The 57,671-nt window shown below is 42.3% G+C and carries 47 protein-coding genes (2 of these 47 cut by a window edge); 28 read left to right on the top strand and 19 right to left on the bottom strand.

Features of this window, described 5'->3' with window-relative positions; genetic code table 11:
- Both MB380_RS21225 and MB380_RS21230 read left to right on the top strand, forming a co-directional pair.
- Window positions 1-1,061: the final stretch of a T9SS type A sorting domain-containing protein gene (locus MB380_RS21225; protein WP_253531545.1), read on the top strand. 1,651 nt of this gene lie to the left of the window's left edge; only the last 1,061 of its 2,712 coding nucleotides appear in the window; its start codon lies beyond the left edge, outside the window; it ends in the stop codon at window positions 1,059-1,061.
- Between the two features lie 97 nt (window positions 1,062-1,158).
- Window positions 1,159-1,893, top strand: coding sequence for a copper homeostasis protein CutC (locus tag MB380_RS21230; protein ID WP_253531548.1), 735 nt, complete (start codon window positions 1,159-1,161; stop codon window positions 1,891-1,893).
- Window positions 1,894-2,057: 164 nt separating this feature from the next.
- Here MB380_RS21230 and MB380_RS21235 read toward each other — a convergent pair whose 3' ends face one another.
- Both MB380_RS21235 and MB380_RS21240 read right to left on the bottom strand, forming a co-directional pair.
- Complete coding sequence (locus MB380_RS21235) at window positions 2,058-3,929, bottom strand: asparagine synthase-related protein (protein WP_253531550.1); 1,872 nt, start codon at window positions 3,927-3,929, stop codon at window positions 2,058-2,060.
- Window positions 3,930-3,982: 53 nt separating this feature from the next.
- Window positions 3,983-4,888, bottom strand: a complete 906-nt coding sequence (locus tag MB380_RS21240; RefSeq protein WP_253531553.1) for a hypothetical protein — start codon at window positions 4,886-4,888, stop codon at window positions 3,983-3,985.
- 75 nt (window positions 4,889-4,963) lie between these two features.
- On the opposite strand from MB380_RS21240, the gene MB380_RS21245 reads away from it, so the two are divergent.
- The gene (locus tag MB380_RS21245; RefSeq protein WP_158237872.1) at window positions 4,964-5,251 is read left to right on the top strand and encodes a PqqD family peptide modification chaperone; all 288 of its coding nucleotides are present in this window, start codon (window positions 4,964-4,966) and stop codon (window positions 5,249-5,251) included.
- 83 nt (window positions 5,252-5,334) lie between these two features.
- Here the strand turns inward: MB380_RS21245 and MB380_RS21250 are convergent, their stop codons facing one another.
- Window positions 5,335-5,478 (bottom strand): hypothetical protein, encoded by a 144-nt coding sequence (locus tag MB380_RS21250; RefSeq protein ID WP_158237873.1) that lies wholly within the window; start codon window positions 5,476-5,478, stop codon window positions 5,335-5,337.
- Between the two features lie 270 nt (window positions 5,479-5,748).
- Window positions 5,749-6,945, bottom strand: coding sequence for an argininosuccinate synthase (locus tag MB380_RS21255; protein ID WP_173830513.1), 1,197 nt, complete (start codon window positions 6,943-6,945; stop codon window positions 5,749-5,751).
- A 139-nt stretch (window positions 6,946-7,084) separates the two neighbouring features.
- Between MB380_RS21255 and MB380_RS21260 the strand changes: the two genes are divergently transcribed.
- Window positions 7,085-7,786: an SGNH/GDSL hydrolase family protein gene (locus MB380_RS21260; RefSeq protein ID WP_253531556.1), complete on the top strand. Its 702-nt coding sequence runs from the start codon at window positions 7,085-7,087 to the stop codon at window positions 7,784-7,786.
- Here the strand turns inward: MB380_RS21260 and MB380_RS21265 are convergent, their stop codons facing one another.
- Window positions 7,787-8,866 (bottom strand): LptF/LptG family permease, encoded by a 1,080-nt coding sequence (locus tag MB380_RS21265; protein ID WP_253531559.1) that lies wholly within the window; start codon window positions 8,864-8,866, stop codon window positions 7,787-7,789. It abuts the gene before it with no gap.
- Window positions 8,867-9,000: 134 nt separating this feature from the next.
- Window positions 9,001-9,657 (bottom strand): metal-dependent transcriptional regulator, encoded by a 657-nt coding sequence (locus tag MB380_RS21270; RefSeq protein WP_253531562.1) that lies wholly within the window; start codon window positions 9,655-9,657, stop codon window positions 9,001-9,003.
- Window positions 9,658-9,806: 149 nt separating this feature from the next.
- Between MB380_RS21270 and MB380_RS21275 the strand changes: the two genes are divergently transcribed.
- The 11 genes from MB380_RS21275 (at window position 9,807) to MB380_RS21325 (ending at window position 25,452) form a co-directional block, all read left to right on the top strand.
- The gene (locus MB380_RS21275; RefSeq protein WP_253531565.1) at window positions 9,807-11,147 is read left to right on the top strand and encodes an Nramp family divalent metal transporter; all 1,341 of its coding nucleotides are present in this window, start codon (window positions 9,807-9,809) and stop codon (window positions 11,145-11,147) included.
- A 231-nt stretch (window positions 11,148-11,378) separates the two neighbouring features.
- Window positions 11,379-13,871 carry a primosomal protein N' gene (gene priA, locus MB380_RS21280; RefSeq protein WP_253531569.1) on the top strand — a complete coding sequence of 831 codons (2,493 nt, stop codon included), beginning with the start codon at window positions 11,379-11,381 and terminating at the stop codon, window positions 13,869-13,871.
- 59 nt (window positions 13,872-13,930) lie between these two features.
- Window positions 13,931-15,697, top strand: coding sequence for a long-chain fatty acid--CoA ligase (locus MB380_RS21285; RefSeq protein ID WP_253531572.1), 1,767 nt, complete (start codon window positions 13,931-13,933; stop codon window positions 15,695-15,697).
- Between the two features lie 197 nt (window positions 15,698-15,894).
- Complete coding sequence (gene bshC / locus MB380_RS21290) at window positions 15,895-17,439, top strand: bacillithiol biosynthesis cysteine-adding enzyme BshC (protein ID WP_253531575.1); 1,545 nt, start codon at window positions 15,895-15,897, stop codon at window positions 17,437-17,439.
- 164 nt (window positions 17,440-17,603) lie between these two features.
- Window positions 17,604-18,221: a TetR/AcrR family transcriptional regulator gene (locus MB380_RS21295; RefSeq protein ID WP_101724803.1), complete on the top strand. Its 618-nt coding sequence runs from the start codon at window positions 17,604-17,606 to the stop codon at window positions 18,219-18,221.
- A 35-nt stretch (window positions 18,222-18,256) separates the two neighbouring features.
- Window positions 18,257-18,691 (top strand): PaaI family thioesterase, encoded by a 435-nt coding sequence (locus MB380_RS21300; protein WP_101724804.1) that lies wholly within the window; start codon window positions 18,257-18,259, stop codon window positions 18,689-18,691.
- Window positions 18,692-18,773: 82 nt separating this feature from the next.
- Complete coding sequence (locus tag MB380_RS21305; protein ID WP_253531582.1) at window positions 18,774-20,120, top strand: TolC family protein; 1,347 nt, start codon at window positions 18,774-18,776, stop codon at window positions 20,118-20,120.
- 13 nt (window positions 20,121-20,133) lie between these two features.
- On the top strand, window positions 20,134-20,712 hold the full coding sequence (locus MB380_RS21310; protein WP_253531585.1) for an NAD(P)H-dependent oxidoreductase: 579 nt from the start codon (window positions 20,134-20,136) through the stop codon (window positions 20,710-20,712).
- Window positions 20,713-20,723: 11 nt separating this feature from the next.
- Window positions 20,724-21,773 carry an efflux RND transporter periplasmic adaptor subunit gene (locus MB380_RS21315; RefSeq protein ID WP_253531588.1) on the top strand — a complete coding sequence of 350 codons (1,050 nt, stop codon included), beginning with the start codon at window positions 20,724-20,726 and terminating at the stop codon, window positions 21,771-21,773.
- A 113-nt stretch (window positions 21,774-21,886) separates the two neighbouring features.
- Window positions 21,887-24,925 (top strand): efflux RND transporter permease subunit, encoded by a 3,039-nt coding sequence (locus MB380_RS21320; RefSeq protein WP_253531591.1) that lies wholly within the window; start codon window positions 21,887-21,889, stop codon window positions 24,923-24,925.
- Between the two features lie 149 nt (window positions 24,926-25,074).
- Complete coding sequence (locus tag MB380_RS21325) at window positions 25,075-25,452, top strand: phage holin family protein (RefSeq protein WP_253531594.1); 378 nt, start codon at window positions 25,075-25,077, stop codon at window positions 25,450-25,452.
- Window positions 25,453-25,607: 155 nt separating this feature from the next.
- On the opposite strand, the gene MB380_RS21330 is transcribed toward MB380_RS21325, so the two are convergent.
- A complete protein-coding gene (locus MB380_RS21330; protein WP_253531597.1) occupies window positions 25,608-26,114 on the bottom strand; it encodes an RNA polymerase sigma factor in 507 nt (168 codons plus the stop codon).
- 342 nt (window positions 26,115-26,456) lie between these two features.
- Between MB380_RS21330 and MB380_RS21335 the strand changes: the two genes are divergently transcribed.
- The 3 genes from MB380_RS21335 to glpK all read left to right on the top strand — a co-directional run bounded on the left by MB380_RS21335 (window position 26,457) and on the right by glpK (window position 30,393).
- A complete protein-coding gene (locus tag MB380_RS21335) occupies window positions 26,457-27,377 on the top strand; it encodes a sugar phosphate isomerase/epimerase (RefSeq protein WP_253531599.1) in 921 nt (306 codons plus the stop codon).
- A gap of 192 nt (window positions 27,378-27,569) precedes the next feature.
- The gene (gene fucP, locus MB380_RS21340) at window positions 27,570-28,829 is read left to right on the top strand and encodes an L-fucose:H+ symporter permease (RefSeq protein WP_253531601.1); all 1,260 of its coding nucleotides are present in this window, start codon (window positions 27,570-27,572) and stop codon (window positions 28,827-28,829) included.
- A 67-nt stretch (window positions 28,830-28,896) separates the two neighbouring features.
- Complete coding sequence (gene glpK, locus MB380_RS21345) at window positions 28,897-30,393, top strand: glycerol kinase GlpK (protein WP_253531605.1); 1,497 nt, start codon at window positions 28,897-28,899, stop codon at window positions 30,391-30,393.
- 47 nt (window positions 30,394-30,440) lie between these two features.
- Here glpK and MB380_RS21350 read toward each other — a convergent pair whose 3' ends face one another.
- On the bottom strand, window positions 30,441-31,205 hold the full coding sequence (locus MB380_RS21350) for an NrtR DNA-binding winged helix domain-containing protein (RefSeq protein ID WP_253531608.1): 765 nt from the start codon (window positions 31,203-31,205) through the stop codon (window positions 30,441-30,443).
- Between the two features lie 296 nt (window positions 31,206-31,501).
- Between MB380_RS21350 and MB380_RS21355 the strand changes: the two genes are divergently transcribed.
- From MB380_RS21355 to MB380_RS21365, 3 genes are all read left to right on the top strand, one after another.
- Window positions 31,502-34,228, top strand: a complete 2,727-nt coding sequence (locus tag MB380_RS21355; RefSeq protein ID WP_253531611.1) for a PQQ-dependent sugar dehydrogenase — start codon at window positions 31,502-31,504, stop codon at window positions 34,226-34,228.
- Between the two features lie 33 nt (window positions 34,229-34,261).
- Window positions 34,262-35,290, top strand: coding sequence for a sugar phosphate isomerase/epimerase (locus MB380_RS21360; protein ID WP_253531614.1), 1,029 nt, complete (start codon window positions 34,262-34,264; stop codon window positions 35,288-35,290).
- Window positions 35,291-35,473: 183 nt separating this feature from the next.
- Entirely contained in the window at window positions 35,474-36,709 is a 1,236-nt protein-coding gene (locus tag MB380_RS21365) for a thioredoxin family protein (RefSeq protein WP_253531617.1), read from the top strand.
- Window positions 36,710-36,786: 77 nt separating this feature from the next.
- Here the strand turns inward: MB380_RS21365 and MB380_RS21370 are convergent, their stop codons facing one another.
- The 8 genes from MB380_RS21370 to MB380_RS21405 all read right to left on the bottom strand — a co-directional run bounded on the left by MB380_RS21370 (window position 36,787) and on the right by MB380_RS21405 (window position 46,033).
- Window positions 36,787-37,380, bottom strand: a complete 594-nt coding sequence (locus MB380_RS21370; protein WP_101724817.1) for an OmpH family outer membrane protein — start codon at window positions 37,378-37,380, stop codon at window positions 36,787-36,789.
- A 7-nt stretch (window positions 37,381-37,387) separates the two neighbouring features.
- A complete protein-coding gene (locus MB380_RS21375) occupies window positions 37,388-37,945 on the bottom strand; it encodes an OmpH family outer membrane protein (protein WP_101724818.1) in 558 nt (185 codons plus the stop codon).
- 137 nt (window positions 37,946-38,082) lie between these two features.
- Window positions 38,083-40,737, bottom strand: coding sequence for an outer membrane protein assembly factor BamA (gene bamA, locus MB380_RS21380; RefSeq protein ID WP_409014716.1), 2,655 nt, complete (start codon window positions 40,735-40,737; stop codon window positions 38,083-38,085).
- 11 nt (window positions 40,738-40,748) lie between these two features.
- Entirely contained in the window at window positions 40,749-41,504 is a 756-nt protein-coding gene (locus MB380_RS21385; RefSeq protein ID WP_253531623.1) for an isoprenyl transferase, read from the bottom strand.
- A 181-nt stretch (window positions 41,505-41,685) separates the two neighbouring features.
- The gene (locus MB380_RS21390) at window positions 41,686-42,456 is read right to left on the bottom strand and encodes a DUF6089 family protein (protein WP_253531626.1); all 771 of its coding nucleotides are present in this window, start codon (window positions 42,454-42,456) and stop codon (window positions 41,686-41,688) included.
- 29 nt (window positions 42,457-42,485) lie between these two features.
- Window positions 42,486-43,499, bottom strand: coding sequence for a DUF6089 family protein (locus MB380_RS21395; RefSeq protein WP_101724822.1), 1,014 nt, complete (start codon window positions 43,497-43,499; stop codon window positions 42,486-42,488).
- A gap of 69 nt (window positions 43,500-43,568) precedes the next feature.
- Window positions 43,569-44,453, bottom strand: a complete 885-nt coding sequence (locus MB380_RS21400; protein WP_253531629.1) for an NAD kinase — start codon at window positions 44,451-44,453, stop codon at window positions 43,569-43,571.
- Between the two features lie 185 nt (window positions 44,454-44,638).
- Window positions 44,639-46,033: an MBL fold metallo-hydrolase RNA specificity domain-containing protein gene (locus MB380_RS21405; protein ID WP_253531631.1), complete on the bottom strand. Its 1,395-nt coding sequence runs from the start codon at window positions 46,031-46,033 to the stop codon at window positions 44,639-44,641.
- A 174-nt stretch (window positions 46,034-46,207) separates the two neighbouring features.
- Between MB380_RS21405 and MB380_RS21410 the strand changes: the two genes are divergently transcribed.
- The 4 genes from MB380_RS21410 to MB380_RS21425 all read left to right on the top strand — a co-directional run bounded on the left by MB380_RS21410 (window position 46,208) and on the right by MB380_RS21425 (window position 50,770).
- On the top strand, window positions 46,208-46,978 hold the full coding sequence (locus MB380_RS21410; protein ID WP_253531633.1) for an SDR family NAD(P)-dependent oxidoreductase: 771 nt from the start codon (window positions 46,208-46,210) through the stop codon (window positions 46,976-46,978).
- Between the two features lie 76 nt (window positions 46,979-47,054).
- Window positions 47,055-48,644 carry an L-aspartate oxidase gene (gene nadB, locus MB380_RS21415; protein WP_253531635.1) on the top strand — a complete coding sequence of 530 codons (1,590 nt, stop codon included), beginning with the start codon at window positions 47,055-47,057 and terminating at the stop codon, window positions 48,642-48,644.
- A 73-nt stretch (window positions 48,645-48,717) separates the two neighbouring features.
- Window positions 48,718-49,626 (top strand): DUF5050 domain-containing protein, encoded by a 909-nt coding sequence (locus tag MB380_RS21420; RefSeq protein ID WP_253531636.1) that lies wholly within the window; start codon window positions 48,718-48,720, stop codon window positions 49,624-49,626.
- A 19-nt stretch (window positions 49,627-49,645) separates the two neighbouring features.
- The gene (locus tag MB380_RS21425; protein ID WP_253531638.1) at window positions 49,646-50,770 is read left to right on the top strand and encodes a Gfo/Idh/MocA family protein; all 1,125 of its coding nucleotides are present in this window, start codon (window positions 49,646-49,648) and stop codon (window positions 50,768-50,770) included.
- A 120-nt stretch (window positions 50,771-50,890) separates the two neighbouring features.
- Here the strand turns inward: MB380_RS21425 and MB380_RS21430 are convergent, their stop codons facing one another.
- Together MB380_RS21430 and MB380_RS21435 are read right to left on the bottom strand one after the other, a co-directional pair.
- Window positions 50,891-51,283, bottom strand: coding sequence for a hypothetical protein (locus tag MB380_RS21430; RefSeq protein WP_253531640.1), 393 nt, complete (start codon window positions 51,281-51,283; stop codon window positions 50,891-50,893).
- A gap of 458 nt (window positions 51,284-51,741) precedes the next feature.
- Window positions 51,742-53,499 (bottom strand): SMP-30/gluconolactonase/LRE family protein, encoded by a 1,758-nt coding sequence (locus tag MB380_RS21435; protein ID WP_253531642.1) that lies wholly within the window; start codon window positions 53,497-53,499, stop codon window positions 51,742-51,744.
- A gap of 318 nt (window positions 53,500-53,817) precedes the next feature.
- Here MB380_RS21435 and ahcY point away from each other — a divergent pair, with 318 nt between their 5' ends.
- Together ahcY and MB380_RS21445 are read left to right on the top strand one after the other, a co-directional pair.
- On the top strand, window positions 53,818-55,131 hold the full coding sequence (gene ahcY / locus MB380_RS21440; protein ID WP_253531644.1) for an adenosylhomocysteinase: 1,314 nt from the start codon (window positions 53,818-53,820) through the stop codon (window positions 55,129-55,131).
- Between the two features lie 164 nt (window positions 55,132-55,295).
- Complete coding sequence (locus MB380_RS21445) at window positions 55,296-55,817, top strand: HAD family hydrolase (protein WP_253531645.1); 522 nt, start codon at window positions 55,296-55,298, stop codon at window positions 55,815-55,817.
- Between the two features lie 156 nt (window positions 55,818-55,973).
- On the opposite strand, the gene argC is transcribed toward MB380_RS21445, so the two are convergent.
- Window positions 55,974-56,942: an N-acetyl-gamma-glutamyl-phosphate reductase gene (argC, locus tag MB380_RS21450; protein ID WP_253531654.1), complete on the bottom strand. Its 969-nt coding sequence runs from the start codon at window positions 56,940-56,942 to the stop codon at window positions 55,974-55,976.
- A 258-nt stretch (window positions 56,943-57,200) separates the two neighbouring features.
- On the opposite strand from argC, the gene lgt reads away from it, so the two are divergent.
- Window positions 57,201-57,671, top strand: partial view of a prolipoprotein diacylglyceryl transferase gene (gene lgt / locus MB380_RS21455; RefSeq protein WP_253531656.1) — the 5' portion only. 420 nt of this gene lie beyond the right edge of the window; the window shows 471 of its 891 coding nt (coding positions 1-471); it begins with the start codon at window positions 57,201-57,203; its stop codon lies beyond the right edge, outside the window.

Raw genomic sequence — 57,671 nt, forward strand, 5'->3', positions numbered from 1 at the left:
ACAAAAAAACCTTTATCATTAAAAAAGGTATACAACCTGAATTGGCACATTTTTACAATTATCACGATTATAGTACAAATTCCATCGATTTATGTTATGAAAAACAGGCCTCTATCATAATTAAAAATATAAATTATTCTCAATACAATAGAAATCCTGATTACTCTTTTGAATGGTACATAAATCAACAAAAAGTCCCCTTTAGCGATTATAGCCTTGACCCTCAACAATCCGGAATTTATCAGGCAAAAGTAAAATACAAATCTTGCGAAGCCTTTACAAATACGCTAAACGTTGAAATAACAAGTATCAACAATCAGATTTCTCCTCATGCAGACAGCATGGGCATATGTGCAAATAGTAATCCGTATATCCTTGAGGCGGTTTCGGAAAACGGTTACAGATACAAGTGGTTTAAAGATGATGTGGTTATGGGAGAAACAACATCGAGCCTGAAAGCTACTCAACCAGGTACCTACAAAGCTCTTATTCAATACAAAGATTGCGAATCTACAACCCGCAAAATAAAAATCTACTCAAATATCCCCACCGCAACCATATCAGGCGATACCACATTAAATATAGGTGATACCGCCAATCTTAAATTGTCTTTTACTGCAAGCCCGCCTTTTTCGTATAAACTGAGTAATAATGAAACGGGTGTATCTGAGAAAAATACTATCATTCACCCTGTGAAAGTTATTGAAGGCAATATTTTCAAATTAACCTCTGTAAGCAATACCTGTGGTGAAGGTACCGTGTCTGGAGAAGCGAAGATACAGGTTCTTATTCTTGCCAATGAGCCGCTGATTGGCCATAAAATTACTATAGCGCCTGTTCCTGCCGAGAGTTATTGTGAAATGACTTTTGATTTACCGATATCGCAAGAAGTATCTTATCAGCTGCTGGACATGAAAGGCCGACAATTATCGGAAAAGAATTTAGGGAATATAACCTACAAGAAGCAATACCTTAATCTGAATCAATTATCGGCAGGAGAATACCTGATTAGGATTCAAGTTGGGAAAGACCTGGTTACAAGAAAATTGATTAAGTACTAAATCGAGATTTTCTTAATAGAAGAATTAAAAGAAACAGATGAGATGCTCCATTGAAAAGCATTTTATATGTTTCTTTGTATAAAAACCATGAAATAGAATGCTTGAAATCTGTTGCTTTTCTTTAGAATCATGCCTGACAGCCCAGAAGGCCGGGGCGTATCGGGTTGAGTTATGTGGAGGTATGTTTGAGGGCGGAACCACCCCTTCAGCAGGATTAATAAAATTGGCTCGCCAGCATCTTTCAATCAAATTGTATGTCATGATTCGTCCGCGCGGAGGAGATTTCTGTTATTCAGATACTGAATTTGAGGTAATGAAAGCCGATATACAAACTGCCAAAGAATTGGGAGCAGACGGTGTAGTGTTTGGTATCCTGAATCCGGACGGTACGGTTGATGCCATCCGTACAAAAGAATTAGTTGAACTGGCTCGGCCCATGAAAGTAACCTTTCACAGAGCATTTGATGTAAGCGTAGAGCCTTTTGAGGCGTTGGAAGCGGTTATTGAAACCGGCTGCGAAAGAATACTTACCTCAGGGCAAAAGAATACCGCCATTGACGGCATAGGCCTACTGAAACAATTAGCTGAAAAGGCAGCCAATAGAATAGAAATTATGGCAGGCAGTGGTGTAAGCGCCCAGAACGCAGCGCAATTGTTAGAGGCGGGTGTCCATGCCCTGCACATGACAGGCAAAGGCATTGTAAACAGTAGAATGGAATACCGCAAGGCGGATGTGAGTATGGCAAGCGCAGCCCTTACTAACGAATTTGAAATTTATGAAGCCGATTTTGATAAATGCACGGCAGTAGCAGAGATTATCGATAATGCCTGATATCCTTTACCCAAAACTTTAAGTTTCATGCAATTCTTCTATTGCTGAAACTGGCGTATTGGTTAAAATGGAATTGCGATTTTCATTACATGTTGTCTGATAAGGTGATTGATTACTAAATTATTGACGAATACTTTTAGTGTTATGTTAATCGGTATTCTGCGTCAGACAAATTTAAAATGATAGTTTTCTTCTTTTAACCTGCTGATTACAACGGCTGCGTTGACGGCCTGCATTAATCTTATCCCAACTATGTTTTCAGCGGGGGTAAATCCTTCTTCGGGTTTAATGTTAATAAAATTATTGATGATTTTATGTTTGTCAAGGTACTTATCAAAAATAAATTCATATTTATTAAGACTTGAGATTGTCTGAAGCAAAGACTTTTGACTCTTTATTTTGTTTTGGTATCCGGGTGAATATGGAAGTTTATCCATTCGTCTGGTAATCTCATCAGGCACATTTCCTTTCATAATGTTTCTAATAAGACTTCTTGGGATTCCTCCTTTCACAAAAAAAGGCAGAGGAATATCCATCAAAAACTCCAGAATGGACTTATCTAAGTAAGGAACGGCCGATTCTATGCCGAAAGCAGCGTTTCTTGTATGAAACATAGCAGTTATTTTTCCGAAACGGCCTTCATTTATCTGATACTCAGCATTCGAATGAAAATCTTTCAAAGGAGTATATTCGATTACCCTGTGGCTGTATTTTTTTACAAAATCACTTTTCAGCGTAGTTTCATTTTGCCAGTTTATCCTCCCCATTTTTAACAAAGGTCGAAGATGCCTGTATAACTCTGTATGGGGAATAAATTTCTTAACAAACACTTGTAACATTGATAGGTTTTCCCGCTTTCCAAACTCTTTTATTAGCTGTAACGCCTCTTTAAATTGCCTTTGATAGATTAATTGATAAACAACCAAATCACCTTTCCATGAAACCCCAAAGTCTCCTCCGTACCCGGTAAATAAAGTATGTACTTTTTTTTCTCTGGCTAAGGAGAGTATTGCTTTATCCAGATAATGAAATGGATTTGGAATACTTTCGTCGAATAAAAAACTTTCGTTTAAACTATCAATAGATCCGATTTCGGAAGAATCAACAAAATTTTGTATAATATTAGGATACCGCCTCCCAATGGATTCGATGTATTTACGCTCATCTCTGGCAATGCCCTCATAGCCAACAGGCAATACCGAGGAAAAAGTATAAAGAGGTTTGTTTCTTTTTTGCAGCAGGTCTGAAAGTACAAAAGCCAGGCAAGAAGAATCAAGCCCGCCACTTAGAGTAAGACCAACCGGCCGTTCATAGTCCAGCCTTTTTTCAACGGCGTTATAGACTAAATGAAGCAGACAGTCGTACCAATCCTGCTCTTTTTTAAAAGAATATTTTCCACTTGCTTGCAGGCGCCAGTATTTTTCTATGCCAACTTTTCCACGTTTAAGTGTTAGTATGTTGCCGCCACAGAGCGAAAACACCTCCTGATTGTAAGTGTGCACGGGTAGTCCCTTTTTAAAAAAGTAATCAATCAGCACATCCTCATTGAAAATATCAGGTGTTTGCTTAACGGCGGTAACACCTTTTATTTCATTACAAAAGATAAATTCATCTTCAGAATCATAATAATATAATGGTCTATGACCTACCGGGTCGGCTGCCGCAAAGAGTTCATGGCTTGCTTTGTTCCATATCACAAACGCAAATTCTCCTTCCAGAAATTGTACGCATTTTTCGCCCCACTTGTAAAATGCCATCAATATAAGCTGGGCATCATTTAGTAAATTTACGTTATTGCCCAACATAGAAGCTAATTCGGGCCTGTTATCTATACGGGCATCTGCCGTAATAATTAGGTGCGCCAGGTAAGGGTATGCATCTTCAATAAGGTGGGTATTTCCCAAGACTATATCCGTGTCTGTCCATGACGAGCCATCATCTGGCTTAATGCGAGAAACAGACTGAAAAACCTTTTCCAGAATAGTCTCATCTACCTTTTTCCCGGTTTTATTGATACGTCCGAATATTAAACCCATAGTTTGATTAATCTTTTTATGGAGGATTTTTTGAAGAAGACTCTTTCAATAGTCTATTGAAGGATAGAAGCTTCAATATGGTTTATCAGGTCTTCGGGGTTGCAGACAAGTGGCCTCGATACTTCAAGAATAACTGCAGACTTTGAAAGTTCTGTTAGAATCGTAAAGCTACGGGATAGCATAGTATTACTTTGTAATAGAATGGGCCGGTAAATATGACTTCTTAACGCCTCAAAGGCGTTAATTCCGCTTAGAGTTTTAATACTTACATCAGGGATATCCTTTTTTTTAATAATATAAATTTTCTTTAAAGGATATTGATCTTTGTTAAATTGCTTATGAAAAAAGATGCCGAATTTTTCCAAATCATATTTGATTCTGAACGAGCGGTCACGGAAAGTATCATCATTAAGTTTTTCGATTGTGTCATCCCAGAGTTTAATCATCGGATATGAAGCACTGGCCAGTACCATTTGGTCTTCATCTTTTTTTAGTACCAGTACATCATCCCCAAATATATTAAACCCTCTTTTAATTAAACCTGCCAGAGTAGTCGATTTCCCGGCCTGAGATTCGCCCGCAATTAGAATCAAAGCTTCATTGCGAATAATGGCAGAAGCATGGAAAGGCAATAATTTCCTTTGAGTGAGGATTCCGGCCATCACAGTTGCCAGAATATAAAGCCTGATGGTTCGCATTTCCTGTTCAGCGCAGGGTTCAACTACCACGGTGTGTCCACCAAAAGCATAATAATTAGCAACGTTGGTAACTTTAAACAACAATGCCTGCTCGTCAATTTTGTAGAAGAATCCTTTTTTTGTTAACTGAATACCACTGATAGTTTCTGGTGTTATGCCATATTTAATTACTAAATCTGGTACAGAAAATTCGCAAGACAGTAATTCCGGAAATTCAATTTCCGATAAAATACGCAAACCAAACCCCCAATAATTAAACATTAAATCTAAATATATTTATAAATTTGCCTGATAATTGTGCCAAGTATCGGCAATGGTTATCAAAAAATGATAGAAATGAAAAAGTTATTACACCTTGAAAGTTTTGTTGCCCGCAAAACAAATGATTTGCAATTCGTTGAATTTGATAATGAAACAGTCATAATGGATTTGAAAAGTGGCAACTATATTAACCTGAATCATACTGGAGCTATAATCTGGCTATACTTGGAACAGCCCATTCTTGTAAAAGATTTGATTCAGAAGCTCATGCAGAAATTCAAAGTAGAAGAATCTCAGTGTACAATTGATACCCTGGAATGCCTCAATTTAATGTATTCAGGAAATATTGTAGTGGTGAACTGAAATGTAAGGCTTAAAAATACTCACATCTGCAAACACTCCTGTATTTATTCTCATGTTACAGATGTGAGTAATTTATGCTAGCATTAGCTTATTTCAGATGCATAATCTTCTCCTGCATCGCTCGAACCCATAGTTACTTCCATTATAGAAAGTATTTCTACTGAGGGTTTTGTCCATTCTTCAAGGGTAAATGTGTCTTGAGCACTTTCAGTTTTTTCTGTTTTCATAATTTAATGTATTTAAAAAATGGTATAATAGCAAGATGCTATTTCACAAAGCTAATGAAACTAAGCGAATAATAAAAAAATGGTTTTTTGAATACAAGTTTACTTTTTAAATGGTAGCAAACATTGGATTTGTACAGGATCAATTTATACTATTGGGCATTGATTGCAAACAAAAAGTGAAACCCCGAAAATACTGAAAGCATCGTATTTTCGGGGTCTCGCTTATAGTAATCAATTAAAAGCCAATAACTTTTTATTAATGTTATTGCCTTACTTCTTCGCAGCCAGTTCGGCAATTTTTTCATGAATCATTACCTGATTGGACATGATTTTAGAGAAACCTCTTACATCATCGCCAGACCACGCATTGTTCATTTCTCCATAGCTGCCAAATACCGGCGACATCATATCGTAGTCTGACTTGATACCCAATAACTGGAAATGATACGGTGCCAGTTGCACACGCACCTCACCAGTTACATTGGTTTGGGTACTTTCAAGAAACGTTTCAATATTACGCATCAGTGGCTCAAGGAATTGGCCTTCGTGCAAAAGCATACCATACCATTCGGCAAGGTTCTGCTTCCAGTATTGCTGCCATTTGGTAAGCACGTGTTTCTCTAACAAATGGTGTGCCTTGATGATAATCAACGGAGCAGCGGCCTCGAATCCTACACGGCCTTTAATACCGATAATGGTATCGCCCACGTGGATGTCACGGCCAATCCCATACGGAGAGGCTAGCTCTGACAAACGACGGATGGCATCTACCGGATTTTTAAACCGGCGGCCGTTTACACCTTTCAGTTCACCTTTTATGAATTGTAGCGTTATTTCGCTTCCTTTTTTCCTGGTTACCTGTGTCGGGAATGCGCTTTCGGGTAAGAACCCATCAGAAGTGAGGGTTTCTTTACCTCCTACTGAGGTTCCCCATAAACCCTTATTAATTGAGTAGGCTGCTTTATGCCATTCGCGCACTACGCCTTTCGACTTCAGAAAATCTATTTCAGCCTCACGCGACAAACGCAGGTCACGGATAGGCGTAATAATTTGTGCATTAGGAAGAACGATTCTGAAAACCATATCAAAACGAACCTGGTCGTTTCCGGCACCTGTGCTTCCGTGTGCAACAGCTTCGGCGCCAATTTCTTTGGCGTAGTCAGCCACTGCTACTGCCTGAAACATACGCTCGGCACTTACTGAAAGCGGATACGTATTGTTTTTCAGGATATTGCCATATACCAGATACCTGATACATTTCTGATAATATTCGCCTACCATGCGGGCGGTATGATGGTTTTTAACGCCCAGTTCATACGCCTTTGTTTCAATATCCTTGATTTCTTCTTCTGTAAACCCACCCGTATCAACCAATACGGAATGCACTTCATGACCCAGCTCTTCGGTCAGGTACTTTACGCAAAACGAGGTGTCTAATCCTCCACTATAGGCTAAAACAACTTTCATAATTATATCAGCCGCCGAAACGGAATATAGGTTTTAATAAAATTTTGCAAAAATAGGACTTCTACCGTTAAATTCCCGTTTATAATCTAAATATAATTACAGAATAGTACATAAACGTTTAAATCAGGTTATATCAGTTATGTATAAATTTTTTGCTCAATTATCGCTGGCAACTTTTCTGTTTTCCTGTGTTAGCGGCTCGCCATCAACTGTTGAATTATCTCCCCAAAAAGAGGAGAAAATTCCTGAGAGAAGTTTTCTGGCTTTGGGAGACTCTTACACTATAGGCGAAAGTGTATTGGAAAAAGACCGCTGGGCTAACCAGCTCATTGAATTGCTGAAAAGTGATTTTACAATAAATAGGTTTGACGTAGTAGCAGGAACCGGCTGGACCACCCGTAACCTTGCCGATGCCGTGGCCCGCACCAAACCTGCAGGCACTTACAATATGGTGTCGCTTATGATTGGCGTTAACAACCAGTTTAACGGCCAAAGCATTGATACCTATAAAAAAGAATTTACCGAACTCTTGGAAACAAGCGCTACCCTTGCCCATGCTGATGCCCGGCGTGTGTTTGTTTTGTCGATACCCGACTACAGTATTACGCCCTATGCACAGGCTTATAACAGAGAAAAAATCGCACAGGATATTGATGCTTTCAACAAAGTAGCGAAAGATGCCTGCGACAAAATGGGAATTTCTTTTATTGATATAACTACTCTGACGCGCGAACACCCTGAGGCAGCCTACATTGCCGACGACCAGTTGCATTTTTCTGCAAAAATGCATGACTTATGGGCAAGCAGGGTTGTTGGTACAGCAAAAATAATACTTAGATAATTACCGCGGCACGGTAAAGTACATGACGGTACCAATCATACCAAATACAATATTGGGCAGCCAGACGGCCAGTATAGGAGGCATATTGCCAGACTCGGCAATACCTTTAGACATGATATAAAACAGAATATAAACAAACGCCAGCACGAAACCCACGGCTATCTGGAAACCTACCCCACCCCTGGCCTTGCGAGCAGACACTATGAGACCCATTAAAGAAAGTATGATAACAGCAAAGGGCGTGGCAAAACGCTGATAAAGTTCAATTTCATAAGATTCTATCCCTTCAGCACCGCGGGTCTTGATGAGAGATATTTTTTCTTGCAGTTCAGGAATCGTAAATGATTCATGTATCTGGTGTTCATTCTCAAAATCTTTGGGCGACAAATTGATGGTGGTATCTTTTGGTGTGTCACCATAAACCATTTTGTCTTTCATTACGCCCAGCGTTCTGATTTTATAGTTATGTATGCGCCATTTTTTGGTGCTGTCGTTCCAGTCAATCCGTTTGGCGCTCAGCTTTTCTACCAGTTTATTATTAACAATTTTCTCAAGGGTAAAATCATACCCGGTTTTGGCGTCATTATTATAGCTCGACATATACGCATAAGTATTAGGCGCTACTGCAGTGTGGAAGTCACGGGTTGAAAAGTAAAACTTGTCGTTCACATATACATTCTCAAATGCCAGCCGTTCGGTATTGGCTTTGGGGAGTATCCAGCCTACCATTACAAATGAAAAAACAGCAATAACCGAAGAGCCTAAAAAGTAAGGCAGCATCAGACGCGGAAAACTTACACCGCTGCTCAGAATGGCTACAATCTCGGTATGGGCAGCCATCTGGGCTGTAAAGAATACCGTTGATATGAAAATCATGAGCGGGCTGATATAATTGGCCCAGTAAGGAGCAAGATTGGCATAATATTGTAGCAGAATAGCTCGCATAGGTGCCTGTTTCTGGATAAAATCATCGTTTTTCTCCACAAAATCAATCACCATGATAATCAAAACAATAACGAGAACCGCAAATATATAAGTTGTGAGAAATCGTTTGATTAAGTATTTATCGAGTATATTCATGCAAGGTTTAACAATATAGGTTACCTCAAAAAAGAAGAGATTGGGCTCAAATCTCTGACAGGGCTATATATACAACACACAAAATTATGAAAAGAAGCGCATAATCAGCTTAAATTATAAAACTTTAACAGCTTTTACTGCACAAGCAGGTTTTTGGCAACTTCGTTACTTACAAAAACAACATGCGCGTTATCTATTAAAACCGTATAAGACTTATCGAAATCACTTACTTCCTGAATTTTAATATGACAGCCAAGCGTAATATGGTTTTTGTCCAGGTGCTGCAAAAAAGCAGGTGAGTGTACTGACACCCCAACCATTGCTACCGTGTGGTTGACAGGTATTTCAGATAACTTATGAGACCTGAGCATCGGCATTTTGCCCTTGGCATCCGGTATAGGGTCACCGTGTGGGTCAAATTGCGGATTACCTAAGAAGTCGTCCAGCTTTTCAGTCAGTTCTTTAGAATCTATGTGCTCAAGCTGCTCGGCAATGTCATGTATTTCGTCCCAACCGAAGCCCAGTTTTTCTACCAGAAAAACCTCCCACAGCCGGTGCTTACGGATAATACTTAGCGCTATGTGCTGCCCTTCTTTGGTTAAGGTTACCCCTTGATATTTGCGATAATTGATAAAATTCTTCTCGGCCAGTTTGCGTAGCATATCAGAAACCGAAGCTGCCTTGGTTTGCGTATGCTCGGCCAACTCGTTGGTACTAACTTCATTTCCGCCATTCTGCTCGCTCAGCATGTAAATAATTTTCAGATAGTTTTCCTCTGTAAATGAAGTCATATACCTTAAAAAAGATGGTGATACAAGCACAAAAGTAAAAGTTATACCTGATTAATCAAATTTTTAGACAAACCTAAAATTTTATTTTGATAACCACATTTTTGTTTTTATTATTGCATAAAATTTAGATTTAGCGTAGCTGAACTACCATGGAGAAGACATTACCAACAGACCAAAATAGAGGTTGGAAAACCAAAACCAATAGGGTTTCGCTGCCGGAAGTACACGGCAGCATTGCTGTTCATACATCCGGAGGCTTCTGGAAAAAACTCTCGGCCTTTATCGGGCCGGGGCTGATGGTAGCAGTAGGATACATGGACCCAGGCAACTGGGCTACCGATATTGCCGGCGGTGCCAAATTTGGCTACACCCTGCTTTCGGTTATTTTAATATCTAATTTGTTTGCCATGCTGCTGCAGCACCTGTCGCTGAAACTGGGCATTGCCACCGGGCGAGACCTGGCGCAGGCCTGCCGTGATGCTTATTCAAGACCCGTTTCTTTTGTGCTGTGGATTCTGGCAGAAGTAGCCATTGCTGCCTGCGACCTGGCCGAAGTAATAGGTGCAGCCGTGGCCCTGAACCTCCTCTTTAATATTCCGCTTACTTATGGTATCATCATTACAGCCGTTGACGTAATCTTTATTCTGTTTTTACAAAACAAGGGTTTCAGGCTCATTGAAGTAATAGTGGGCGCACTGATACTGATTATTCTGCTTTGCTTCGGGTATGAAATCATTGTTTCAAACCCCGACTGGTTTGGCGTGGCCAAAGGTCTGGTACCAAGCACCCAGATTGTGGTAAACCCTGAAATGCTTTACATTGCCATTGGTATTCTGGGGGCAACGGTTATGCCACATAACCTTTACCTGCACTCAAGCATTGTGCAAACCCGTAAAATTGAAGATACCGTACCTGCCAAGAGACAAGCCATAAAATATGCTACCATAGACTCTACGGTATCATTATTCCTTGCCTTTTTTATCAATGCCGCCATACTTATCATGGCTGCGGCTACCTTCCACTTTTCAAACAACCAGCACGTGGCCGATATTACAGATGCCTACCACCTTTTAGACCCCATTCTGGGTGTAAAACTGGCCGGTTTGTTCTTTGCAGTGGCACTTCTGGCAGCAGGGCAAAACTCTACCCTGACCGGTACACTTGCCGGGCAGATTGTAATGGAGGGTTTTCTGAACATTAAACTGAAGCCCTGGCTACGTAGATTAATTACCCGCTTAATTGCCATTGTGCCGGCACTGATTGTTGCTATTATTTATGGCGAAAGAGGCACTTCAGATTTGCTGGTGCTTAGCCAGGTTATTTTGTCTTTGCAATTAAGCTTTGCAGTGGTGCCGTTAGTAGCCTTTACGTCTGACAAACTGAAAATGGGTGCATTTGCAAACCCAAACTGGGTAAAATACACAGCCTGGGTTGTGGCGTTTATTATCATCAGCCTGAATGGCTATCTGCTTATTGATACAATTTTTTAAGGTTTTACAGAAAGCCGGGTGATTATCATTCCCCGGCTTTACTCTCTCTCAAAGGCGCTTTAATATCTATCTGTTTTTGAATCAAGTCGGCTCAATCATTGTTTATTCATTATGCATCCAGGCATATATTGATACTCAATACCTGAATGACTTAAAAAACGTTTATATTTAGCGGGCTTAGGTCTGCTTTCATTTAAACTGTTTTTTTTAGAATACCTTAGTTTGCCAAAAATGACCGAAGAGCTTTTTTCTGTTGAAACCACCTACTTTGCCGACGTTATTCTGCCGGTGCCTATTCCGCGTATGTTTACTTACCGCGTACCCCGCCACTTTGTGAACGACATCAAGACAGGAGCACGCGTAATTGTAGAATTCGGGAAAAACAGGGTTGTAACAGCTGTGGTAGGCAAAATACACACTAAACCGCCGGAAAAATACCAGGCCAAATACATTCTTGAACTCCTGGACATTGACCCCCTGGTTACGTCGTCACAATTATGGCTTTTTGAGTGGATTGCCGAATACTACATGTGCAGCATTGGTGAGGTAATGAACGTAGCTGTGCCATCCGGACTGAAAGTGAGCAGCCAGTCAAGAATACAACTGAACCCGGATTTTGATTATCCTGAGCTGCTTGACGACAAAGAGAAAGCGTTTCTGGAAATACTGAATACCCAAACCTCTCTTACTTATGACGATGCCCTGAAGTTTGTTGGTGAAAAGAACATCAACGCGATGATAAAATCGCTTATCAGCAAGCATGCCATCATTATGTATGAAGAGGTGAAGGAAAAATACAAGCCGAAAATTGCCAAAAAAGTACGTTTGAAACGCGTTTATGAAGGAAGTGAAGAAGTACTGAATCTGGTTGATTCGCTCAATAAATCAGCAAAACAGCAAATGGTGATTATGGAGTACCTCAAGCATATTCCTATTCATGATTTGCCAGCCAAAAACACCGACGGCGTAGACAAATCAGTTTTCACAGATGGCGAAACCTCCGATTCTGCCTTAAACACCCTGATTAATAAGGGAATACTAGAGCCATTTGAAGTAACCGTTTCGCGCTTTGGTGATGATTTCCCGACAGAGCCTCTTAAAATTGAATTGACTGTTGCACAGCAGGCGGCAAGTGATGCAATTCTTCAGAATTTTCAGGAAAAAGACATTGTATTGTTGCATGGTATTACCGGAAGCGGTAAAACCGAAATCTATATCGATTTAATTCAGAAGGTACTGGAAGGCGGCTCGCAGGTGCTGTATCTCTTACCTGAAATTGCCCTTACTACACAGATAGTCGTGCGGCTGAAACGTGTGTTTGGCGATAAAATGGGAGTGTACCATTCCAAGTTCTCAGATAATGAAAGGGTCGAGGTCTGGCGAGGTATTATTGACGGCCGCTATCAGTTTGTGGTAGGGGTACGCTCAGCTATATTTTTACCAATGGATAATCTGGGTCTTGTAATAATTGATGAAGAACACGAGACCTCTTACAAACAGTTTGACCCCGCCCCGCGGTATCATGCACGCGACGTAGGCATAATGCTGGGGCTGAAACAGGGAGCCAAAATCCTGTTAGGCTCTGCCACACCCTCCGTTGAAAGCTACTATCAGGCACAAACAGGCAGGTATGGTTTTGTTGAGCTGAATCAACGTTTCGGCGAGGCTCAACTGCCTGAAATTATGCTGGTGGATTTGAAAAAAGAACGGAAATCGAAAAATATGAAAAACGATTTTTCGAGTGTGCTTCATGAAGGTATTCAGAATAATCTTTCCAATCGTGAGCAGACCATCATTTTTCAGAACCGGCGCGGCTACTCTCCTTACCTGAACTGCCAGGAGTGCGGTTGGGTGTCTGAGTGTGAGCAATGTGCGGTAAGCCTTACTTTCCACATGCACTCGAAAGAATTACGCTGCCACTATTGCGGGCACAAGGAAGAGGTGCCAAGGGTTTGTCCGGTTTGTGGTTCAGGCAAGATAAGAACCGTTGGCTTTGGCACAGAAAAACTGGAAGACGACCTGAAAATCATGTTCCCGGAGGCACGGGTTCAGCGCATGGACCTGGATACCACCCGCACAAAAAACGCGTATCAGAACATCATAGCAGCGTTTGAGCAAGGCGGCACAGACATACTGGTGGGCACACAAATGATTAGCAAGGGACTGGATTTTGACCAGGTGAGCCTGGTAGGTATTTTTGATGCCGACCGGATGATTCATTTCCCTGACTTCCGGGCGTCAGAAAGAGCCTTTCAGATGCTCACGCAGGTGAGTGGCCGGGCGGGCAGGCGTGCCAAAAGAGGCAGGGTGTTGATACAGACCAATAATACAGACCAATCTATCTTACAAAAAGTAGTAATAAACGATTACCCGGGGTTTTATCAGGAAGAGATATCAGAAAGAGAAAGCTATCTGTACCCGCCGTTTTCGAGGCTTATTTCTATTACTATCAAGCACGAAGAGGCCGAAAAGGCAGAAAAAGCCGCCCACTGGCTGGCTGACAAACTATTAGATAAACTCGGCAAAGCGCGAGTGCTGGGGCCTGAAAAGGCACTAATTGAGCGCATCAGAAACAAGTTTTTATTTGATATTATGCTGAAACTTGAAAAAGACAAGCTGAATATTAAGGCTGCCAAAGCGTTTTTAAGAGAGACCATAACAGAAATGCAACAAATCAGAGAGCATAAGGAAGTTAATGTGGTGGTTGATGTAGACCCCGTTTAACATTTTATGGCTGCCGTTGTTTTTTTCTTAAATTTGCGCCCAACCAAACCCCTGTTAACATGAGTAACCCTATTAACCGTGTATTTGAATTACTAACCGAATCTATTGCCCTTCATAATAAACCCGATGTTTTTGCATCAAAAATAAACGGAGAATGGGTAAAAGTTCCGGCTACTGACTTTATTGAAAGTGTTAACAGTTTCAGCTACGGTTTGTTGAAACTGGGGGTAAAAAAAGGTGATAAAATTGCTGTTATTTCAGAGAGCCGCCCGGAATGGAACATCATAGATTTTGGCATGCAACAGGTAGGCGCTGTTAATGTGCCTCTCTACCCAAATATTACTGTAGAAGATTACAGGTACATTTTTCAGGATGCAGGTGTCTCTTATGTTTTTACCGGAGACCAGACCCTATACGAAAGGGCAAAAGAGGCAGCCAGAGAACTAGCCTCGGTGAAAACTATTTTCACTTTTGATAAAATTAGTGGAGCCAGACACTGGAAGGAGGTAGCAGAGAACGAAACGCCTGAAAACAAATCAGCAATAGAAGAAATAAAAAAATCAATCAGAACAGATGATTTACTGACCCTCATTTATACATCAGGCACAACCGGCAGGCCTAAAGGCGTAATGCTGTCGCATCAAAACCTGATCAGTAACTTTGAAGCCTGCAAAAACTATTTCCCGATTGACCCATCCTGCAAAGCTTTAAGTTTTCTGCCATTAAACCACGTGTATGAGCGCATGGTGCTGTATCTGTATATGCGTACGGGTACTTCTATTTATTATGCCCAGAACATGAACACGATTGCCGAAGACCTGAAAGACGTGCAACCACAGATTTTTACCACAGTACCCCGCCTGCTTGAAAAAGTTTACGATAAAATAGTGGCCAAAGGTTATGAATTAAGCGGTTTAAAACGCCGTATTTTCTTCCGGGCACTTGAACTGGGCCTGCAATATGACCCCAACGTAAATGCCGGCTGGTGGTATAACGTACAGCTAAAACTGATGCAGAAACTCGTATTCAGCAAATGGCAGGAGGCGCTGGGTGGTAACATCAGGCTGGTATGCTCAGGAGCAGCCGCTTTGCAGCCACGTCTGGCAAGGGTTTTCTGGGCGGCGGGTATTCCGGTTTCTGAAGGATATGGCATGACGGAAGCATCGCCGGTAATAGCTACCAACAGAACCCAACCACTTGATTTGCGGATTGGAACCGTTGGACCGATTATTGATGGCGGAACAGTAAAGATAGCAGACGACGGAGAAATTCTTTTTAAAGGCCCCAACGTAATGCTGGGGTACTACAACCTGCCCGAACTAACCAATGAAGCCATAGATGCTGACGGCTGGTTGCACACCGGCGATATTGGCAAACTGGAAGAAGGACGTTACCTGAAAATAACAGACCGCAAGAAAGAGATTTTCAAGACATCGGGTGGTAAATATGTAGCTCCGCAGGTTTTAGAAAACAAAATAAAGGAGTCTGTTTATGTTGAGCAAATTATAGTGGTGGGCGAAGGAGAGAAGTTTCCTTCTGCATTGATAGTGCCTGAATTTACCGCCCTGAAAGAGTGGTGCGCAGCTCATGGCATATTATATACCACTGATGCCGAAATGGCCAAAAAGCCTGAGGTACATAAACTGATTCTGGATGAGGTGCATCGTTTCAACAAAGAATTTGCCCCTTACGAGCAAGTAAAGAAAATTGAACTTTTACCCAAAGCATGGACCATAGAGGACGGTGAAATAACCCCTACCCTTAAGCCGAAACGAAAAGTGATTACCCAGAAATACAAAGATTTAATTGAGGGCATGTACCTGTAAGAACCCGCCAAGCCCGGAGGTAAAAAATGAGGTGCCGGTTATAAATATATGTTTGGGTTTTCGTTGTACAATTATACGTAGACCTTTTAGCCATTAATATACCGGAATGGGGTAAATAGTTTTACCCACTCAGGTAATTTGAAACCTGTCTAATCATTTTCTTGTTATCAGAAAAATAAAGAAATCGAGCCTTATTTATGCCTTTGCAGACCTTAGACTTGAAAGCCGTTGGCGCTTTCCCGAAATTGTTTTTAGATTATATCACAAAAAACGAGACGCTTACTTCTTTCTATAATCAATATCCTGACATTGAAGGATTCAGAAAAGCTATTCAATCAAGGGCTTTCACGCAGGAAAAACGCCAGACCCTGGTATCGGTTCTGGAAAAACAATATGCCAATCTTGATTCAAAACCCGATTTCTCTTTATTATTAGATGATAAAACCTTTACTGTAACCACCGGCCACCAGCTGAATATCTTTACAGGTCCGCTTTATGTTATTTACAAGATTGTAACCATCATTAACCTGGCTAAACAATTAAAAGACGCATTTCCAGACTATAATTTTGTACCTGTTTACTGGATGGCCAGTGAAGACCACGATTTCGACGAGATTTCGGTTTTCAACCTGTTCGGTAAAAACTATAAGTGGGAAACCACCCAGAAAGGAGCCGTAGGACGCATGAATCCTAAGGAGCTGCGCGCCATTTGTGACCAGATACCCGAACGGGTAGAGTTTTTTCAGAATGCCTATCTGAACCATGACACACTGGCCAATGCGGTACGATGTTACATGAGCCATCTGTTTCAAGACCAGGGCCTGATATGCCTTGATGCCGACTCGGCAGATTTGAAAGCCCTCTTCGCCCCGGTTATGAAAGACGACATTCTTCAGCATTCAGCCAGCCATATAGTAAAAAGCACTTCTGATCAACTACAGGCACTTGGCTACCACACACAAATTACCCCTCGCGAAATTAACTTCTTTTATCTGGAAGACAGCACAAGAGAACGCATTGTAAAAGAAGACAACCAATATAAAGTACTACATACAGACACTAGTTTTTCAGAAGCCGAGATAATACAGCTAATTGAAGCTAATCCGGAGAGATTCAGCCCGAATGTGGTGCTTCGGCCTCTCTATCAGGAGACCATCCTGCCTAATCTTGCTTATATTGGCGGGCCATCAGAAGTACCTTACTGGCTACAACTGAAAGGTGTGTTTGACCATTATCAGGAATCGTTTCCGTTGCTGATGCCCCGTAACTTTGCTTTAGTAGTGAACGAGGCCAGCCGAAAAAAAATAGACAAACTGGGTATTACCACCGAAGAACTGTTTGCTGATGAAGTTACGCTCAGAAAAAGCTTTGTAGAAAAAAACTCGAGGAAATCGCTGAGTCTGGCTTTTGAAATTGATGAAATAAATGACATTTTTGAAAGGATTCTGAAAAAGGCCACAATCATTGAAGCAACCATGAAAGGCCCCGTTGAAGGCGTTAAGGCCAAGAGCATCAATGCGCTGGAACACCTGGAAAAACGTATTAAACGCGCCGAAGAACGTAACCAGGAAAGCTCGGTGAGCCAGTTGCTGGCTCTTAAAGAAAGGCTCTTCCCGGGTGGTGGGCTACAGGAAAGAAAAGAGAATTTCCTGAATTTTTACCTGAACGACCACCAGTTTATTCAAAAACTGCTTGATTCGCTGGCTCCGCTGGATTATAAATTTAATATTATTGAAATTTGATTGAACTGTAGATAATTACCTAAAGGCTGTTTCTGTTGAGGCAGCCTTTTGTATTGAAGCCGAATAAATTTTATATCTTCCGTTTATGTAAAAAATTGATAAGAATTTGCTTTACTGAACACCGTTCATTTTATTTGCATTGTTAATTAAAATACCTGAGCCAGATGGGGATAGCCGAAAGAAAAGAAAGAGAGAAACATGAAATGAAGCGCCTGATTATGGATGCCGCTCGGAGGTTGTTTATTGAGCAGGGTTTTGAAAAAACAAGTATCCGGAATATTGCAGATGCCATAGAATACAGCCCCGGGACAATCTATCTTTATTACAAAGACAAAAGTGAATTGCTGTTTGATTTACATCATGAGTCGTTCCAGAAACTAATTGAACAGTTTCAAAGAGTACTTAATATACGAGACCCGTTTGAAAGATTAATCAACATGGGCAGGTATTATCTGGAATATGGCTTCGAGAATCCGGAACTATACGAGCTGATGTTTCTGATGGTGTCGCCGATTGAAACCATTGAGTGTCGGGAAGAAATATGGGTAGAAGGCAGAGCTGCCTTTGAAATGCTTCGGCAAATAGTAAAAGAATGCATTGAAGCCGGGTATTTTGAAGTAGATGACGTAGAGGGGACCTCATTAATGATCTGGGCAACCGTGCATGGGCTGGTAACTATTCACCTGAAAAAACGGTCGACCATGTTTGAAGAAACAGAGCGTATTCCACGCCTGCAACATGCCTATGAGCGATTCGTTGAATTACTGAAACGTAAAATATAAACTGTTCTATCAATTTATTTAAACATGCATCGCCGATGAGTCAGGTTCTTGAGTATTTCAAATCACATATTGGCAAACATGCCTCTGAACTAAGCCCCTCAGCACTGGGCAGATGGCTCAATGGAAAATTAATATCAATAGAAGAAGGGTCGGTAACGGTTGAATTTGTTGTAAGAGATGATATGACAAACCCGGCTAAAATTCTGCACGGCGGTACGGCTGCCGCCATGATGGACGAAATAATGGGCATGACCGTTTTTATGCTGGGCCGGGAAAACTTTTACACAACCGTAAACCTGAATGCCGACTATCTTTTACCTGCCAAAATAGGAGATACATTGCTGGTAAAGTCAAAGATTATCAGAGCAGGTAAAACTGTTATTAACATTGAATGCCAGATATTGAACACCGACCACAAAATAGTAGCCAAATGTAGCTCTAACATGGTGGTAACAAGCGTAAAAATCTAAAAATAAGGCCCGTCTTACACGACGGGTTTATTTGAGCCTATAACTTAACACTGTTCATTAATTGAAAAAGCGTCAGTGAGACATGAAAAAATTCATTTTGATTGCCATTCTATGCCCTTTTGTGGCCACAGGGCAAATTACTTCTCCGGTTTTGGAATCCTACATTCAGGAAGGACTGAAAAATAATCTGGCTTTAAGACAGGAAACCCTTGAAATTGAGAAAGCACAGGAGAACGTAAAACAGGCCAAGGCTAATTTTTCGCCAAAAATTACTTTTGCGCCTAATTATACCCTGGCAGCAGGAGGCCGACGTTTAGCGTTTCCCGTTGGCGACTTGCTGAACCCCGTTTACTCTACACTGAACAGACTGACCAACTCTAACAGTTTTCCGCAGATAGAAAATGTGAATGAGCAATTGGCTCCGAACAATTTTCATGATACCAAATTTACTTTTCAGTATCCGGTTTACAATACCGACATCCGTTATAATCTGCTCATTCAGCGCGACTTGCTGACAGCCCAGGAGGCCAGAAAGCGGATTATTGAAAACGAAGTACGTTACAATATCACTATCGCTTATCTGCAGTATCTGCAAACACTAGAGGCACAAAAGATATTTGAGGTGTCGCGCAAGGTGCTGAACGATTTTGTAAAACTGAATGAAAAACTGGTGAGTAATAATGTAGCTACCAAAGATGTAATTTATTCAGCAGAATACGAGGTAAGCAAAATTGACCAGCAGGTAGCCGCTATGGACAAAAACCGTAATACAGCAAAAGCCTACCTTAATTTTCTGATGAACCGGGATTTCGGCACTGAAATTCAGGTTGACAGCATTTTTCTTGACACCGACACCCGGAAAGACATTGAGGCCGCCCGCGAACAATCAATAATGAACCGCCAGGAAATCAGCCAGTTAAAAGCCAACATTCAGGCCACTGAATCTGCCATTAAACTGCAGCAAATGAACGCATTTCGGCCACAGGTTTTTGTGGGTGGCAGCACCGGCTTCCAGGGCAGGGGGTACACCTTTAAAGACCAGGCCTACGCCATAGGGCAAATTGGGCTAAACTGGGATGTTTTTCATGGTTACGAGAAAAAATCCAAAATTCAACAGGCTAAAATTCAGAAGAATTTATTGGAAACCAAACTTGACGAAGTGCAGAAGCAGATTCAATTGCAGGTGTCGCAGGCTTATTTTGAGTGGGAAGCCGCCCGGAAAACCCTGCCAACCGCTAAAGACGGCACTATAAAAGCCGACAAATACTTTAAGGTGGTAGACAGCAGGTATCGCAATGGTCAGGCTATTTTAATAGAATACCTACGGGCACAAAACGAGGTAATTACGGCGCGGTTACAAGAATCTCTTGCCAAATATGACATACTACTAAAAAAAGCCATGCTTGATAAAGTTGGGGCTGTCAGATAATCTCTTAACAAAGATGAAAAAAGTACTACTGATACAAGGGCATCCTGATAGCGAGAGTTTCAATTTCGCTTTGTTTGATGCTTACAAGAAGGGCCTGACCGCATCTGGCGCCGAAATAAAAGAAATAATTATAGCCGATTTGAAATTTGACCCTATTCTGCGCTATGGCTACCGAAAACGAATGGAACTGGAGCCGGATTTACTGGAGTCGGTTGAAAAAATAAAATGGGCCGACCACCTCGTGTTTTTCTATCCGGTATGGTGGGGGTCATTTCCTGCCCTACTGAAAGGTTTTCTCGACAGGGTTTTTCTGCCGGGCATTGTGTTTGCCAAACGCGATAATTCACTGTGGTGGGATAAACTGCTGGTAGGTAAAACCGCACACATCATCAGTACACTCGACCAGCCGGCATGGTATTACTGGCTTGTAAACGGCCGACCCACCTATTACGCTATGAAACGCATGACATTAGAATTCTGCGGCATAAAACCAGTACGTACCACCACCATCGGGCCTTTAAGATTGTCAAGTGATGAGTACAGGAAAAAGTGGCTCAAAAAAATAGAAAAATCAGGCTTTAATCAGAAATAAACAGACCTTATATGAAAACGAAATTTTTTCCGCTCATTTATGCATTCTTATTTCTTGTACTGGTAAGCTGCAGCAAGAAAAAAGAAACTGCCCAGCAGGAAGCCGAAGAGGTATTGCCGGTTGAAGTACAGAATGCTAGTATTAAAACACTTAGCGAACCTATTGTTGCCAGCGGTGTATTAGCGTCTAAATCAGAAATGAAACTGGCCTTTAAAACCGGAGGCATGATAAAAAAAGTGTACGTAAACGAAGGGCAATACGTGAAAGAAGGCCAGCTGCTGGCCGAACTTGACCTATCGGAAATAGATGCACAGGTAAAACAGGCAAGGCTGGGTCTTGAAAAATCTGAACGTGACCTGGAACGCGCAAAGAAACTCTATGCAGACGAAGCCACCACCCTTACCAATGTGCAGGATGCTACTACCGGCTATGATGTTGCCAGACAAAGCGTACAGGTAGCAGAATTTAACCAGAGGCTATCAAAGATTTATGCACCTGCCAGCGGCCGCATTTTAAGAAAAATAGCTGAACAGGGCGAATTAATTACACCGTTTGCTCCGGTATTTATACTTGGTACGGGCGAGTCTGCTTATATCGTTAACGTGGGTCTGGCAGACAAAGATGTGATAAAAGTAAAAACAGGTGATGCGGCCACTGTGTATCTGGATGCTTACCCGAACGAACCTTTCAGCGCCCGCATCACACAACTGGCGCAAACCGTTAACCCGGCCACCGGTACCTTTGAGGCTGAACTGCAGATACAACCCAACGGTAAAAAACTGATATCAGGTTTTGTGGCAAAAGCGGAGATATCGTCCGGACAAGGGCTGGTATCAGTAGCTGTACCCGTAGAGGCACTTGTTGAGGCCGACAAAACCAAAGCCTTTGTTTACGTGCTGAATGCCGATAACAAAAGTGTTAGCAAAAATGCGGTTAGCATTGGCGGTATCTTTGGCAGGTATGTGGCTATAACAGCCGGGTTGCCGGAAGGAACACCCGTAGTTACCAAAGGCTCCAATTTTCTGAGCGATAAAAGCAAAGTAAAAGTGGTGCAGAAGTAGGTTATTCTGCCATTATCTGTCTACAGTAAATAGCCATTACGCACAAGCGTATCAACTGAATAGATTAGCCGCCGATATCTGTGGCTGTTTGTTACACCTAATACATTATTCAAATGCGTCTAGCAGAATTTTCCGTAAAAAATTACCAGTTCACTATCATTATTTTCATAATGATACTGGCCATTGGTGTCAACTCTTTGTTGAATATGCCCAAAGCCGAAGACCCCGACCTGAAGGCTGTTTTCAATAGCATCATTGTGGTGTATCCGGGTACGTCTCCGGCCGACATGGAAAAACTGGTGGTTGACCCAATAGAAGACCGCCTTTCGGGTATCAGCGACATCAAAAAAGTAACATCTACTTCTGATGAAGGCGTGGCCAACATTGTGGTTGAGTTTCAATACAAAGTAAACGTTGACGAAAAATATAACGAGGTTGTAAGAGAAATAAACGCTATACGGAACACGCTGCCCACAGATATTTACAGCATAGATATTATGCGTTATACGCCTGAAGGTGTAAACATTATACAATGTGCTTTGTTATCAGAAACTACCCCATATAAAGATCTGGAAAAAGAAGCCAGATTACTGAAAGAAGATTTACTGAAAGTAAAATCTATCAAGGCAGCAGAAGTATGGGCTTTCCCGAAACAGCAGGTGCGCGTGGCGGTTAATCTTGACAAAATGGCGCAGTTTCATATACCGCTAAACCTGATTCTGGGAGCCATTCAGTCAGAAAACGCCAATATACCAGCAGGAAATATCGAAATCGGGAGCAGGAAGTTCAGCGTAAAAACGTCTGGAAGTTATGAAAATCTGGAAGAAATCAGGAACACCGTTGTAAATACCTCAGGCACCGCCGTTACTTATCTGAAAGATATTGCCGAAGTAAACATGGATTACGAAGAAGAATCGTACATGGGCAGGCTGAATGGCAAACGTGCCGTATTTGTAACTGCCAACATGAAAGCCGGAAGTAATATTTTTGACACCGGAGATAAAATCCGCCCGGTTATTGACAATTTCAAAAAGAATCTTCCACCAAATATCCGGTTTGAGCAAAGTTTCGACCAGGTCAAGAGTGTTTCCACCCGTTTATTAGGGTTAACGCGCGATTTCGGCATTGCCATTCTTCTGGTATTAATTACCCTCATACCTCTGGGCTTCAGGGCATCGGTTATTGTAATGATATCCATTCCGCTCTCACTAGCTATGGGTCTTACCATGCTCGATCTGGCCGGTTTCGGCATTAATCAGCTAAGTGTAGTGGGGTTAGTTATTGCTTTGGGGCTACTGGTTGATGACTCAATTGTAGTTGTTGAAAACATTGCTCGCTTTCTGCGTTCGGGCATGCCCCGCCGCCAAGCGGCCATTGAGGCAACCAAGCAAATCGGGCTGGCGGTTTTGGGTTGTACAGCTACCCTGATTTTTGCTTTTTTACCACTCTGCTTTCTGCCAGAGGCTGCAGGAGACTTTATCCGTAGTTTGCCAATAGCGGTTATCACTACCATTATTGCCTCTTTATTTGTGTCTCTTACCATTGTGCCATTTCTGGCCAGCCAGCTAATGCCCAGAGAAGAGCATCAGGAAAACCTGGTGCTAAAATTAATGAAACGCGGCATTGAGGGGTCGTATCGTAAGATACTACACCTGGCGCTCAGGCATCCTGTTATCAGTCTGGCTATTGCCTTTGCTATTTTTGCTGGTAGTCTGGCGCTGATTCCGGTAGTTGGTACAAGTGTATTCCCCCGCTCTGAAAAACCGCAGTTTCTGATTAATGTTGATACCCCATTAGGCACAACCCTCTCAGAAACCGACAAAGCTACCCGTTTTGTTGAAAACGAGCTGGCAAAGCATGAAATCGTGAAAAACTATGCAACAAATGTTGGGAAGTCTAATCCGAGAGTATATTATAATGTTTTACCCGTAGGCGGTACGTTATCTAACTTTGCACAAATTTTTGTGCAGTTGCAGGACGACGTAGAAGTACCTGAAAGAGAAAAATTTATTGACGAGCTTCGCAAAAAATTTGACTTATTTGCGGGTGCCAAAATAAAGGTGATTCAGTTTGAGCAGGGCCCGCCGGTAGAAGCACCGCTGGCTGTACGTATTCTTGGTGAAAACCTCGATTCACTACGGGCTATTTCATTCAGAGTAGAAAAAATATTCAAAGAAACCCAGGGTACTATTTATGTTAACAACCCCCTTTCGGCGCAGAACGTAGACCTCAGAGTAAACATCAACAAAGACAAAGCTGGTATGTTGGGTATTCCAACTGTGGATATCGACAGAACCGTGCGCATGGGTATTGCAGGTATCAACATGGGAACCTTTAAACAAAATGATGAAGACGAGATTGATATCAATGTAAGTCTGCCTCGTGGAGAACGTGCCGGTATGGACGCCTTCCAGAAAATGTTTATCAGTAACCAGATGGGCAGTCTTATTCCGCTCAGGCAGGTAGCCACTATAGATTTTGAAACATCGCCGAACAGAATTAACCATTATGACCGTGACCGCTACTCAACTGTTACTGCCTTTATAAAAAGCGGTTACCTGACGCCAACAGTAACCAAAGAAGCCAGCAAGCGCATATCTGAACTTAAACTGCCCAAAGGCTATTCGATAAAAATGGCCGGAGAAGTAGAACGCTCTCAGGAAACATTCGGCGGCTTAGGTACTATTATCATGATTACCATTTTCGGTATCATGGCTATTCTGATTCTTGAATTTAAAACCTTCAAGAGTACTATTATAGTGCTGTCGGTTATTCCTCTGGGTATGATAGGGGCTATTCTGATTCTGTTGTTTACGGGCAATTCATTGTCGTTCACGGCCATAGTTGGTATTATAGCTCTGGCAGGTATAGAAGTAAAAAACTCAATATTATTGGTTGACTACACCAATTTCTTAAGAAAAGAGCGGGGTTTAGGTATAAACGAAGCCATAGAAGAGGCCGGCGAAACCCGGTTTATACCAATAGTACTAACTACGCTTACAGCCATTGGCGGCCTGATTCCATTGGTGCTCGAGCATTCACCACTCTATTCGCCATTAGCATTGGTAATGATTGGCGGTCTGGTATCATCTCTGATACTGACCCGCATTGTAACACCGGTAATGTATAAGTTGCTGCCCCCTCAGATATAATTCTTGCTTCAGGGCGATGCCGTTGACGGGCATCGCCCTAAAACTTTCTCAAGTCTTTTTGTCAGATGCCTTGTTTTATCTACCTTGCAATTGTTTAAGGGCTACAATGTGTCAGGCCCAGCAACTGAAATACAAAGAATCTGTATCGTATGGCTGACTTTCTGAATCTTAGCGACTTCCGCGACAACGTCATCAGGCTTATTGAAGCAAAATTTGAATTAACCAAATTAGGCTTTCAGGAAAAAATAGAAGGCATTGCCGTAAAAGCCATTTATCTGCTTGTTTTATTTATTTTATCTATAACGGTTATCATTTTTCTCAGTATTCTGGCGGCGATTGGGCTCAATATCTGGCTGAAAAGCCTCTGGCTGGGTTATCTGATTATATTTCTGGTTTATGCGGGTATTCTGGCATTATTTGTTTTTGCCCGAGACCGTGTTCAAAACAAAATAAAAGAGCAGGTTCAACAGATGGTGGATGAAAATCTTAATAATATGCCTGCTGACGACGCTCCCCCGGAACTATAACCCATAAATTGATTTACCTTTTATATAACAAAAAAGTTATCCGCTCGCACAGATAACTTTTTTAGTATTTCGTATTTAGCATACACACTTTCAATACTGCCGCCCCGGTATTTGCCAGAAGTTGATTATCAGGCAAACACATTTTTGAAGTAAACTTAAAAGGCATACATACTTAGCTTTTCTTTCAGCTCTTTTCTTGCAATGTGTATTCTGTTTTTGACAGTTCCGATAGGCACTTTCAGTTTCTGTGCTATTTCATGATACTTAAACCCACTGAAATGCATCATAAACGGTTGGCGATAATTCTCATCCAGGGCCTCAACCGCGTGGTTGATGTCTCTCATGGTAAAAGAAGAATATGCTTCATTTTCAATGCTGCTTTCAGTACTGTTGATAAAGTGTAAATTGTCTGTTGTATCTATAAATGTATTTCTTCTCATTATCCGCTGGTAATTGGTAATGAAAGTGTTTTTCATTATCGTATAAAGCCAGGCCTTCAGGTTTGTACCATCGGTGTACTTTTCACGATTCATAAATGCTTTTACAAGCGTATCCTGCAATAAATCATTGGCGTCCTCCTGGTCTTTAGTCAATCTAAAGGCAAAAGGCTTTAATGCCTTTGAGGTCTTTGAAATGGCGTAATTAAATTCAAGAGTTGTCATGGTTTGTTTATCTTTTTTCGTTTTTCGTTAAACAAAAATAAAAAATAAATTTTCAGAATACCAAAACTGCCCCATTTTTTTTGCAAGAATTTTATTAAAAGAAAAAACCAGGCATTAATTGGGCGGAATCGACCTGTTTCATTAAACAGCAGGCTATTAAAAACACTAAAAAATTGTACCAGCCATAAATTCTGTTTAACCTGCCTGGCGTGAGATTCCCCACTTTCCATGTTCGCGCGGTGCCAACCTACGTTCGGCAAGCGAATTATCGCTGTTAATTATTTACTGATTAAACAAAAAAGATTTACTTTACGCTCTGATAAAATAACCCTCGATTGAAATATGTTAAAACTTGGATTTGTAAGTGCTATCTTAGCCGATTTTGGTTTTGAACACGTAGTAGATTTCGCTTCGAAAAACGGATTTGCCTGCCTTGAGATGATGTGCTGGCCCAAAGACAACTCTGAAGCCCGCCGTTATGCCGGCGTTACACACATAGATGTAAATAATCTGGACGATAAACATATAAAGTATATTAAAGATTATACCCACAGCAGGGGGATATCCATATCAGGGCTGGGTTATTATCCGAACCCCCTAGACCCCGACACGGAAAAGGCAGAATACTATGTAGAGCATATCAAGAAAGTTATTGTAGCCTGTAACAAACTGGGTGTACCGGTTATGAACACTTTTATTGGCCGAGACCCCCGGAAGAATATTCAGGAAAATCTCATTACCTTTAAAAAAGTATGGAAGCCGATTATTGAAACGGCAGAGCAGGAAGGAATAAAGATAGGTATTGAAAATTGCCCGATGTTTTTTACAAACGACGAATGGCCGGGTGGAAAAAACCTTGCCATCTCTCCGGCAGTTTGGGATGCCATGTTTGAGGCATTCCCTACTCCGCTTTTTGGTTTGAATTATGACCCGTCGCACATGATATTCCAGATGATGGATGAAGTAAAACCTATCTATCAATATAAAAACCGGTTACATCATATACATATTAAAGATGTAAAGGTTTACAGAGACAAACTAGACAGAGTAGGCATTCTGGCCAATCCGTTAGAATACCATTCACCCAAGCTGCCGGGTCTGGGCGATGTAAACTGGCGCGGTTTCTTCACTGCCTTAACGGATGTACGCTACAAAGGCCCTGTGGTAATTGAGGTAGAAGATAAGGCCTATGAAGGCAACATTGACGACATTACGTCGGCTATTCTTACCGCCCGTAACTACGTAAAGCAGTTTTTGCCTTAGAATAAACGTAAAATTTATTAATTCAGCGAGGCAAGGCGCGCCTCGCTGTTTTTATTTTCAGGTCTCAAAGCAGGCACGCTTCTTTAAAAGTTTATATTTGTTTAAATTTTATCTTATTATTTCTTAAAAAATTCTCATTTTTGAACAAAATCTGTTCAATCAAAAAAATTGAAATTTTAACCCTAAACTATCATGGCTTCTATTTCGGGCAACAAACCCAATTTCCAGACCACCGCTACTCAAAACAATTATCTGGTTCCGTTTATTCTTGTTACAAGTTTATTCTTTTTGTGGGGCTTTGCCATTAGTATGCTAGACGTACTCAACAAGCACTTTCAGGAAACCCTCAGCCTTACCATCTCTCAATCTACCTGGGTACAAATTGTTACCTATGGGGCTTATTTCCTGATGGCACTGCCTGCTGGTATGTTCATGAAAAAATGGGGTTACAAAAAAGGCATTCTGGCCGGTTTGCTGCTTTATTCGGGTGGGGCATTTCTGGTGTATCCGGCCAGTGAGGCACAGTCGTGGACGTTTTTCCTGATTTCTTTATTTATATTAGCTTGTGGTCTGGCATTTCTTGAGACAGCGGCCAACCCTTATGCTACCGTTCTTGGCCCGGCAGAATCGTCAGAAAGACGTCTGAATCTGGCGCAGTCGTTCAATGGCCTGGGTGTTATTATCGGGCCATTGGTTGGCAGTATGCTGGTTTTCAGCGAACATAAACAGAGTATTGAAGAGGGCTTCAAATCTGTGCAGCTACCTTATATGATTGTCGGTGGCGCCGTTCTGTTAATTGCACTGATGTTTCTGAGAACCCCCATGCCTGAAATTCAGGAGTCTGCCTCTGCTGCTGAAGATATGGGAGCCGACAACACTTCATTTGGCCGTTCTTTATCTGGTCTTTTTAGGCACAAACACTTTGTGCTTGGGGCATTTGCCCAGTTTTTAAATGTAGGTGTACAGGGTTGCGTATGGGGGCTGTTTATCAATTTTGTAATGGACGCCATCAAAGTTTCTAATATTGATGCTTCACGCTGGTTGTCGTTAGGTATGATTATATTCATGGTTGGCCGGTTTGCCGGTACATTCCTGATGCGCTACATTAAACCAAACATATTGTTGGGCATATATTCGCTGGGCATTGTTGCTTCTTTGTTGGTGGCATCTCAGGCAAAAGGACAAATAGCAGTTAATGCCCTTATGGCATTCTTCTTTTTCCAGAGCATCACTTTCCCTACCATTTTCTCTTTAGGCGTAAAAGACCTGGGTAAATATACCAAGTTAGGGTCGTCATTCATCATTATGGGTATTGTGGGCGGCGCGGCGTTCCCTCCTATTATGGGTGCCATAGCCGACAGCACAGATATTGCTACCTCTTTATTATTACCAGTAGCCATGTTTGCCTACATTGCCTGGTATGGTTTCTCGGGTTCTAAAGTAAGCAGATAAGATATATTGAAAACAAAGGCAGGGTTTATTCCTGCCTTTGCTATATCAACACTACTATTCAATCTCTATGAAGTACATTGCATCTATCGACCAGGGTACAACCAGTACCCGCTGTATTATCTTCGACCGCAAAGGGAATATCGTTTCGGTTGGACAAAAAGAACATGAACAGATATATCCTAAGCCCGGTTGGGTTGAGCATAATCCGGAGGAAATCTGGAAAAACACGCTGGAAGTTATTGCCAGAGCCCGCATAGAAAAAAGCATTAAAACAGAAGACATTGCCGCCTGCGGTATTACCAACCAACGAGAAACCACAGTTGTATGGAACAAACGCACCGGTAAAGCCTATTACAACGCACTGGTTTGGCAAGATACCCGTGTAGATGAAACCGTAAAAGCGCTCACCAGAAGCCACGGATCAGCGTTTTTTCAGGACCGCACCGGTCTGCCGCTGGCTACCTATTTCAGTGGCCTGAAAATCAAGTGGATTCTCGACAATGTACCGGGGGTGAGAGAGGATGCCGAAAAAGGAAATGCCATTTTTGGTAATATGGATACCTACCTTATCTGGAACCTGACAGGAGGCATTAACGACGGTTTGCACATAACTGATGTTACCAATGCCAGCCGGACACAATTAATGAATCTGAAGTCGATGGCATGGGATGCTGAAATGGCAGAGATTATGAATATTCCATTGCAGATGCTACCTAAAATAGAGCCGAGCAGTAAGGTATATGGCCGCATTACATCAGAGGTACTGGCTGGGATTCCGCTTGCCGGAGACCTCGGCGACCAACAGGCCGCCCTTGTGGGGCAAACCTGCTTTGAAGCAGGCGAAGCAAAAAATACCTATGGTACCGGCTGCTTTATGCTCATGAACACAGGCACTGAACTGGTACCCTCTAAACACGGATTATTAACCACTGTGGCGTATCAGTTTGAAAACCAGCCAGTGCATTATGCGCTGGAAGGGTCGGTGGCTATTGCAGGTGCATTGGTGCAATGGCTGCGCGACAACCTGGGTATTATTAAAGAAAGTACTGATATTGAACCTTTAGCCAAAAGTGTTGATGACAATGGCGGAGCCTATTTTGTACCGGCTTTCTCTGGCCTGTATGCCCCCTACTGGAAGTCATCGGCCAGAGGCGTAATGGCTGGCCTGACCCGCTATGTAAACAAAGGCCACATTGCACGTGCGGTATTAGAAGCTACTGCCTATCAGACAAAAGATGTACTCAATGCCATGGAAAACGACTCGGGCATTGAAATACGCTCTTTAAGAGTAGATGGCGGCATGGTAGTAAATGAATTGCTGATGCAGTTTCAATCTGATATGCTGAAGGTTCCGGTCATTCGCCCTACCATGATTGAAACCACCGCCCTAGGGGCAGCCTATGCCGCAGGTTTAGCCGTAGGATATTGGAAAAACTTCGACGATCTGATACAAAACTGGGGTGTAGACAAGACCTGGAAACCCAAAATGAAAGCCTTAGAAAGAAACAAACTCTACAAAGGCTGGAAAAAAGCGGTGAAACGGTCGTTCGACTGGGAGAAATAAAATATTATTACCAGAGGCGCAAATTTCATCATGCGCCTCTTTTGCTTTTATATAGTAAACAATATTTCATTTCTTACCGCTCTATCATATTTCTCTTTATCAAACCTGTATAAGAACGGTGATTTAAAGGCCCCGCCTGTTCGTTTTTCAGGTAGTTTTTCCAGAATATCATAACTTAACACCAGCTTCTGGAAATTCCGTCGGTCTAGCTGTTTACCCAGAATAGTTTCATAAAGCCTTTGCAGTTCGGGCATGGTAAATTTTTCCGGCAAAAGGTTATAGCCTATCGGCTGATAACTCACTTGTCTGCGCAGTGCTTTCAGGGCCATTTCAATCATATAGTTGTGGTCAAAAAGTAAATCAGGTATGGCCGAAATCTCCCACCAGCGGCATTCATCTGTGTACCAGTCAGGGGTAGCCATTACCTGCTCAAATTCAACCAGTGCCATATAGCCGATAGACACGTTGCGTTTCATGTATTTCTCGTCATAAAAATGTTTGCCGAAAGTCTGCTCCATTTTACTCATCAATACCTCCGGGTCAAATTTCTTATAGCGGTCAGTTTCTCCGAAAGTGTAAAACTGTTGTAGAAAAATCTCTTTAAGCCCTGTTCTTTCCTGCAAAATTCTGATAACCGCATCATTAACGGCCTCGTCCAGATAAATACGCCCACCCGGAAGGCTCCAGGAGTCGGTTCCCTTCCATTTAAGCAGCAGCACCTTCAGTTCTCCGGCATGAAATCCAAAAATCACACAATCAATTGATACTTCTTTTAATGTAGCTTCCAGATATTGTTTTAGTCGTGGGTCCATATCAGTGTTGGTTTCAGCCCAAAAATAAAAAAATTCTTTGTGTTTATTGTACACATTGAAAAATTCTCTATTATTGCGTAGTTTTTACACATTAACATAGTTATTTTTAAAATCAGAAAAATCCTATTACTTGTCTCTTTTATATTCAACCCTGCCTTTTATACCTATTTTGCTCAGCCGCCTTATTTTGTTTTACGGTTAGCAAAATTGATATAGGCGAACCTTTTACCGCCTGAGCGCAAAGTTTGAAAGAACAAACTATCACCCCGAAACTGTAATAAAACCTGATTGAAATTATGAGAACAATTATCAAAGGCCTTTTGTTAGGCATAATGCCACTGGCTATGCTGGCGCAGGTGCCTGAAGAAAACCGCTTTCAGAAAGTAACCCTTACCGAAAACCTGAATGAGCCGCTTGAGCTGGCTGTGCTACCAGACGAACGCGTGCTATTTATTGAACGCCACGGGCTGGTAAAGATGTACAGCCCCCTTACCAGAAAAACTACTACTATTGCCACTATTCAGGTTAGTACCAAGTACAATTTTGCTGATGGCGGGCAGCCTGAGGCAGAGGATGGATTACTGGGACTAAACATTGACCCCAACTTTGCGAAAAACCACTGGGTTTATCTGTATTACTCTCCGGCCGGAAGTGACCCCAAAAACGTTCTGGCACGTTTTGAATTGAAAGGCAACACGCTAGACATGAACAGTAAAAAGGTAATGCTGGAAATACCCACCCAAAGAGACCAATGCTGCCATACCGGTGGCTCAATTGACTGGGACTCTGCCGGGAATCTGTATCTTTCAACCGGCGATAACACCAGCCCGAGGGCATCTGACGGCTATGCGCCCATTGATGAGCGCCCCGGTCGCAGCCCTTACGATGCGCAGAAGTCTTCTGCGAACACCAATGACCTCAGAGGCAAGATTATCCGTATTCACCCTGAAGCCGATGGCAGCTATACCATTCCCGACGGTAACCTGTTTCCGAAAGGCACACCTAAAACACGCCCTGAGATATATACCATGGGCCACAGAAACCCTTACAGAATATCGGTTGATAAAAAGAATGGCTTTTTGTATTGGGGAGACGTAGGCCCCGATGCCGGAAAAGACTCAACAGGCCTTGGCCCGGCAGCTGAAGACGAGTTTGGGCAGGCCCGTAAGGCAGGTAATTTTGGCTGGCCCTATTTTGTGGGCGACAATAAAGCTTATTGGGACTTTGATTTTGCCAGCCAGAAATCGGGCGATAAATTTAATCCTGAAAAACCAATTAATAATTCTCCTAATAATACCGGTCTGCAAGAGCTGCCCCCTGCGCAGAAAGCTTTTCTGTGGTATCCGGCAGCAGAATCAAAGAAGTTTCCGCTCTTTGGTTCGGGTGGCCGCAGTGCAATGGCAGGCCCGGTTTATAGAAAAGAATTGTTTGCCGGTGCCAAACATGCATTTCCTGATTACTATAATAATAAGCTGTTTATTTATGAATGGATGCGCGACTGGATAATTGCCGTAACAATGAACGAGCAGGGCGATTACGTAAAAATGGAGCGTTTTTTACCTAATCTGAAACTGGAACACCCCATTGACATGGCTTTTGGGCCGAATGGGGATATGTATATACTGGAATACGGCCAGGGTTGGTTTGTGGCCAATCCGGAATCAAAACTTGTAAGAATTGAATACAACGGCGGTAATCGCAAACCAATGGTAATGGCAACGGCAGATAAACAGGCCGGTGCTTTACCACTTAAAGTGACGTTTTCGTCAGAAGGAACAAAAGATTATGATAATGATGCCCTGAAATATGAATGGAAAATAACGCCGCAAGCGGGTGGCAATCCGATAATACTTACCGACCCAAACCCTACCTATACTTTCAGTAAGCTGGGCACTTATAAGGCGGCACTAACGGTAACAGATGCCCAAGGCCTTAAAGATACCAAAGAACTGATTATCAAGGCCGGAAACGAGCCACCACAGGTTTCGCTTGCGCTTTTGAGTGGCAACCAGACCTTCTTTTTCCCTGACAAAGAAGTGCCTTACGAAGTGAAGGTATCTGACAAAGAAGATGGCAGCCTTGACAATAAACGTATACCGGCCGCCAAAGTGAAAATTACGGCTATTTATCAGGATGCCGAAGATGGCCCACAAGTTCAGGGGCATCAGGCAGCGCCGGTTACTTTTACAGCAGGCAAAAACCTGATTGACAAAAGCGATTGCAAAGCCTGCCATTTTCAGGATAAAAAATCAATCGGCCCCGCATTTACTGAGGTATCCAAAAAGTATAAGACCAATAGTAATGCCGTTGCTGTTTTATCTGACAAAATCATTAAAGGTGGCGCAGGTGTATGGGGCGACGTGGCCATGTCGGCCCATCCGAATATTGGCTTGCCCGAAGCCGGACAAATGGTAAAATATATCCTGAGTCTGGCAGATAAGCAAACACCTCCTGCTTTGTTACCGCCCAAAGGCACGTTTGCAACCAGAATACCAGAAGGGGCCGACGCCGGAAAAGGCGTCTTTAAAGTTAAGGCCTCTTATACAGACAAAGGCGCCAACGGGCTGCCTGCACAAACCACCGAAAAAACAGTGGTGCTGCAAAGCCCTACCATATTACTTGGGCAAGCCCCGGAAACATCAAAAAACATTATGAAATTCAAGATGGGCGAAACCAATCTGTTGATCGTAACGGCGGCCAATACCTATGCGGCCTTCAAGAACATTGACCTCACAGACGTAAAAACCCTGCGCTTCATAATAGCAGCCCCTAAGCAACAGCTAAACGCACAAGGCGGAATTGTAGAAGTGCATACCGGTTCGCCGGATGGGCCGTTATTGGGCAAAACAGATTTTGTTGAGCCTAGTGACGACATGAACGCCTTCTCGGGTGCGAAACCGCCCAAGACTTACCAGGTGCGTATTCCGGCCACTAATGGTTTCAGTGATTTGTACTTTGTTTTCAAAAACGATAAATCAAAGGGCGCTTTGTTTGTGCCTTTTTCAGTAACCTTCGAACCTTAATTTCAGAAATATCCATCATTTAATAATCAACTCATGAATACACGTCGTCAATTTCTGAGCCAGTTAGGCCTTGCTACAGCAGGTCTAGGCTTGTCAAGCATGTTACCCGATACCCTTTTAGCAGCTGAATCAGCAAAAAAATTCACCTTCGAAATCTCACTGGCTGAGTTCTCTTTCGCTTCAGAGTTATATACCGGCAAAATGAAAAACATGGATTTTCCGGCCAGAGCCAAAACCGAATTTGGTATTTCTGTCCTTGAATACGTTTCAGGTTTTTTCAACAATAAACATTCCGACCAGGCCTATATGAAAGAACTGAAACAGCGCTGCGATGACCTGGGCATGAAAAACCACCTGATTATGGTAGACGGTGAGAACATTGCATCGCTGGATGCTGCCAAGCGCCAGAAAGCAGTAGAAGCCCATTACGGATGGGTAGAGGCCGCAAAATATCTGGGTTGCACGTCTATCAGAGTTAACTGGGGTGATGCCATGTCGGCACTATCGGGTAAAGGCGAAGAAGGAAGCATGGAAGAAGTAGGCAAAGCCGCTGCCGACGGGTATCAGAAACTATGCGATTTCGCAGCCAAAGCTGGCCTGAATGTAATTGTAGAAAATCACTTCGGATATTCAACCGACCCCGACTGGCTGGTGAGTGTGATGAAACAGGTAAAAGCAAAAAACAAAGGCTTTTTGCCTGACTTTGGTAACTTCTGTGCTGAAAGAAGCAAGCCTGCCACTATGGATCTGAAAGGTATTATGGCTACTAAATGCGTAAAAGAGCATGACAAGTATGACGGCGTACAGAAAATGATGCCTTATGCCAAAGGCATAAGCGCCAAAACCCATAAATTTGGCCCTGATGGAGAAGATGTAGATACTGATTTCATCAGAATATTTAAAATTATTAAGGCTTCCGGCTGGACAGGCGGCTATGTAGGTATAGAATATGAAGGAGGCCTGATGAGAGACCTGGGCGGAGACACCAGTTACCTCCCCAATGCAGATGGCATAAAAGCCACCAAAAAGCTATTGGAAAAAGTACAGAAAGAACTGGCCTGAAAGTAATCATTACATTTTTCAAAGCCATCAACGTTAACGCGTTTGATGGCTTTATTTTTATAAACTATTGCTCTGAATCTATTACCTTTACTGTTTGTAGCTGTAAGCAATTACTGTTGCTGTAATAGCAAAACCATTTAAAAAGTATTACACTAAATACCGCTTTTGACAAGCACCGTTTCAATGAAAAAAACATTATTACTGTCGGCAACTTTATTATTTTTTCAGACCCTGGCATTGGCACAGGGCATTATGTGGGAACCCACCATAGAGACTGCCTTTGCCAAGGCGAAAGCTCAGAACAAACCGGTTTTTGTTGAATGCTATCATCCCAGCTGCCCCATTTGTATGAAGCTGGAACCAACCTTGAAAGATAATGAAGTGGGCAAGTTTTATAACCAGAATTTTATCAATTTCAAGCTGAATCTGAGCGATGCGCGGCAGGTAAAGTTTCTGAACGACAAAAAAATCTATCTGCTAAGCTATCCGCTCTTTTTGTTTTTTGATAACAACCAGAACATCATTTATCTTAACGACCCTATCAATACGCCCGGAAGCCTGATACAACATGGCAAAACTGCGCTTGACCCCGAGAGACAAACAGCCAACGCCTGGAAAAAATATCTGGCCGGTACCCGCGACGTAAACTCAATGATAGACCTGAGTTACCAATACAGGCTTACAAGAGACACTACCCGAAATTTAAGAATTGCCAATGATTTGTATGCGGTGTATCCGAAAGACAAACTGGGGTCAAAAGAAAGCTGGGCTATAGCCAAAAAATGTGTAATGGATATGGATAACGGCTTTGCCGAATTCTGGATGAAGAATCTGGGCACGGCCCGTAAATATGAAGGAGAAGACGGGCATGCAGGCAATGAAACCAACGCTATGGCCCTGCTGATACAGATGGCCATTTATAGCCCCAAAGCCAGCAAATACTCAATGGCTAAGGTAAATAAAATTAAACAGTACATGACCCTTGTAGGTGCGGGGCAATACATAACCAGCAATACCTGGCACATTGAGGCACAGGCCATGATTCGTGAGCAGGGCCAAGACAAAGCCTTTACCTTTATACAGAACCAGGTGAGCCAGACAAAGCAGCCGCAAATGCTGGTTTATTACGTAACGTTTTACAATAATAATTTCCCTGACGGAAAATACGCTGCGCAGGTAAGAAACTGGCTGAATGTAGCACAGCCCCAGTTGAGCTCAGCCCAAGACCTTACCAATTACAGATATGAGTCGGCTCGTTTGTATAAAAAAGCAGGCGATAAAGCCAAAGCAAAGCAGGAAATTGCTCAGGCTAAAACTACACTTGGTAATGCCCGTGCCAACGCTAAAGATGCAAATAGCAGAAATGTAGTGGAAAGCCTGTCGAAAAACATTGATAAACTGGCCGCTGAAGTAAATTAACAGCCATTTTAAACCCCATAAAAAAAGGTCTCTGTAGTTTTACAAAGACCTTTTTTTATGCAATGCCCTTAATGAAATTAGTTTTTCTTAGGAGCAGGAGTAGTCGCCGGGGCCGTTGTTGTATTACCAGCTGCTTGTTTGGCAGGAGGCGTAACACCTAATTTTTTGAAAACCAGGTCTGAGATATTATCAGCATCAGGAGCAACCAACAAGATAGGCGTAGTACCAGGGCCTGCATCTGTATTAAATACATACACATAACCGCTTTCTTTAGCTACTTCTTTAATAGTTTTGTCAATTTTATCTAAAACCGGAGCCAACAATTGTTGTTGTTTTTGTTGCAAAGCAGTTTCAGAATTTTGTTGAAATTCCTGAATTGCATTGTTTTGGTTTGTCAATTCTTTCTCGCGGTCAGCTCTGATTACCGGCGACATAGTTGCCTGGTTTTTTTGGTAATCTTCATATTTCTTTTGAAAATCCGTGATTTTATCCTGCAACAATTTGTCGTATTGTGCTTTTTCGGTTTTCAATTTTGTTTCTATATCTTTAGCATCGGGTAAGTTGTTAAGAATAAAATCTACGTTAGTATATCCGATTTTTTGTTGAGCATTCGCAGTAATACCGACAAACATTAAAGCCGCAATCAACGAGGCAAAAAGCTTTGTTTTCATTTTGTTACTATTTTTTTGGTTTGGTTACTTGGTTATTTTGATTTTTATCTTCCTTTAAGGAAATCCCCAGGGCCTCCATTACATAATCTGTGTAATCGTGGCGGGGGTCGGTGTAAATCATGCTCATATCTGAGGCCTTGTCAAATATAAACATTAATTGTTTCTGGCGGGCAACTTTCTCACAAGCTTTGTAGATGTCGTCCATGATTGGCTTCATTATTTCCTTTTTTTTGGCAAATAAAAGACCGTTCATTCCAAAAACTTTGTTGTTTAACTCTTTTACTTCTTTTTCTTTATCATCCAGCGCTTTCTGCCGCTCACGCTTCATCTCGGCTGTCAGGAGAATCTCTTCCCGTTGAAACTGCTGCCGCATTTTTTCTAACTCTTCGTACTTGCCCTGCACATCCAGCACCCATTTTTCAGAATATTTCTCCATCTCGTCCTGGGCTTTTTTGTATTCGGGCATCTTGCTGGTAATGAACTCCGAATCAATGTACCCAAACTTTTGTGCAAAAGACTGAATAGAAAAGAGTGCCAAAAATAGCAAAATTATTGTCTTTTTCATTCAAAATTAATTACGAATGGATAATATTTTCTTCTCTGGTTAAATACTAACGTCTTTTTCTGCTCTTAATTGCCTTATTAACGCCGTTCAGTCAGGGCTGGTATACTATTAACAGATATTAACAAAAAAGCCCTTTGTTATCTGATTTGCTGACCAATACTGAACGTGAACGATTTTAAACCTCGGTTCGGGATACCCGGAATCGGGTCAAACCCTTGTCCGAAGTCAAGACCAAGCAAACCAAAGGCAGGCATGAAAATCCTGGCGCCCACACCGGCAGTACGACGTAACTTGAACGGGTTAATATCTTTATAACTACCCCAGCTGTTACCGGCTTCGGCAAACACCTGCAAGAATATAGTTGCCTGAGGGTTCAATGATACCGGGTAGCGGATTTCGGCTGTATATTTACTGTAAGCCAAACCACCCAGACGGCTTAGTGTGATTTCTCCTTTTCTATATCTTTCGGCCTCATCCATCGACAGCTCATGTACAACGCCTTCGTCGTATCCGCGCAAACCTATCAGTTCAGCACCTACGTTCATGGCATTCTGCATACCCAGACCGGCTCCTCCGAGAATGAAACGGCCAAACGGGCTGTAGTCTGAACCAGAGCTGTATTTACCAAGGAAACCAAGGTTAGCTTTGGCGTGCAAGATAAACTTACCTACAATTGGCGTATACCAATCGCCATCAAACATCCATTTATGCCCTTCAATCCACTTAAATTTGTCGGTGGTTGGTGTGCCTCTCAGAATTGAGTAAGGCGGGTTAAACGTAGCCGATAAAGTAAACTGAGAGCCAGAACGTGTAAACTGCGGGTTATCAAGCGCATATCTTGATATGGCCGTAATCAACGACAGGTCGTTCGCTACCCCCTTCTGGAAACCCGGAATAAAGTAACTGTTATCTACATTATATCTCTGGTAAGACAACGAAGCATTGAAACTGAAGTTTCTGTCGGGCCAGTTAAGGCGTTTACCATACGTAAGCGACGCCCCGGTGTTTTTAAAGTACCCGTTATAAATACTTGCCCCGCCTAACATTGAAAGATAAGGCGAATTGGCTCCGTATTGTCTTTCAAGCGCTCTCTGATACGCACGGTTGTCAGACGAAGTATGGAAGACACTCACTGTAAATGAGTTTGGTTTTTTGCCACCCAGCCAGGGCTCTGTAAATGAAACAGAGTAGGTTTGATAGAACCTGCCGCTGGCTTGCACACGCAATGCCAGTTTTTGGCCGTCTCCGGCAGGTAACGGCCGCCATTTGTTCAGGTTGGTGATATTTTTTGCAGAAAAGTTATTGAACACAACCCCAAAAGTACCCACAAAACCCTGCAAACCACCCCAACCGCCAGAAAGCTCAATGTTATCACTTGGTTTTTCTTCAACGTTATATTCAATATCAACTGTGCCATCTGCCTGAGGAATAGGCTTTGGCTCAATTTTCTGTGGGTCAAAGTAGTTCATACGGGCCAGTATCTGTTGAGACTCTATCAATTCAGTTTTGCTGAATTTCTGACCCGGACGGGTCAATAGCTCTCTCATGATTACGTGGTCGCTTGTTTTAGTATTACCATTCAGAATGATACGGTTAATGGTAGCCTGCTTGCCTTCAATGATACGCATTTCGATATCAATCGAGTCGCCATCAACGGCTACTTCAATCGGCGTACAGCTAAAGAACAGGTAGCCGTCGTCCATATACATAGAACTCACGTCTCCCTGCGGAATCCCGTTTATGCGTTTATTTAAATCTTCAGGGTTATATACGTCTCCCTTCTCAACACCCAGTATTCTTTGCAGGTCTTCAGTTTTACGGAGGTAGTTACCTGTCCAGGTAATTTTACGGTAATAAAATTTATGGCCTTCGTTAATATTCAGCACAATATTCAGGTTGCGACCATCTGGCGAATACACCGAGTCTGACGTAACCTGGGCGTCACGATACCCTTTTTTGTTATAGTATTCTACCAGTTTCTGTTTATCTTCTTCAAACTTTTTAGGTACAAATTTTGAAGGTGTAAAAATTCTCAGCGGCGCTTTTATTTTGGTACTTTTCAGCTTGGCCAATACGCGCCAGTCTGGCATCTCTTCTACGCCATTCAGTTTGATATCGTTTATTTTTACTTTCTTTTTCTTATCAATACTTACAATCAAGGTGGCATTGTTTGCTCTGATGGTATCTGATACCTGTTTGATTTGAACATTGGTATTAAGAAACCCTTTATCGACATAGATTTTCTTGATAGTAAGCTGAATATTTTTGATAAGGGCATCGGTTATTACTTTTCCCTTATTCGATTTCACCTTGTCGCTTACGGTTTCAATTTCGCCTTTACGTATACCTTTAAAGGTAAATTTATTTAGGCGGGGTCTTTCGCGCAGGTTGATATCCAGCTCTACTTTTCCACCTTCTATTTTAACAATGTTAATGGCTACGTCTTCAATGATACCCTGCTCCATCAGCCTGCGGATTGCCGTACTGATTCTTTCGCCGGGAATGGAAATCTTATCGTTTACGTTCAGCCCTGAAACTGAGATAAGGGTGTTTGGGTCGAGGAATTTAACGCCGCTGACAGTAATTTTTGATATGGTGTATTCCTGAGGCCGTTCATAGCTAACGCCATTGGCAGACTGCGCGCCCTGCCGCCCAACACCAATTCTTAATTGAGCAAAAATTTCTGTTGAAGAAAACAAAAGTGCAATAAAAAGGAAGCCTTTTTTTAATCTGATAGTGGGTATCCCGGAAAAGGGTTGGTTAAACTGATACTTTTTACTTGTAAAGATCATCATTTTATTTTTTATACCTCTTTTAAGACAGGAGGTAATTGCTCACTTGTTTTTCCGAAGCGTCTTTCGCGCTGCTGGTATTGATAAATCGCCTCGAACAGGTGTTGTTTGCGAAATTCGGGCCAAAATAAATCGTCTATGAAATACAATTCTGCATAGGCCAGTTGCCAGAGCAGATAATTACTGATGCGGTGGTCGCCGCCTGTACGAATCATCAGATCCACGTCAGGGGCGTCGCCGGTAGCCAGAAACTGAGCAAATACATCTTCGTTTATGTCTTCAAGAGCCAGTTTACCATCTTTTACCTGCCGTGCAATTTTTCTGGCAACTTCTACTATCTCCCATTTGCCACTATAACTTAGTGCCAGTGTTAAGGTAAGGCCTGTATTGCTTTTAGTCAGCTCTATTGATTCTTTTAATTTCTTCTGCGCAGATTTGGGTAGTGAGTCCAGGTCTCCGATAGCTTTCAGACGAACATTATTCTTGTTTAGGTCGGGTACTTCTTCACCAATGGTTCTGATAAGCAATTGCATGATACCGTCAACTTCAAGCTTCGGCCGGTTCCAGTTTTCTGTTGAAAACGTGTATAAAGTAAGGTATTTTACACCAAGCTCTACACAGGCTTCAACTGACTCTCTCACTGCCTTGATACCATGATGATGCCCGAAAATACGCATGGCACCCTGCTTTTTAGCCCATCGACCGTTGCCATCCATTATAACGGCTATGTGTTTGGGTAAATTGCTTAAATTAATGTTTTCTTTCACGTAAAAAAACTATTATCAATGGTGAATTATCAACCAAACGTAGTGTCAATTGATGAAAAGGATTGCAAAGTTAGGAAAAAAGAACTGTCATTGATAAGTTTTTACCGATTTGTAGACTTTTGTTATAATTTTTTAACAAAAAACAGCAGAATCTTTCGCCAAAGTACATAAAACAGAAAATTTATCGTCTAACCGGAGGGCAATAAATCTTGTAAAATACATAACTGATACTGAAATTGGTATAGTAGTACATGTCTTTTGTTCTTGTTCCGGGTACTTGTGTTTTAAGGTTATATTTTACTATATCATCAATACCTGTGTTTAAATTAGTGTTATAGACACCATCTTTGTTATAGCCCAGGCCATCCACAAAGTCATCGTTAATCCAGCGCGTGCCAAACTCCATTCCCCAGTTCCAATGCGGGCTCAGTTCTTTTTTAAATCCAATACCGAGAATCCAGGCATTGGTACGGGTATCGCTGTATCCGCTGGTATAATAAAATGAAGGCAGTAAAATATCTGAATAACTTCTGATATTGTAATTAGTAGAACGAATGGTAAAAGCAGCGCCGCCAAAAACATAAGGAGACCAGTTAGTAGCATTACGGGAAGAGCTGGTCCGGAAGTTCAGAAAATTATATTCAATCTGGCCACCCATTTCTAAAATTCTGGCATTAAAATTAAAACCCCGTGTTCTGTGATACACATCGTCCATGTCGCTGTCATTTGCATGAACCCTGCCGGCAACTACGTTAGCCTTTAATGATATGGAGCGGCTTATGTTCATCCGCCCGAATAGGTTAGCACCAGGGTCAACCACAAAGGGTTTATATTTGGGTAGTACGTCTCCTTTATAGTTAAGCCCGCCTACACCTGCGCCGATTTCAAATATCTGTGCATGTAGTTTGGGCAAAGCCGCAATGAGTATTACCAGTACAAGACTTTTTTTCACCAGAATTTTATACTAAAAATAAAACAATTTTATCTGAGTGGCGGGCATTTGATGCCATCGCCAATAATATAACTCAATGTAATTTGGCTCAGGAAATAGCTGTCCCATCTTGAGCCGCCTCTCACGGTACCTGCTGAATAGCCGCTACCATTAACAAAAGGCGTCTGGCCTGCTGGCGCACCAAATTTAGTTTGAACAATGTACTGGAAATCTTCCACACGGCTCTTGCCGGTAGCTGCTGAAAAATTCTCAGAATATCTGTTTGAGAACGCCGCTGATTCAGGCGAAGGATAAGTAGCCGGGTATGTGGCATCCCCTACATCATCCAGATAATCAAACGGAGTTATTCTGAAGCCGCCTTCCAGGTTTATATCAAACTTCTGGTTTACTCTTATTTTAAAGCCTAAACCTACCGGAACTACCGCCTGAACTAAAGAGTACGGCTTTGGCCCACCCGACCCCTGGCCTGATGTCTGTAAATCTTTCAGAGGAATCCATTTGCCTAATCCTTTATAGCCGCCTGTTGCATCTGTTGCTGACTCTCTGGCTTTGGGGTTATGGGCATAAAACCCAATTCCTAAAACGGCATAAGGCATAACCAGATTTCTGTTCTTTTGCCCTTTGGCTGCCGACGGCAAAAGATTAAACAAGCCCGATACGGTAAACTCTTTTATATCGTTTCTGAAATGCAGGTTTCTCATGTATGTTTTGTAAAACCTGTCTAAATCTCTTTTTCCATAAGTATAGTCGTCGCCGGCTATCCGGGCATAAGTAAATGAAAACCTGGCAGCTACCTGCGACGAAAAATGCCATGTATAATTAAGTGTGCCGTTCCAGCGTACATTGGTAATCAAACCATAATAGAATGTACCGTAAGGCGACAAGTCTCCGAAATAATGTGATGAACCAACTCCGATTCCAACGGTCGAATACTGATACATCTTATTTTTATTACTAAAAATGTTTAACTGCGCGTTGGATTCTGATATACCCGTCAGTAACAAAGAAATACACAGCACACCGCTTAATAATGCTTTTTTCATGTTGTGAGTTTTCATCTAAATTAGCAAAGCTAGTCTGAAATAGTTAACGTATGTTCAAATAAAATATTATCAGTTACGGGCATCTACACCCCATTTAAGTTTATTTCTGAGGGTGTTCAGAAAATTATTGCCATCAATACGAATCATTCTGGCTTTGAAGCTCTCCTTTTTCACAACAATGGTGTTGTCGTCTTCTGTTGCAATGATTTTGGCGCGCGAGTCCATAGACACCAGATAATTATTACTGCGGCTTTCTACTTTTAAAGAAATAACGCTGCTGTCAGACACAATCATGGGCCTCACAAAGAGGTTATGCGGGCAAATAGGCGTTATTATAAAATTGGCAGAATGCGGCATTACCAAAGGCCCGCCACAGCTGAGCGAGTATCCGGTTGAGCCCGTTGCTGTTGCTACCATCAGGCCGTCAGCCCAATATGTATTCAGAAATTCGCCGTTAATGTAGGCATGCACCACTATCATTGACGACGTATCTGTTTTAGATATGGCCACTTCGTTCAACGCAAAATTCATGCCTTCTTCAAATATTTCAGCGTCTGACGACGCGCACAGCATGGTTCGCTCATCAATGTCGTACTGGCCGTTTACCAGCTGGCCAATAGTGGTTTCAATCTGCTCATAAGAGACCGCCGCCAGAAAACCCAGACGGCCAAAATTAAAACCCAGAATGGGAATCTCGCGCTTGCCCACGTGCGACAGCGTCTCCAGGAAGGTACCGTCTCCGCCCAGGCTGAAGGCGAGGTCGGCGTTGAAAATTTCCTGCGATGAGGTGTACACATTTTTACACTTCAGCTGGATGCCCGATTGCAGCAAAATACGTTTGAAGGACTCTGACAGCTGGATTTCAACCTGATGTTTGTCTAGTTCATCAAAAACCTGCTGTACATGAGGTACAGACTCCACATTGAATTTTCGACCGTGAATGGCGATTTTCATTAGGAATTATATTAAAATTGCTGTTAAAACGGGCATTGAAGTGCAAAGATGCCAAAAAACTGTCACATCTGAAATCTCCTGCAAAGGTATGATTTAATTCTTGATTCCCGAAAATACAATCTGCTTATACCTGCGTATTGCCCCAATTTATCTGCAAGCCCGATTTACACTGCGGCAGCCAGCTACTATAAATTGAATATTTCACCCTGCGCCGGTATCAGAATCTGATTAAACCCTGCCAGCATCAGGCGGTTTTTAAACGCCAGCTGACTGGGCAAATCGCCGTGCACCAAAAACAGTTGCTTTACTTTTGAGGCATTCTGGCAGCCCAGGTAGGCTATCAGTTCTGAGTAATCGGCATGGGCTGAAAAAGAATCCATTATTTCTATGTGCGCGTTTACCCGGTGTACTTCTCCAAAAATTTTAACGTGCTTGGGTTGAAGCTTCAAAGCCGCACCCAGGCTTTCGGGCGAGCAATAACCTACCAGCAATATGGTGTTATTGTGGTTTTCTATATTATTGGCAATATGATGCTTGATTCGCCCTGCCTCTGCCATGCCCGACGCCGAAATAATGACGCAGGGTTCTTTAGAGGCGTTCAGCGCTTTAGACTGGTTTACCTCGCTGATGTAATGCAGGTTATCAAAGCCGAAGGCATCGCCGTCATGTTTTATATAGCCCAGTATTTCCGGGTTAAAGCATGACTCATTCCGCTTCATTACCATAGTGGCTTTAACGGCCAGCGGGCTGTCTACATATACTGGTATTTTGGGGAGTTTCCCCTCAGTATATAGCTGGTCAAGGGCATATACCAGCTCTTGTGTGCGGTCTACGGCAAAGGCCGGTATTATCAACTTACCCTGCCGTACCACGCAGGTGTCATGCACCACTTTCAAAAGGTGCGCTTTCATGTCTATTTCAGGCTCATGCAGGCGGTCGCCGTAGGTTGATTCACATATAATGTAATCTGCCTGTGGGAATGGCTCAGGGCTACGCAGGATTTTATCATTCGGCCGACCGACATCACCGGTAAAAAATATTGTTTTGGTTTCTTCGGCTTCTTCAAATGTCAGGTAAATACCAGCGCTGCCCAAAATGTGGCCGCTGTCAAAATACTCCACCTTAACGCCCTCTTCCAGATAAAACGGGGTGTGGTAATCAACCGTTTTGAATAACGCAAGGGCCGCTTTTACGTCTTCTTCGTCATAAAGCAGTTCCAGTAAGGGTTCGCCTCTCTTTTGCCTTCTTTCGTTAATCCGCTCCAGGTCTTTTTCCTGTATGTAGGCCGAATCGAACAACATTATTTCACAAAGGTCTTTGGTGGCATAAGTGGCATATATATCGCCTTTAAAGCCCTTTTTCACTAATCTAGGCACCAGACCCGTGTGGTCTATATGTGCGTGGCTCAGCACCAGCACATCAATTTCTTTGGGGTCAAACCCAAACTGCAGGTTCAGGTCAGAAGTGTTAATTCCCTGAAATAATCCGCAGTCTAACAAAATTCTGGTTCCTTTTCGGGTAGTAATCAGGTGTTTGCTACCCGTTACGCGCTGTGCGGCTCCGTGAAATTGAATTTTCATAATATTTTCAAATAATATTTATGTCGGTTAAAACTTTTCTGATGGCCAGACTCAAGAATAAGCATTGGCATTTTGACAAATGTATTTATAAATATTTTTACTTACCGAATTGACTGCTAATTTTGACGAAAATTTACGCAGGTAAACAAACTTTAATCCATAAATTTCTTTAAGATGTTTCGTCTTGACAATAAAGTAGCTATCGTAACCGGAGGAGCAAGCGGCATAGGTCTTTCCATTTCCAGATTATTCGCCAAACAAGGAGCAACCGTACACATATTTGAATTGAACATTGACCAGGCCGAGCGTGAAGCCGACCTCATAAACGCCAATGGAGGTGAAGCCTATTTTCATAAAGTTGATATTTCGAAACAGAAAGAGGTAAAAAAGGTAATTGATAAAATAGCCAAAGAAAACACCATTGATATTCTGGTTAATAACGCGGGTATAGCACACATAGGAAACGTGGAAACCACCAGCGAAGAAGATTTTGAGAAGGTTTTTAATGTAAACGTAAAAGGTACTTACAATTGCCTGCAGGCGGTTATACCGCATTTGAAAAACAAAGGCGGTGTAATACTGAACATGGCCTCAATTGCAGCAACAGTGGGTATACCAGACAGGTTTGCCTACTCTATGAGCAAAGGCGCTGTTTATACCATGACCCTGCAGGTAGCAAAAGATTACCTGAAATATAATATCCGCTGCAATAGTATTTCTCCGGCACGGGTACATACGCCTTTTGTAGATGGTTTTCTGAAAAAAACGTATCCGGGAAAAGAAAAAGAAATGTTCGATAAACTTTCAAAAACCCAGCCCATAGGCCGCATGGCTAAGCCTGAAGAGATTGGCTCGCTGGCGGTTTATCTGTGTTCAGACGAGGCCGGATTCATTACCGGCTGCGATTACCTGATTGACGGTGGCTTTGTACGCCTGAACAATTAAACGCAACAGGTGTTTAAGATTTGAAACAGATTGCCGCACACACTTGTTCTATTGAAAATTATTCGAATTTTATCTCATGCGAAAAGTAGATTTTTTAGTGATTGGTTCCGGTATTGCGGGTTTAAGCTTTGCACTGAAAGCTGCCGCTAAAGGAAAGGTTTTGATTTTAACGAAAGTAAATGCCGACGAAACCAATACTAAATATGCGCAGGGTGGCATTGCTGCTGTTTTTGACCCCGAAACCGATTCTTTTGAAAAACACATCAACGATACCCTTATTGCCGGAGACGGACTCTGCGACAGAAAAACCGTAGAAATTGTTGTAACAGAAGGGCCAGACCGTATTCAGGAATTGATTGATTATGGTACTAATTTTGATAAACATGGCTCTGAATATGATTTGACACGCGAAGGGGGGCATTCTGAAAAAAGAATACTGCATTATAAAGACGTAACGGGCAAAGAGATTGAAAGGGCACTGCTGGAGCAGGTGGAGAAAAATGAGAATATTGAGATTCTGACACATTATTATGCCGTAGAAATAATCACTCAGCACCATTTAGGAGTTGAGGTTACCCGCGAAACCAACGACATTAACTGCTTTGGTGTATATGCGCTCAATGTGCATACAGGCCAGGTAGAAACCATTCTATCTAAGGTTACACTAATGGCTACGGGTGGGGCTGGCAACATTTATTCGGCCACAACTAACCCCGTGATAGCTACCGGAGACGGCATTGCTATGGTTTACAGAGCCAAAGGCCGTGTGCGCGATATGGAGATGATTCAGTTTCATCCCACCTCTCTTTACAATCCCGGCGAATACCCGAGTTTTCTGATTACTGAGGCCGTAAGAGGCGAGGGAGGAGTGCTTAAAAACAAAAAGGGTGAAGAGTTTATGCAAAACTACGCCCCCCGCGGCTCACTGGCACCCCGCGATATAGTGGCACGCTCAATAGATGCCGAAATGAAAAAATCGGGGGAAGACCATGTTTACCTCGACATATCGTTCAAACCAAAAGAACTAATTCTGCAGCACTTTCCTAATATCTACGAAAAATGCCTGAGCATTGGTATTGACATTACCCGAGACATGATTCCGGTTGTACCTGCAGCCCATTATTTGTGCGGAGGTATCTTGGTTGATGAGTTCGGCCGTTCTACTATTCAGAGACTGTTTGCCTGTGGTGAATGTTCTTCAACCGGCCTGCATGGCGCCAACCGCCTGGCTTCTAATTCGTTGCTAGAAGCGGCCGTTTTCGGTAACAGAATAGCACTCATGGCTATTGATGAAGTAGATAAAATAAGATTTCAGGAAAACGTACCCGACTGGAACGAGTTCGGAACCGAGCAGTCGAACGAAGAAATTCTGGTTACCCATAACCTGCGCGAACTGCAAAGAATGATGTCTGATTATGTAGGTATTGTACGCTCTGATTTCAGACTAGAAAGGGCATTTCGGCGTTTAAAGCTAATTAAAGACGAAACAGAAGAGTTTTATAAAAAAACCAAGCTATCGGTAAAGCTTTGCGAACTGCGAAACCTGGTACAATGTGCCGAACTGGTAATTAAATGCGCCATGAAGCGCAAAGAAAGCCGCGGTTTGCACTACACTACCGATTATCCGTATAAGTTAGGCGGCAAACCCGAAAATTCGGTCTTGTAGGGGTTGGGGTATCAACGCAAATTGAGTATATTTGATTTCTGTTCAAATCCTTAAATGCCTTATACTCAATGCTATGAAACTCTTACTTTTTGTTTTTCCCCTTACTGTTTATGCACAAGCCCCCCCAAATGTAGAGAGTACCCTTGAAACCATTGATATTGAAACCGGTAAAAGAACGGTAGTAATTAAAGAAAAACGCCACTTTGAAGCCCCCAACTGGTCGAGAGACGGAAAGTACTTTATCATTAACTCGGGTGGTTTATTAGAAAAAATAGCCTTGAATGGTGAGAAACTGGGTAAAATTGACACCGGTTTTGCCAACAAATGCAATAACGACCACGGTATCAGTTTTGATGGCAAGTTGCTTATCATCAGCCATAACGACCCTCGTATGCAAGGCACCGCTGGTGGTTCTTCACGCATTTTTACGCTTCCACTACAAGGCGGCACCCCACAACTAATTACAGATAAAGCCCCTTCATACTGGCATGGCATATCGCCGGACGGAAAAACACTGGTATACTGTGCCGCCAGAAACGGTGAATTTGATGTTTACAGCATACCCGTTAACGGCGGAGAAGAAAAAAGACTGACCAACGCACCAAGCCTGGACGACGGCCCGGAATACTCTTACGATGGCAGGTACATTTATTTTAACTCGCACAGAAGTGGTAAAATGCATATATACCGCATGAACCCGGATGGCAGTAATCAGGAACAACTAACCTATGATGATTACAGCAACTGGTTTGCTCATCCATCGCCTGATGGCAAGCAGATAGTTTTTATTACATATATAGAAGACCAGAAAGCAACACACCCTTTTGGTAAAGACGTAAAACTGCGTATTATGAACTTGAAAACGAAAAAAATCAGGGATCTGACTGCGGTGTTCTTCGGTGGGCAGGGCACAATCAACGTACCCAGCTGGTCGCCGGATGGTAAAAAGCTGGCATTTGTATCATATCAGGTAGATAAATAAATATTAAAACCTTACACACATGGCTGAAAATCTTTCTCGTCGTTCGTTTATCCAGAATCTGGGTGTGGGTATTGGCACCACAGCGGCAGCCTTCGCCATCCCCTCCATTGTGAGTATTCCGGAGTCTAAACCAAAGTATGAAGGCAGGAAACTGGGTATAGCCCTGGTAGGGCTTGGCAGCTATGCCAAAAATCAACTGGCGGTTGGTTTAGAAAAAACCACTAATTGTTATCTGGCCGGTATAGTAACAGGTACACCCGCTAAAGCCGAAGAATGGATGAAGAAATATAACATTCCGAAAAAGAATGTGTATAACTACCAGAATTTCGACCAGATTGCAGATAATAAAGACATTGACATTGTGTATGTGGTGCTGCCTAATTCTATGCACCCTGAGTTTGTGATTCGGGCTGCTAAAGCAGGCAAGCACGTTATGTGCGAAAAACCAATGGCCAATAGTGTAGAAGAGTGCCAGGAAATGATAAAAGCCTGCAAAGATGCGGGCGTACAACTGGGCGTTGGCTACCGTATGCACTTTGAACCTTTTACAAAAGAAGTTATCAGGATGAGCCAGGAAAAGGTTTTCGGAGACCTGCGGTTTATACAGTCAAACTTTGGCTTCAGAATCGGCGACCCGACCCAATGGCGATTGAAAAAAGCCATGGCAGGTGGCGGCCCTTTGATGGATGTTGGCATTTACTGCGTGCAGGCAGCACGTTATGTAACAGGTAAAGAGCCTTTGGCTGTTACGGCACAGTTTGGCCCGATTACTGACCAGGAAAGATTTAAAGATGTAGAGGAGTCTGTATCGTGGCAGTTTGATTTTCCGGATGCCGTAACCGTAAACGGTTTTACATCTTACAAAACCAATATTGAGCAATTGTTTATTACGGCCGATAAAGGCTTTATGCACCTGAGCCCGGCTTACAGCTATGGGCCAATTAAAGGGCGCACCAGCCAGGGCGATTTGCACTTACCCGTTGTGCATCATCAGGCCAATATGCTGGAAGCCATCTGTAAGGAATTTCTGGAAACCAAGCAATTCCCTCCCCATATATCAGGCGAAGAAGGGCTGAAAGATGCCCGGATACTATCGGCTATTTATGAGGCTGCGGGGAATGGGAAGAAGATTAAGTTGGTTTAATATGGAAAAATAAGATTTGAAAACTAGACTATATAACAATAGAACTCTTATGAGGGCATTGGATGGCCTCATCCCTCTGAATAAAACACTTCAAACTTATAATTACTCACAAATGCTTACCTATTCTCTTTGCTTAATTTCCGCTATTACAATGGGCGTATTAGCCCCTGCTCCACAAGGTATTCCTGATTTACAGTTAAGGCTATACGAAGTAGCTGAAATTATTACCTTCATTCCATCACATTTGAACGCTTCCGGGAATGCACAAGGAGAAAAGAGTTGTTTTTCATTTCCTTCAATTTGAATATACCAGAAATATGCATTCGAAACCCCTGTACCATATTTTATCACTGCGTTCTTATTCTTATACTCTAGTTGCTTTACAGGTAATTGATATTTGTCCGGGCTTATACACAACTCAGCATAGAGTTTTTCATCAAGTAATGGTTGATTTTTGCTACATGCAAATGATAACATACACATTCCTGATACTAACAGAATGGTTTTTTTCATGGCCTTTTTATTTGTAATTAATAAAAATGATTAAACAATGCTTTCAAAATATTAACCAGAAAATCATTAACGATTTTCTGGAAAACTTCTTAAAAAAGACTTAAACTTATCTTTGCTATTGAAGAACAACTTTAAACCCTTCTAATAGTTAGCAAATAGAAATTGCAGAAACAAAAACCTGATATGGATTGAAAACTTTCTTTATTCACAGACTCTTATTTTCAATATAGTAAAGTTAAACAATTTACAAATAAGCAATTATCATTACGGGTACAAATTTATTCTACGGAATTTTTCCTTCTACTTCTCGTTTAATTCTCTTTAATAAATTCATCTATGAAGTAGTTAACAATAAAGGAAACTAAAAGCACCTCTATAAATTGCGGGTTGATTAGAATCCATAATTTATAGAGATGCTACTGATTGATATCTACTTAAACGCTAATAACCGTTCAAATTTATAACTTAGGCGCAGCCGGTTTATGTGGCGTATCAAAAGTGTTGGCACCTTTTACTTTCACTTTCCGGCGATACACCTTATCTACACAGGTAATGTACATTATATCAAAATCTGGCCCGCCGAAACACAGGTTAGATACCTGCCCTTTGGTTTTGGGTACAGGCAGAATGGCATTTACCCGGCCGGTCTGGTCGAGTACCTGTATGCCGCTAAGCGTGGTAACATAAATTCTTCCGTCGCTGTCACATTTCAGTCCGTCAGACCACGCGTTTTCGTCTACATCTCTCACATGCAGCCATCCGAACTTTTGTTTATGTGCCAGCCTTCCGTCAGGTTGAATCTGATACACCCACACCCAATGTGAGGCCGATTCGGTTACGTATAATTGTGTCTGGTCGGGCGAGAGTGTCAGACCATTGGCAAATTTTAATCCCTCATCAACCTCAACTTTTTCTCCGTTGGGTCTTATCAGGTATAACTTACTTGGATTACTTACCCCATTAGGCGCAGTGATATAAACGTTACCGTTTTTAGCAACCACAATATCGTTGCCTGTCTGGTTGTCTGCTATAACGGTTTCTTTACCTGTCTGGTCATAATTAAGAATCTGTTTGGTGCCACCGGCTACTACATACCGCTTGCCATCTGGCCCGAAGCAAGTACCGCTCGATTTCTTCGCATCAGTATCCAGTATATTCAGTTTGCCTGCCAAATCTACCTTATAGGTTTTTGAATTGGGGATATCCTGAAAGAACACTTCTCCTTTGGCATTGGCTGCCGTACCTTCTGTAAAGGTGTATCCCTCTCCTACCAGTTCCCATCCTTCATTATCAATTAGTATTTCGCTTAAAAACTGGTTTTTAGATTTACCGGCGGCTACAGGCTTCGGGTAGTCTTTCCATAACCAGCGCATGGCCTCAGGGAAAACTGCAGTGCCGTGTTTGCCGTTATGCCCGCCTTCTCCCCATATATGATTTACTTCATAGCCTGCAAAGGTCAACGCTCTTTCCATGGTTTCATTAGCTTTCCACCAGTCTCCGGCATAAATGTTCAAATCGTTGGTGCCATCCTGCAAATAGACCCTGATTGGCTTGGGTTCATATTTACGGATGAGTGTTGGGTATTCATGCGCTCCCCTTAAACCCACATAAGTGCCAATAGCACTAAAGACCCTTGAGAAAGCATCAGGCCGCTCCCATGCTGCCGTAAAGGCACAAACTGCTCCGCTGCTCGCACCACCAATGGCACGGTCGTTCGCGCTCTTTGATAAACGGATAGGTCGTCCGTCACTCGCTTTTTTCTTTTCTACTTCCGGCAAAAGTTCTTCCAACAAAAACCTGGCGTAGGCATCGCCCAGGCCGTCATATTCATAGCTGCGGTTGAAGCGGTCAAGCGCAGTCTCTGCATTGGCTGCTTTTACCCTGCCGTGCATCACAAAGACACCGATGGTAACAGGCATTTCTTTTTTGTAAATCAGGTTATCGAAAACCGTCGGGGCATTCCATTGAAGACCGTCCTGGTTGATATACACACAGGCAGGTTTATCGGGATTGTATTGTGCCGGAATATACACCCAGTATTCGCGCCAGGTACCGGGGAAAATCTTCGAGTCCTGAAATTGAAATTTTAGTACTTCTCCTTTTGGTACGCCGGGCTGCTCAGCAGAGGCAGGGTCTTCGGGATACTTTTCATCAGGGGTTTGTGCATAAGCACCTATTTGCCAGCAGGCAAAGAAGACAGCAATCAGGGTTTTCATAGATAGAGAACAAAGACGGGTGAAACAGATTAACCAAATGTAGCAAAAACTTTGGACTCTAAACTCCTGCTAGTCAATATTATACACATATTGCACCTTAAAACAACCTAAATAGCATACCAATTATAAAGTAGCCGGGCAAGCGCACTTGATACAGGTTATATATTAACCCGTTATAAACATTTGAGCCCCGTAGGTGCAAAAAATAAAATTATCCAAATAATATTTATTCAGAAAATAAATTATCCTAATTTTGCATAAATTTTAGAAAAAGAAACCAGATTAACTTTTTATTAAGGATAATTTAACTTAAAAGATATGTCAGCAGCAAAAAATTACATTCCTTACAAGGTAAAAGATATTTCACTGGCCGATTGGGGTCGTAAAGAAATTAAATTAGCCGAAGCCGAAATGCCGGGTTTGATGGCCATCCGTAAAGAATACGGCCCTTCAAAACCATTGGCAGGAGCGCGTGTAGCAGGTTGTTTACACATGACCATACAGACAGCCGTTCTGATTGAAACTTTGGTTGAACTAGGCGCTGAAGTAACGTGGTCGTCATGTAATATCTTCTCAACCCAAGACCACGCCGCTGCTGCCATTGCTGCGGCAGGTATTCAGGTTTATGCCTGGAAAGGCCAGACGGCCGAAGAGTTTGACTGGTGTATTGAACAAACTTTGTTTTTTGGTGAAGAACAAAAACCACTAAACATGATTCTTGATGATGGTGGAGATTTAACCAACATGGTTTTTGACAAATATCCTGAGTTGATTGGTGATATTAAAGGCCTTTCAGAAGAAACAACTACGGGTGTACACCGTTTATATGAGCGCCAGAGAAACGGCACTTTGCACCTGCCGGCCATTAACGTAAACGACTCGGTAACGAAATCTAAATTTGACAACAAATACGGTTGTCGTGAGTCTTTAGTAGACGCTATCCGTCGTGCAACCGACTTAATGCTTGCCGGTAAAGTGGCTGTTGTAGCCGGATACGGTGATGTAGGTAAAGGCTCGGCAGATTCGCTTCGTGGGGCAGGTTGTAGAGTATTGGTTACTGAAATTGACCCGATTTGTGCATTACAGGCAGCTATGGATGGTTACGAAGTAGTAACAATGGACGAAGCCGCTACCCGTGCCAACATCTTTGTAACAGCTACCGGAAACATTGATATTATTCGCGACCGCCACTTCAAGGCCATGCGTGATAAAGCCGTAGTTTGTAACATTGGCCACTTCGATAACGAAATTGATATGGCTTGGTTGAACAAAAACTATGGCCACACCAAATCTACTATCAAACCACAGGTAGATATGTATGAAATTGATGGCAAAGACATCATTATTCTGGCTGAAGGCCGCCTGGTAAACCTGGGTTGTGCTATGGGTCACCCATCATTCGTGATGTCGTGCTCGTTCTCTAACCAGACACTGGCTCAGATTGAGCTTTGGAACAACAGCGATAAATATGAGAAAAAAGTGTACGTTCTACCTAAGCAACTAGACGAGAAAGTAGCTGCTTTCCACCTGGCTCATGTTGGCGCTAAACTTGACACCCTTAATATAGACCAGGCTGCCTACATTGGTGTGGCAGTTGAAGGGCCTTTCAAATCAGAAATGTATCGTTATTAATACGCAATATCTGAATGGTATCAGGCGGGGGTTTCAACAGAAGCCTCCGCTTTTTTGTATCCAAGCGTTAGTATTTAAGCCTATAATGATAATTTATTTTGGCAAGCCCGACCATAATTAGCCGAATTTAAGCGAATATTGTGGTTTAAACCACTCTAGTTTTCATGAACCTGAAATTAAAATCCAAGCTTCGTAAAATTACTACTTTCATTTTTGATATTGACGGCGTACTGACCGACTCAACTGTACTGGCATTAAGAGGCGGCGAACTGGCCCGCACTTTTAATGTAAAAGACGGTTATGCAATGGGCAAAGCGGTGAGGTCCGGGTATTCTATTGCCATTATATCGGGCGGAAAAGAAGAGAGCGTAAGAGAAAGGCTTTCTCCTTTAGGAATAAAAGATATTTTTCTGGGTGTTCGCACCGACCAGAAGCTCTCGGTTTTTGACCAATATCTGATTGATAACAACCTGAAAGCCGAAGAAACCATATATATGGGCGATGATTTACCTGACTGGGAGATTATGAAACACAGAAAAGTGCTTTCTGTATGCCCGGCCGATGCCGTAGCTGAAATTGTTGAAGTTGCCAATTACCGCTCAACCAAAGACGGCGGCAAAGGTGCGGTAAGAGAAATTATAGAAATGGTAATGAAGGAACAGGGTAAATGGATGAAGATATTTTAATCTCTGATTTTTTACTTACGGCGGATGAATTCACCGGCTACAGAAACAAAGGTTAGTTTTAATTTTTGATACCGACTTACGTCGGTATGTACCTGCAAAAACTAACCTTTGTTTAGATAGTCGCCCAATTCATTGAGTGAATGTACAATGGTTCAATCAAAATCCAGCAGGTTTCAACTTTAAGCCCGCTGTTTCTTCTAATCCGAAAATCAGATTCATATTCTGAACTGCCTGCCCTGACGCCCCTTTGGTAAGGTTATCTATAACGCTGCTTATAAGCAGATTATCTCCGTGCTTCTCCAGATGCAAAATACATTTATTGGTATTTACCACTTGCTTCAGGTCTATTTCAGCCTCTTCGCTTATATGGGTAAAGGGGTGGTCTTTGTAATAATTTTTATAGAGCGCCTGCGCTTCTTCTAGGGTGGCATCAAATTTGGTATACACATTGGCCATAATGCCTCTGGTAAAATTACCACGGTAAGGTATAAAGTTAACGGCCTTGCCAAAGTCTGACTGCAAAGACCTGATGCTCTGGTTGATTTCTTTCAGGTGCTGGTGGGTAAAAGCTTTATAAATAGAAATATTGTTGTTTCTCCAGCTAAAATGAGTAGTGGCAGAGAGCGATTGCCCCGCACCAGTGCTGCCTGTTATGGCGCTTACGTGTATATCTTCTTTTAAAATCCCGGCTTTTGCCAAAGGCAGTAAAGCCAGCTCGATACTGGTGGCAAAGCACCCCGGATTAGCAATTTTGGCGGCTGTTTTTATCTTGTCTCTTTGCAGCTCGGGCAGCCCATAGGTAAAGCCATTGCTTTCATCACGGAAGTCGGTACTGAGGTCAACAATTTTAATGTTTCCCGGAATGGTATGTTCAGCCAGAAACTTCTTTGATTCGTTATGCCCCGAACAAAGGAACAATACATCAGCTTTGCTGAAATCCTGCTCATCGGCAAATGTTAAATCAGTTTCGCCCAAAAGGTCTCCGTGGGTAGCATATACCGGTTTACCTGCCTGGCTTTTAGAGTTAACAAATGCAATGCTGGCGTTTGGGTGGTTTAGCAATATTCTCAGTAGTTCTCCCCCTGTATATCCTGCTCCTCCGATGATTCCGATATTAATTTTCATAAACAAGTAAAAATATTTAATGCAATTCCAGCTTGCCCGCGGGTAAGCTACTTGCCAAAGAATAATGTAACAGTTAATGTATTGCTAGTACAGAAAATACCCTGCCTGGCGGGTATGAAGTATAACAACAGATAGTTTGTAGAAGTTTCTGGCGCAAATTTAAGATATTTTAAATGTTCTTTCGGCTTCAATTGAAAACTTTTACATCTATGTATCAGATAAAACTTATAATTTTGGCAAAAATCTAAAATCTACATTATGCTATTTTTAGAAATACCCTGGAATGTAAATCCGATTATTGTTAAACTCGGTAGTTTTGAATTACGCTGGTATGGGCTCTTTTTTGCATCTGGCTTTCTGATAGGCTACCAGATAATGGCTCATATCTTCAAAAAAGAAAGAAAACCAGAAAAAGACCTGGATTCTCTCTTATTTGTAATGATAATTGCTACTGTAATAGGCGCACGTTTCGGGCATTATTTCTTTTATGAATTTGAAAGTTTCAAACAAGACCCCGGTAAGTTTCTGATTGATATGATTGTGCCACCGTACACAGGTCTGGCCAGCCACGGCGCCACTATTGGTATTCTTACAGCGCTGTTTATTTATGGCCGCAAGCACAAAGACCAGCCTTTTCTGTGGATAACAGACCGCATTGTTATTACTGTGGCTTTGGGGGGCGCTTTTATACGGCTGGGAAACCTGATGAACCACGAGATAGTGGGTAAA

It is taken from the genome of Emticicia sp. 21SJ11W-3 (assembly GCF_024138715.1).
In the GTDB taxonomy this organism is placed as follows: domain Bacteria; phylum Bacteroidota; class Bacteroidia; order Cytophagales; family Spirosomataceae; genus Emticicia; species Emticicia fluvialis.

Excerpts from the sequence above, each read along its gene's own strand:
- MB380_RS21230 (WP_253531548.1), top strand. The coding sequence starts at position 1,159 with ATGCTTGAAATCTGTTGCTTTTCTTTAGAATCATGCCTGACAGCCCAG.
- MB380_RS21235 (WP_253531550.1), bottom strand. The coding sequence starts at position 3,929 with ATGGGTTTAATATTCGGACGTATCAATAAAACCGGGAAAAAGGTAGAT.
- MB380_RS21240 (WP_253531553.1), bottom strand. The coding sequence starts at position 4,888 with ATGTTTAATTATTGGGGGTTTGGTTTGCGTATTTTATCGGAAATTGAA.
- MB380_RS21245 (WP_158237872.1), top strand. The coding sequence starts at position 4,964 with ATGAAAAAGTTATTACACCTTGAAAGTTTTGTTGCCCGCAAAACAAAT.
- MB380_RS21250 (WP_158237873.1), bottom strand. The coding sequence starts at position 5,478 with ATGAAAACAGAAAAAACTGAAAGTGCTCAAGACACATTTACCCTTGAA.
- MB380_RS21255 (WP_173830513.1), bottom strand. The coding sequence starts at position 6,945 with ATGAAAGTTGTTTTAGCCTATAGTGGAGGATTAGACACCTCGTTTTGC.
- MB380_RS21260 (WP_253531556.1), top strand. The coding sequence starts at position 7,085 with ATGTATAAATTTTTTGCTCAATTATCGCTGGCAACTTTTCTGTTTTCC.
- MB380_RS21265 (WP_253531559.1), bottom strand. The coding sequence starts at position 8,866 with ATGAATATACTCGATAAATACTTAATCAAACGATTTCTCACAACTTAT.
- MB380_RS21270 (WP_253531562.1), bottom strand. The coding sequence starts at position 9,657 with ATGACTTCATTTACAGAGGAAAACTATCTGAAAATTATTTACATGCTG.
- MB380_RS21275 (WP_253531565.1), top strand. The coding sequence starts at position 9,807 with ATGGAGAAGACATTACCAACAGACCAAAATAGAGGTTGGAAAACCAAA.
- priA (WP_253531569.1), top strand. The coding sequence starts at position 11,379 with ATGACCGAAGAGCTTTTTTCTGTTGAAACCACCTACTTTGCCGACGTT.
- MB380_RS21285 (WP_253531572.1), top strand. The coding sequence starts at position 13,931 with ATGAGTAACCCTATTAACCGTGTATTTGAATTACTAACCGAATCTATT.
- bshC (WP_253531575.1), top strand. The coding sequence starts at position 15,895 with ATGCCTTTGCAGACCTTAGACTTGAAAGCCGTTGGCGCTTTCCCGAAA.
- MB380_RS21295 (WP_101724803.1), top strand. The coding sequence starts at position 17,604 with ATGGGGATAGCCGAAAGAAAAGAAAGAGAGAAACATGAAATGAAGCGC.
- MB380_RS21300 (WP_101724804.1), top strand. The coding sequence starts at position 18,257 with ATGAGTCAGGTTCTTGAGTATTTCAAATCACATATTGGCAAACATGCC.
- MB380_RS21305 (WP_253531582.1), top strand. The coding sequence starts at position 18,774 with ATGAAAAAATTCATTTTGATTGCCATTCTATGCCCTTTTGTGGCCACA.
- MB380_RS21310 (WP_253531585.1), top strand. The coding sequence starts at position 20,134 with ATGAAAAAAGTACTACTGATACAAGGGCATCCTGATAGCGAGAGTTTC.
- MB380_RS21315 (WP_253531588.1), top strand. The coding sequence starts at position 20,724 with ATGAAAACGAAATTTTTTCCGCTCATTTATGCATTCTTATTTCTTGTA.
- MB380_RS21320 (WP_253531591.1), top strand. The coding sequence starts at position 21,887 with ATGCGTCTAGCAGAATTTTCCGTAAAAAATTACCAGTTCACTATCATT.
- MB380_RS21325 (WP_253531594.1), top strand. The coding sequence starts at position 25,075 with ATGGCTGACTTTCTGAATCTTAGCGACTTCCGCGACAACGTCATCAGG.
- MB380_RS21330 (WP_253531597.1), bottom strand. The coding sequence starts at position 26,114 with ATGACAACTCTTGAATTTAATTACGCCATTTCAAAGACCTCAAAGGCA.
- MB380_RS21335 (WP_253531599.1), top strand. The coding sequence starts at position 26,457 with ATGTTAAAACTTGGATTTGTAAGTGCTATCTTAGCCGATTTTGGTTTT.
- fucP (WP_253531601.1), top strand. The coding sequence starts at position 27,570 with ATGGCTTCTATTTCGGGCAACAAACCCAATTTCCAGACCACCGCTACT.
- glpK (WP_253531605.1), top strand. The coding sequence starts at position 28,897 with ATGAAGTACATTGCATCTATCGACCAGGGTACAACCAGTACCCGCTGT.
- MB380_RS21350 (WP_253531608.1), bottom strand. The coding sequence starts at position 31,205 with ATGGACCCACGACTAAAACAATATCTGGAAGCTACATTAAAAGAAGTA.
- MB380_RS21355 (WP_253531611.1), top strand. The coding sequence starts at position 31,502 with ATGAGAACAATTATCAAAGGCCTTTTGTTAGGCATAATGCCACTGGCT.
- MB380_RS21360 (WP_253531614.1), top strand. The coding sequence starts at position 34,262 with ATGAATACACGTCGTCAATTTCTGAGCCAGTTAGGCCTTGCTACAGCA.
- MB380_RS21365 (WP_253531617.1), top strand. The coding sequence starts at position 35,474 with ATGAAAAAAACATTATTACTGTCGGCAACTTTATTATTTTTTCAGACC.
- MB380_RS21370 (WP_101724817.1), bottom strand. The coding sequence starts at position 37,380 with ATGAAAACAAAGCTTTTTGCCTCGTTGATTGCGGCTTTAATGTTTGTC.
- MB380_RS21375 (WP_101724818.1), bottom strand. The coding sequence starts at position 37,945 with ATGAAAAAGACAATAATTTTGCTATTTTTGGCACTCTTTTCTATTCAG.
- bamA (WP_409014716.1), bottom strand. The coding sequence starts at position 40,737 with ATGATCTTTACAAGTAAAAAGTATCAGTTTAACCAACCCTTTTCCGGG.
- MB380_RS21395 (WP_101724822.1), bottom strand. The coding sequence starts at position 43,499 with ATGAAAAAAGCATTATTAAGCGGTGTGCTGTGTATTTCTTTGTTACTG.
- MB380_RS21400 (WP_253531629.1), bottom strand. The coding sequence starts at position 44,453 with ATGAAAATCGCCATTCACGGTCGAAAATTCAATGTGGAGTCTGTACCT.
- MB380_RS21405 (WP_253531631.1), bottom strand. The coding sequence starts at position 46,033 with ATGAAAATTCAATTTCACGGAGCCGCACAGCGCGTAACGGGTAGCAAA.
- MB380_RS21410 (WP_253531633.1), top strand. The coding sequence starts at position 46,208 with ATGTTTCGTCTTGACAATAAAGTAGCTATCGTAACCGGAGGAGCAAGC.
- nadB (WP_253531635.1), top strand. The coding sequence starts at position 47,055 with ATGCGAAAAGTAGATTTTTTAGTGATTGGTTCCGGTATTGCGGGTTTA.
- MB380_RS21420 (WP_253531636.1), top strand. The coding sequence starts at position 48,718 with ATGAAACTCTTACTTTTTGTTTTTCCCCTTACTGTTTATGCACAAGCC.
- MB380_RS21425 (WP_253531638.1), top strand. The coding sequence starts at position 49,646 with ATGGCTGAAAATCTTTCTCGTCGTTCGTTTATCCAGAATCTGGGTGTG.
- MB380_RS21430 (WP_253531640.1), bottom strand. The coding sequence starts at position 51,283 with ATGAAAAAAACCATTCTGTTAGTATCAGGAATGTGTATGTTATCATTT.
- MB380_RS21435 (WP_253531642.1), bottom strand. The coding sequence starts at position 53,499 with ATGAAAACCCTGATTGCTGTCTTCTTTGCCTGCTGGCAAATAGGTGCT.
- ahcY (WP_253531644.1), top strand. The coding sequence starts at position 53,818 with ATGTCAGCAGCAAAAAATTACATTCCTTACAAGGTAAAAGATATTTCA.
- MB380_RS21445 (WP_253531645.1), top strand. The coding sequence starts at position 55,296 with ATGAACCTGAAATTAAAATCCAAGCTTCGTAAAATTACTACTTTCATT.
- argC (WP_253531654.1), bottom strand. The coding sequence starts at position 56,942 with ATGAAAATTAATATCGGAATCATCGGAGGAGCAGGATATACAGGGGGA.